A 57,671-nucleotide genomic window follows, 5' to 3' on the forward strand; every position below is an offset into this window, starting at 1 on the left:
TTGGCAGATCCCCAGGAGGATCAGTCGGCTCAAATGGACGTTTACCCTGTTGTCGATGAGATGGTTGTCCCATTGGGTCCTTGACCTTTTTATCAACCGGCTAACGATCGAATTGAAGAACAGCCCCATTAGATAATCCAGGATGGCCAAAAGGAGGAAAGTCCCAATAAGGAGACATGCAGTTGTAAGGATATGGGAAAGTCCTTCCGCTATCCCGCTGGAGCTGGCAAGGTCGAATATTGACTGATATAGGGTACTTGTTGTGCGTTGGTCTATGTTAATGATGTATGAGTTTTCCATATTAACGAACAAATGTACAAAAAAACAACAGGAATACGGGTAGGACAAGGTCCCTGGTCCATTGTCAGGTCATGTTTAAGTGCGGATCTTACATTCCATCTCAGTGGCGGCACTTGCCAAGGAGCAGTTGGGATGCCGTGCCAGTTCAGCTTTCAGGTCCAATGAACGGCATGTCCTCTGGTCCGGAATTTCGCCCTAGCTCCCATCGTAGCTTTGGTGAAGGTTATTGCGGATTGCCCGTCCACAGGAAGCATCTGGCCCTGGCCGAACATTTCCAGGGATTGCACCGATACATTCGGGATGTTTGCCCGGGGGTACGGCCGATTATCCAATTTGGCCGGAGACTTTGGTCCAAACTTAACTCCTGCACGATTTTAAGGATGGGAAAGGGCTTTTTATGGTATTCCGTCGTACTTCCGGTTTTGGTTACCGCATTGAAGGGCCTCCGGAAGATAGGGGCCCTGGAAGCGACCGGTATGTTAGCTCGTCCCGTGAGTTTCTGGATATGGCGTTCCCCGTGGAATCTAGTTTCTCAATAGAAGGGCTTCCAAGGCTGTCGACCTTCAGGATGATCCTTTGCCTGCCCCGTGGATCATCCTGAAGGGAGGACCCTTGGTTGCAGTGGGCGCACCACTTTCTATTTCATCAAGCCACGGGAAAGCATGCCAGGAAACAGGGAGGTCGAGGATCCATCGATTCCTCAAGCCTGGGCTCTTTGACGTATTCCTCTTGCAAATCGCGCCGGTGCAAAGGGATCGATAGGAAAAAGTATCTCAGGAAGAATAAGCAAGATTCTCCCCCCCCCCCCCCCCTCAGTCCTGACGACCCATTTGGGATAAGAGCTGAAAAAAGAGATGGCTCACTGCCCCAGCTGGGATCCAGGTTCATCCGGGACCGGTAGAGCCTGAGGGTGTGCACCAAATGCATAGACCGGGGATTTTGAGCCACCCAATTGGGAGCTTATAGCCATAAGGCTACAAAAACGCAAATTCAGGGACAGTTTAACGGATATTTCCGTCTCCACGGCTTTCCGAAGGTGAAGTTGTTTCAGGATCTTCATACATTTTGCTAAATTGTTACGGGCATTACCCAGCATGGGCGATGTCCACGAAAATCTGAATGAAATATGAAAAATGAGAAGAAGGTCAACAGGCAACCTGACTACAATCCCGGGCCGAGGGTGGGCATCACATTTTCGACGTTCGATCTCTTGCACGCCGGTCACATCATGATGCTGGCCGAGGCCAAGCGCCAGTGCGACTACCTGATCTGCGGCCTGCAGATGGACCCAACTTTGGACCGTCCGGAAAAGAACGCCCCGACCCAGACCGTCGTTGAACGATATATCCAACTCAGGGGATGCATATATGTCGATGAGATTGTTCCCTATTCCACCGAGCAGGACCTAGAGGACATATTGCGTTCCTTTAAACTTGACGTCCGGATAGTTGGGGACGAATATAGGGACAGGGACTTTACGGGCAGGAAGTACTGTGAGGAAAAGGGGATCGAGCTCTATTTCAACAGTAGGGACCACAGATTCTCGAGCTCTGGCCTGAGGAAGATCGTGGCCGAAAAGGAAAACCAGAAGAATGGCCGAACTTAACAGGGCATCTTGTCCCTTTAGCCAAATGGACCTGCCAGGTCCGGCCGGCCCCGGCATGCCCCTGGTATGGCGCGTGTTCCAGGAAACTTTCCTGCACCACGCTCCGTCCCATTTGTGGTTTCGGAGGATGCGATCTCCGTTTTTGAGGATACAGGGCCAAGTAATGGATCCTGGCTTTCCAACTACAATTTGCTGTAATTTGAAGCCGACCCATATGGCCAAATGGTTTTATTTGCTTATTTTGTATCATGAACAGAACAATTCTTATCACCGGTGGTGCGGGATTCATTGGTTCTCATGTTGTTAGGCACTTTGTTCTCAAATACCCAGCTTACAGGGTTCTGAATCTGGACGCACTGACCTATGCGGGAAACCTGGAGAACCTGAGGGATATCGAGGAACGCCCCAACTATTCTTTTGTGAAGGCCGATATACGCGACGTGGAAGCCTTGGACGGGATATTTTCAGAACATAGGCCAGACTCAGTCATCCACCTGGCGGCAGAGTCACATGTGGACCGTTCAATAGCGGACCCGCTGGCATTCGTCAATACCAACGTGATCGGTACGGTCAACCTACTGAATGCTGCAAAGGGGATCTGGGAGGGAGAACTTGAGGGCAAGAGGTTCCACCATGTGTCCACGGATGAGGTTTATGGCGCACTGGGAGATACTGGTTTTTTCACTGAAGAGACGAGTTATGACCCCCATTCGCCATATTCTGCTTCCAAGGCCGCTTCGGACCATTTTGTGCGGGCTTACCATGATACCTACGGGATGCCGGTGGTGATCACGAACTGTTCGAACAATTATGGTCCCAACCACTTTCCTGAGAAGCTCATCCCGCTGTGCATCCTGAACGTCATCAATAACAGGCCTCTGCCAATCTATGGCGACGGGAAATATACCCGCGACTGGCTGTACGTTATCGACCATGCACGAGCGATCGATACCGTGTTCCATAATGGTGAGAATGGGAATTCCTATAATATTGGAGGTTTTAATGAATGGAAGAACATAGACCTGGTTAGGGAACTCTGCCGGCAGATGGACAGTAAATTGGGCCGGGATCCGGGCACTTCCGAAAAGCTGATCCAGTTTGTAAAGGACCGTCCCGGCCATGACCTTAGGTATGCAATCGATGCCGGCAAGATACAAAGGGAACTTGGATGGGAACCGAGCGTAACCTTCGAACAGGGGCTTTCACAAACCATCGACTGGTTTTTAGCGAACCGGTCCTGGTTGGATAAAGTCGCTTCAGGTGACTACCAGAGTTATTACGATAGACATTACAGTGGAGCTTGATACCAATGGGGGATATATTCATGAATGCAGTAGCGACAGGTCTTAAGGACTGTTATATTTTAGAGCCCCGGGTCCATGGGGACGAAAGGGGATATTTTTTCGAGAGTTACAACCAGGAGGTTTTCAAGGAAATCACCGGATTGGACGTACACTTCGTGCAGGATAACCAGTCCTTCTCCACCAAGGCCGTTTTACGCGGTCTCCACGGCCAGTCAGGCGAATTCGCGCAGGCCAAATTGGTCAGGGTCCTACAGGGAGAGGTATTGGACGTTGCTGTCGATGCGAGGCCCGGATCCGAAACCTTTGGGCAACATTTCTCTGTCCTGCTTTCTGCGGAGAACAAAAGGCAGCTTTTTGTCCCACGGGGTTTCCTGCACGGTTTCGTCGTTCTTTCCGAGACCGCAGAATTCTTTTACAAGTGCGATAACCTTTACAACAGGTCAGCGGAATGGGGAGCTTCTTTCATGGACCGGCAGCTGGACATTGATTGGATCCTACCGGAGGAGGACCTGATAGTTTCAGAGAAGGACCGTGAGCTTCCACTTTTCAAGGATGCGGTCGGAAAATTATTTTCAATTTAGGGATAGGATGGCAGCCAAAAATATAGTGGTTACCGGCAGTTCTGGGCAGGTGGGTTCGGAGCTCAGGGGAATCTGGCATCCTGATGGTTCCCTTGGAACGGTTTTCTTGGACCGCAAGGAGCTGGATCTGTCAATGCCTGAGTCCGTTAGACCGGTCCTGGATGCAATTCGGCCGGACCTCATCATCCATTGCGGAGCATTTACCGCAGTGGACCAAGCAGAAACAGAAACTGACCTGGCCAATAGGGTAAACCATCTCTCTACTTTGGAGATTGCTAAATATGCCGGGGAAAATGGCTGTAAACTGCTCTACATATCCACAGATTATGTCTTTCCAGGGGATGTCGACCAGGCGCTGGAAGAAGATTATCCCACTGGCCCGGTCAATGTCTATGGGCAGACCAAGCTCTGGGGTGAGCAGGCCATAGGGAAGCACTGCCCAAGCGCCATCATAATCCGTACTTCCTGGGTCTACTCGACCTACGGGAAGAACTTTGTGAAGACGATGCTGGACCTCATGAAGAGCAGGGATGAGATCAGTGCGGTGTCAGACCAGGTCGGATCGCCGACCTATGCCCGTGACCTGGCAGAGCTGATAGGACATGTTTCGAAACCGGGAAATTGGGTTCCGGGGACCTACCATTATTCCAATGAAGGCAGGACCAGCTGGTATGGTTTTGCCCTTATGATCAGGGAGGCCTCCGGGCTTAACTGTAAGTTAAAACCGACCCCAAGCTCGCAGTACCCGACACCAGCAGAGAGACCGCTTTTTTCCCTCTTAAGCAAGGAGAAGCTAAAAAGGACATTTGGCGTTACGGTCCCGGAATGGGAAGTAAGTCTGGGGCGGATGCTGAAAGATCTGTCCGGCCGATAAGAACGTTACATTAGAATACAACAGATATGAAAGGAATAATTTTAGCCGGAGGTTCAGGTACCAGGCTCCACCCGCTTACCCAGGTCGTCTCCAAGCAACTCCTGCCAGTTTACGACAAGCCGATGATCTACTACCCGCTATCGGTCCTTATGCTGGCAGGGATCAGGGAGGTCCTGATTATTTCCACCCCCCAGGATCTCCCGAATTTCAAAAGGCTCTTCGGTGACGGCGGTCAATTGGGGATCTCGATCAGCTATGCTGAGCAACCTTCGCCCGATGGCCTTGCACAGGCCTTTGTAATCGGGGAAGGGTTCATTTCTGGCGATGACGTTTGCCTGATACTGGGCGACAATATCTTTTATGGTGCGGGCCTGCAGCAGCAATTGCTGGAAGCCAGGACCAAAGTAGAGGACCAGAGAGAGGCGGTGGTATTCGGATATTACGTAGACGATCCTGAGCGTTATGGCGTGGCGGCTTTCGATGAGTCCGGTAAGGTCCTTGGCATCGAGGAGAAACCAAGGGAACCTAAATCGAACTATGCCATCGTAGGGCTCTATTTCTACCCGAATTCCGTAGTCGAGATCGCAAAGGGCGTGAAGCCCTCGGATAGGGGCGAACTGGAGATCACCACGGTAAACCAGACGTACCTCAACCAAGGGGCGCTCCAGCTCCAGCTCCTGGGACGCGGGTTTGCCTGGTTGGACACAGGTACACATGAATCGCTTTCAGAAGCGACGGAGTTCATCAAGACCATTGAAAAAAGGACTTCCCTAAAGGTCGCCTGTCTGGAGGAGATCGCTCTCTCCAAGGGCTATATAGAAAAGGAAGCCCTCTTCGATCGGGTAAAGGACCTAAAGGGCGTCTATTTTGACTATTTAAAGAAAATCAGTAGGTAAGTCCACCTGATAATATAAGTGTATCAGTCCGGAATTTTGAAAATTTTATTTCCTGGGCCGTTCCTTCGGGGGCGGTGTTCGCCGTTCGATGGTAAAACCATACCGATATTTGGTAATTTTCGATATTGGGCCATGGATGTTCACAAATTGTCCCGAAATTTGAGATGATGAAACCTAGACCGAGAAAACTGAACCTCTTTTTGATATTCGTGATGCTATTGCTCGCGTACCCATTCTGTTCCCTTAGCGCGCAAACGAAAGGAGAGGAGGAAATGGCGGCATTGGAGGAGGTCCTGGGGACCAATGTGAACTTCAATGGTGATACACTTGCCCTTGTCGCTCGGTTGGATTCGGTCAAATTGCTCGCCGAGGCGGAAAGGAGCGTTCCCCTGAAATGGGCCTATTACATGTTGATGGCAGATGGTTTCTCGATTGCTTTTGACAGGGTAAACCCAATTACCGACCGATATTACCGCTTGGCCAGGGAACTCGTATCATCTCCAAAGACAAGGGAACTCCTCCAGGTTGGGCTTATGCGCCAAGGATACTACCACTTTATCTACAGGGACGTTTCAAGGGCGATCCCGTTTTTCTTGAGAGCAGATGACATGGACCAGGAGGTTGATCTGGGAAAGGTGCCTAACATTACGGAAAACTATGGGTTTGCAGCTGGCTTCTATAGTTTCATCGGCAACCAGGCAAAGGCAAGGGAATATCTCCAAAAAGCCCTCCCCTTTGCCAAAAACCCAAGCAGGAAGCGCATCGATATGTTGAATTCACTCGGTGTATACAGTGTAAAGGACTCCCTGCTGGAGGAGGGGAACCGTTATTTCAAGCTCGCCATTGCAGCGGCAAAATCAGCCCAAGACTCGGTATGGATGGGGATCATCACTGGGAACATTGCCGATATCGAGAGGAAAAAAGGTAACAGGGAGCTTGCCATAAAGCTGCTCTTGAAGAACGTATCGCTTTCCAAGAGATTCGGGGAGACCCAGGATGCGATGAGGGCCAACCTTGAGCTGGCTAACATGTACATCGCAAAGGGTGAACCGGAAAAGGCCAGGGGCCATGTTCTGGATGCCCAGGCCGACATGGCCCAAAAACCGTACTACCTCCCATACATGATGGAGTCCAAGAGGCTCCTCTCCAAGGTTGCGGGGATACAGAAAAACCCCCAAGAGGAACTGAAGTACATAAAGGAGTACCTCCAACTAAAGGACAGCATAGACGAAAAGCTTGATTTTGAGAAGCTCCAGAAAGTGGCCTACCAGTGGGAAGTACAACGATATGCACAGGGGCTAGAGAACGAAGGGCTGAGGCGGAGGAAGGATTTACAGACCTACATCTATGTTTTCATCTTCATTGTACTTGGACTTGCGCTGATCCTCCTGCTCGTGAACCGCTCCAAGAACCGTATCATGTACATGAACGCTGCGCTTGAAAGGGACCAACTTGAGCTTTCGTACGAAAAACAGCTGGTGGACCACGAGCTGGAGGCCCTGAACAGGTCGCTACAGGAATTTACCGATACCGTCAAGCAGAACGACCTAACCATCCAGAGGTTCCGCAACGAGGTCATACAGAACCTGGACCATTTTCCCGACCGTCAGGAACTGTTCAACGATAGCCTGAACAAGATGTTGGAAAAACAGGTGATGACCGAAGAGAGATGGGTAAAGTTCAACGATATTTTCGAACGTGTTTATCCGGGTTACCTGGCAAAGGAGAAAGAGGCATATCCAAGGCTTACCGATTATGATTTCCGCCTGATCTCCCTGATGAAGCTCGGACTGAGCAACAGGAGCATGGCCGATCTTCTCGGGATCACGCTGGAAGGGGTGAAGAAGGCGAAGCAACGGTTGAAGAAGAAAATGGAGCGACAGTAACCTGTTATTAAATTGTTAAGTTTTTCGTTAGGTAATTATATTCTTGATATTACGGAAAGCTATGAGTACTTTTGTTGCTCACTTTACATGGTATGCTAGATTCGCTTATCACTTCCAAGACCCGACTGAAACTACTGATCAAGTTTTTCGTAAGCTCGACCAATAAGGGGTACCTGCGGGGAATCGCTGAAGAATTCAATGAATCGACCAATTCAATCCGAAAGGAGCTCAACCAGCTCTCAGTCGCTGGATACCTGATCAAGTCCCAAGAAAACAACAAAATCTATTATCGAGCAAATGTAGAACATCCTCTTTTCCAGAGTTTGCAGGATTTGGTACGTACCTTCCTGGGAATTGACCAAGCAATCGACCATGTGATCGAAAGGACAGGGGACGTGGAGCAGGTTTCATTGTTAGGAGATTATGCAAATGGAGTTGATTCAGGGGTTATTGAAATTTTGATTACGGGGAAGGTAATCGATTCGGCATATTTATTGCAGGTTAGCGGCAAAACCGAGAAACTGCTGGGCAAAAGGATCAAGATTTATCTCGAAAGGCCAAAAGAAGTGAATGGGCAGATAATTTTATATCAGAAAGAAAATTGAAAACTGTAAATTGGTATAAGCCAATTATCACTCGGTAATTCAACAATGGAAATCAAGAAGATTGCATGTATAGGAGCAGGATATGTTGGGGGACCAACGATGTCTGTCATAGCTCAGAAAAATCCAAACATCCAGGTAACGGTCGTTGACTTGAATGCAGCGCGCATTGATGCTTGGAATTCACAAAATTTAGAGGAACTTCCAGTCTATGAGCCCGGACTTGACGCAGTTGTTAAGGAGGCAAGGGGACGTAACCTGTTTTTTTCTACCGAAATTGAAAAAGCTATCTCTGAGGCCGATATGATCTTTATTTCGGTAAATACCCCTACAAAAACGTACGGGAAGGGAAAGGGCCAGGCCGCAGATCTGAAGTTTATTGAGTTATGTGCCAGACAGATTGCGGAAGTTGCAACATCTTCGAAGATCATCGTGGAAAAATCAACCATTCCGGTCAGGACTGCTGCTACGATCAAAAGTATATTGGACCATACAGGAAAGGGCGTACAGTTCCATGTATTGTCGAATCCAGAGTTTTTGGCTGAAGGTACCGCAATTCCAGATTTGCATAATCCGGATAGGATCTTGATCGGAGGGGAGGATCCGGAAGCCATCAATATCTTGAAGTCAATCTATGAAGCTTGGGTTCCCACTGAAAGGATAATCACCACCAATCTTTGGTCTTCAGAGCTTTCCAAGTTGGTTGCCAATGCTTTCTTAGCGCAACGCGTTTCTTCGATCAATTCGATTTCGGAACTTTGTGAGGTTACGGGAGCTAATGTTGATGAGGTTGCCCACGCCATAGGACAGGATTCCAGGATTGGTCCAAAATTCCTGAAAGCGTCTGTAGGATTTGGGGGTTCATGTTTCCAAAAGGATCTATTGAACCTAGTTTACATTGCCCGGTCATATAACCTGAACGAAGTAGCAGATTACTGGGAACAAGTGATCTTGATCAACGACCATCAGAAGACAAGATTTGCAGAAAAGATCATCCGATCGATGTATAATACAGTTAATGGCAAGAAAATTGCTTTCCTCGGATGGGCCTTCAAGAAAAACACTAATGATACAAGAGAATCAGCCGCCATATATGTCGCAGACCACTTACTTGATGAACAGGCGCAAATAGTAGTTTATGACCCTAAAGTGGAAGATCATCAAATCTTTAAGGATTTGGATTACTTGGCGACCAGGTCCCAGAAAGATAATAAGGACCTTTTGGCAGTTGTGGAAGATCCATATGATGCTGCTAGAGATGCCCACGGTCTAGCCATCCTTACAGAATGGGACGAATTTAAGGACTTGGATTGGAAAAGAATCAAAGATTCTATGAAAAAACCTGCTTTTGTTTTTGATGGCAGGAAACTTTTGGACAGAAAGGAAATTGAGGATCTGGGATTTATATACTATGCAATAGGTGAATAAAGATTTATTATTAACCATATATGAAAGAGAAGATTAAAGAAGTAAAACACCAGGATTATAACCCTGGTCCTCGCGTAGGTATAACATTTTCAACCTTTGATCTTTTGCATGCAGGACATATCATGATGTTGGCGGAAGCTAAGCGCCAATGTGATTATTTGATCTGCGGTCTGCAAATGGATCCAACCCTAGACCGTCCTGAAAAAAATGCACCAACACAGACTGTAGTTGAAAGATATATTCAGTTAAGAGGATGTATTTATGTGGATGAGATTGTTCCTTATTCTACAGAGCAAGATCTGGAAGATATTTTGAAGTCTTTTAAGTTGGATGTAAGGATTGTAGGGGATGAATATAAGGACAGGGATTTTACAGGTAGAAAATACTGTGAAGATAAAGGAATTGAGCTTTATTTTAATAGTAGAGATCATAGATTTTCAAGTTCTGGACTAAGGAAAATTGTAGCGGATAAAGAAAATCAAAAGAATAATAATAAATAGAGAGAAAAAATTAAATGGTTGAAGAGGTGGATTTCGGAAGCTCATTGGATCAAGTTAGACTAGCTATTGTTGGGCTTGGTTACGTTGGTTTGCCTCTAGCTGTGGAGTTTTCCCAAAAATATTATGTAATCGGGTTTGATATTAATCAAAAAAGGGTTATAGATTTAAATAAGGGAGATGATCATACACAGGAAGTTAATGCAGAAGATTTGCAAAAATCCTTAAAAAACGGGTTAATATTTACTACAAATGTTAAAGATTTGGAAAATTGCAATACTTTCATTGTTACAGTTCCGACTCCTATAGATTCATTTAAATTACCTGATTTAAGTTTTTTAAGAAATGCTTCCGAAATGATAGGTTCTATCATGAAGTCTGGTGATTTAGTTATATATGAATCTACTGTTTATCCTGGCTGCACTGAAGAAGAGTGCGTGCCGGTTTTGGAGCAAAATTCTGGCCTTAAATTTAATCAGGATTTTTTCGTTGGTTATTCTCCTGAAAGAATAAATCCAGGCGACAAGATTCGAACCTTGCCGCAAATTAAAAAGGTTACCTCTGGTTCAACAGCAGATGTTGCTAACCGTGTTGATGATTTATATAGGTCAATTATTTCAGCAGGCACACATAAAGCCCCATCAATTAAAGTAGCTGAAGCTTCAAAAGCGATTGAAAATGCACAAAGAGATGTAAATATTTCTTTTGTTAATGAATTGGCTTTGATTTTTGACCGATTAGGAATTGATACTAATGATGTAATAGAAGCAGCTGGAACCAAATGGAATTTTCTTAAATATAAGCCTGGTTTGGTAGGAGGGCATTGTATAGGGGTAGACCCTTATTATTTGACTTATAAAGCTCAATCAGTAGGGTATCATCCTGAAGTTATTTTATCAGGAAGAAGGGTTAATGATAATATGGGGTCTTTTATTGCCAATAAAGCTATCAAGATGATGATCCAAAAAGATATCCCAGTTAAAGGATCTAATGCCTTGATTCTAGGAGTAACCTTCAAGGAAAATTGTCCAGATATCAGAAATACAAAGGTTATCGATATCTATGATGAGTTAAGCTCTTATGGTATAAATGTGGATATATATGACCCATGGGCAAATATGGAGGAAGTAAAAAATGAATACCAAATAAATTGTTTGAATTCATTGACAGATTCAAAATATTCATTGATCATTTTGGCAGTAGCTCACAATGAATTTTTACAGATGGATTTAAAATCCATTTTAGAAGAAAAGGGAATAATTTTTGACACTAAATCTTGTCTAAATCGAGATTTAGTGGATGCTAGATTGTAATATATTAATATAAAAAATATGAATTCTTTAGAAAACAAATCAATTTTGATTACCGGCGGGACGGGGTCTTTAGGAAAAGCTTTAACAAAGCATATATTGAAAAATTATCCATCAATAAAAAGATTGGTTATTTTTTCTCGTGATGAGCAAAAACAATTTCAAATGGCTCAAGAGTTTCCTGCAGACAAGTATCCGCAAATTCGCTTTTTTATCGGTGATGTAAGAGATAGAGAAAGGTTGACTAGAGCCTTTAAAGGAGTTGATTATGTAATTCATGCTGCTGCAATGAAACACGTTCCGATTGCAGAATACAATCCAGACGAATGTGTAAAGACCAATATTCATGGCGCTCAAAATGTTATTGATGCTTGTTTTAATACAGAAGTAGAAAGAGTTGTTGCCTTATCTACTGATAAAGCATGTGCTCCTATTAATTTATATGGTGCCACTAAGTTAGCTTCTGATAAATTATTCGTTGCTGCTAATAATATTAGAGGCAATAATCCAATACGCTTTTCTGTTGTCCGTTATGGAAATGTTATGGGATCTAATGGTTCTGTAATTCCATTTTTTATCAATAAGAAAAAAGAAGGTGTATTGCCAATAACAGATGTAAACATGACAAGGTTTAATATTAGTCTTCAAGGAGGTGTGGATATGGTGATGCATGCATTATTTAACGCCTGGGGTGGAGAGATTTTTATTCCCAAAATTCCTTCCTACAAAATTACAGATGTTGCAACAGCTGTGGGGCCAAAATGTGAGCAAAAAGTTGTTGGCATTCGTCCAGGAGAAAAAGTTCATGAAGAAATGATTACTCCTTCCGATTCTTTCTACACCTATGATTTAGGTAAATATTATACGATTCTACCCTCTGTTCCAAAATGGAGTTTAAATGAATTTTTAAAGTCATTTAATGGTTCAAAAGTTGAAGAAGGATTTGCCTATAATTCAGGAGATAATACAGAATGGGAAACAGTAGAAGGCCTACGTCAATTAATTAAAGAACACGTTGATCCAACATTTGAAGTATAATGGAAAAGAAAATAATACCATACGGTAAGCAAAATATAACTGAAGAAGATATTAAAGTTGTTATTGAAACTTTAAAATCTGATTATTTAACACAAGGTCCTAAAATTAAGGAATTTGAAGATAATTTTGCTGAATATGTTGGGGCAAAATATGCTGTTGCTGTGGCAAATGGGACTGCTGCACTTCATCTTTGTGCATTAGCACTAGACGTAAAGCCGGGTGACAAAGTAATCACAACACCAATAACATTTGCTGCGTCTGCAAATTGTGTACGCTATTGCGGAGGAGAAATTGTATTTGGCGATATTGACCCCAAAACATATTTATTAGACATCAATTCTGTTAAAAAACTTTTGGAGAACGCTCCAAAAGGTACCTATAAAGGAATAATTCCGGTTGATTTTGCTGGCCGAGCTGTCAATCTAGAAGAGTTTAAAAATTTGGCAAAACAATATGACCTTTGGATAATTGAGGACGCTTGTCATGCACCAGGCGGTTATTTTATTGATAACCATGGAAAAAAACAACTTTGCGGAAATGGAAATTATGCAGAATTAGCAATTTTCTCTTTCCATCCAGTAAAACATATTGCATCTGGTGAAGGTGGTATGATTACAACAAATGATGAAAAATTGTATAATAAACTTATGCAATTAAGAACTCATGGCATTGTTAAGAATGATCAGTTATATACTAATTCAATAGAATTTGCAGGAGGAATTGATCAATATCCTGGATGGTATATGGAAATGCAAACATTAGGTTATAATTATAGAATTACTGACTTTCAAGCAGCATTAGGAAATAGTCAATTAGAACGTGCAGACCAAGGTTTGACCAGAAGAAGAGAAATTGCGAAGATTTATGAAGATGCATTTCGAAATAAGTCGTTTGTACATGGAATGTCTGGGTCAATTGAAGGCCATGCATATCATCTCTATATTTTAGAAGTTGAGAATAGATTGGGGTTATATAATTATTTAAGGACTAAAAATATTTTTGCTCAAATCCATTATATCCCTTGTCATTTAATGCCATATTATAGAGGCCTTGGTTGGAATGAAGGGGATAGGCCTTATTCAGAAAGTTATTATAAAAAGTGTATAAGTTTGCCAATGTATCCAACTTTCAGTGATGAAGATTTGAAATATGTTATTTCAGAGATAAATCATTTTTATGAAAAATAATCTTTGCATAATTCCTGCCAGAGGTGGGAGTAAAAGAATTCCAAGAAAGAATATCAAAGAATTCTTGGGATCTCCTATTATTTCTTATTCAATTAGAGCGGCAATTAATTCAAATTTATTTGATGAGATTATTGTCTCTACTGACGACAAAGAAATTGCAGATGTAGCAAATCAATTTGGTGCTAAGGTGCCTTTTTTTAGATCTGAAACAACTTCCAATGATTTTGCAACATTGTCTGATGTTATTGAAGAGGTAAAATCATATTATATTGGTAAGAAAGAGAATTTTAAAAATATTTGCTGTTTATTAGCAACAGCTCCTTTTGTTTCACCGGAACTTTTGACTGTCCATTATGAATACATGATTAACAATAATTGTGATTCTGTGAGGCCAATTGTCAAATTTGGATTTCCAATTCAACGTGCTTTGAGAAATAAGGGGGGTAAAATTGAAATGTTCGATCCACAATATTTAAAAGCACGGTCCCAAGATCTTGAACCAGCATATCATGATGCTGGAATGTTTTATTGGATGGGATTTGAGAAAGGATTATTAGGAGAAAATAAAGCAGGTATAGAAATATCTGAAAAATTTGCTCAAGATATTGATACTATTGAAGATTGGGATTTAGCGGAATTTAAATTTAAGTATTTAGAAAAGGCAAATGTTAATAGATAAAATTGTCATTAGGTTGGATGCTGGCCAGAGATTTGGATTAGGGCACCTGTCAAGGTGTATCTCCTTAGTACAAGGTTTCAAAAGTGAAAATTCTATTTTTATCATTAAAACTGACAGTTTAAATTTGGTAAAAACATATCTTAAAAACACTTTAAATTTACCTTTCACATTAATTCCCTTAGATGTAGAAATTGGATTAAATGAAGAAATAAATCTATTAGAGAAGCATTGTGTTGAAAACACTTTATTGATTTTAGACCATTATGAAGCAACTGAAGAATATCAAATAGAAATAAAGAAGAGAAATATTTCTTGGTTACAATTGGATTCTCATGCGAAAGTTAATTTTCTAGCGAATTGGGTAATGCATGGAAGTCCAGGGGCTACGACAGATTTATATGAACCTCTTCGAAAATGTCCTAACACTCGTTTTCTTTTAGGTCCAAAATATTGCATTATAAAAGATCAGTTGAAAATGCAAAAAGATAAAAGAAGGTTGAGAACAAATTTGAAGAATATAGTAATTTGTTTCGGAGGAGGTGAAGACGGTGGGGCAACTTTAGAATGTCTTAAAAGTTTAGATTTTCAATTATTTAGTGATATCGAATTTTCAGTGATAATAAATCCAGTTAATTCTGATTATGAAGAAATATGTCTTTTTGAAAAGGAAGGATTAATCAGAATTTATGATCAGTATCGACTTACAGAATTGATGATATTATCTGATTTGGGATTAATTGCTCCTGGCATGATGAGCTATGAATCTGCTTTTTTAGGGTTGCCAATGATACTGATTTCTATAGCAGATAACCAGTTTATTAATGCAGTTTCTTGGGAAAAAAGAGGCTGTGCAATGAATGTCGGTGGGGTGGAAAATATATCGTTAAAAATTAATAATTATATAAATCACTGCAAGGACGCTTTATATGAAATGTCGGCTAATTGCCTTACTTTAGTAGATGGCAGGGGTGTGGAAAGAATTGTAAATGAAATTAAAAAATGAAAAAAGCATTAATTCTAGGTACAAACGCTGGACAAGCGGATATAATCAATTTCCTAAATGAGAAAGGTTGGGAAACGCATGCTTGTGGTTATAAAATGGAAGGACCGGGATGTGAATTGGCACATCAGTTTCATCTAGTAAATACCACTGACATTGCAGCAGTAAAAGAGCTGGCAACAAATCTTAATGTTGATATTATTTATTCTGTTTCATCAGACTCAGCAATAACTTCTGCAACAAAAGCATCAGAAGAATTAGGATTACCCCATTTATTGAATGGTAAGTTAATAGATCTATTTAATAATAAACATGAGTTTAGAGATTTTTTAAATAAACACGATATTGGTTTTACCAACTATACTGTAGTTACAAAAGAAAACTTAGAAAGTTTTACCTGGGATTTATTTCCATGTGTAGTTAAACCTACGAATTCACAAGGACAAAGAGGAGTACAGTTAATTCATGATAAGGAGAGTCTTTCAAATGCTTTATTGGTTGCTTTTAAGTCAGGAAATGATCAAGAAGCAATAATTGAAGAATATTTAGACGGGAATGAATTTTCGACTAATGTTGTTGTTCAAAATGGCCGTATTGTTTTAAATGAATTTAGTGATAGAATTGTATTTGGTAAAGAATACTTTGGATTACCAAAAGGACATAGGATTCCAATCACATATATAAATAATAATCAATTGGAAACCGCGAAAATCTATGTTCAAAAAATTATTGAAAATCTCGATATCAAAGATGCAGTTCTTTATATCCAAATGAAATTAAAAGATAATGAACCTAGGGTAATTGAAATTGCACCACGATTAGATGGTTGTCATATTTGGAGGTTAATAAAACATGTAAGAGAGGTTGACTTAAGGGAATTAGCAATTAAATGTTTGCTTAAGGAAAATATTGATATAAAACCAAATCTGAGTTTTGCTGGACAAAGTGTTTTGGAATTTTATCACTTACCAACAATTGAGAAGTTTGAAATAGCTAAATTGCCGACAAAAGAAGGTCTAAAATTTAATGAATACAGATATAAGGATGGAGAATCTATCGTTCCAATAAATGGAAAACTGGAAGTTGTTGGGTATTGTATCTTCGATGAAAAACAGGTTTCTGAATGAGAATTTTAATTACAGGTGCCACTGGCTTTTTAGGCAAGAATTTGACAAAATTTTTGACGGCAAAAGATCATGAAGTTACAGTTTTAGGTAGAGATGAAAGAAAATTAAGAAATATTTTTAACGAAGGATCTATAATTATAAAAAAGACAGACTATTCATTTAATAGTATTAAACAATTAACTGAAAATCAAGAAATTATAATTCATTTGGCATCTCAATTAATGAATCGAGATACCCATCCTTTGAAAATATCTGATTTCCAAGATAATATTCAAATTGTTGAAAATTTAATTATCTCGTGTTCAGAAAATAACATAAAAAAATTTATTAATACTTCTTCAATAAGTGTATATCCCCGTGAAAATAACTTACAGGAAGATCGGGAAACCTCACCATGGAATATTTATGGAGTTAGTAAAGCAAATATTGATACTTATTTAAATTATATTCAGAATAAAATAAAGACTCATATTGTATCACTAAGACTTGCAAGGCTCTATGGATATGGTGAAAGGAGTGGGTTGGTTTTTACCGATTTCGTTACTAAAGCCCTCAATAAGGAAACATTAATGATATCAGGTGAAGGAAAATCAACTATTGAATATATCTATATACAGGATGTATTGGAAGTAATAAATGATTTTATTGAGAACAATGAATGTAAAGGAATTTACAATGTAGGAAGTGGTTATTCATATACAATATTAGAAATAGCAACAGCTATTAATGAGGTGTTTGAAAATCGAGGGAATATTGAGCATATCTCTGATGGTATTGAGGAAACCAGAGGAAGTGTGATGGATATAACAAAAATAAAATCAGAATTGAATTGGTTCCCTAAATGGGATTTAATTAAATCTTTGAACGATATTAAAATTAAGATTGAAAATGAAAGAAAATAGTACGTTTATCATTGCAGAACTTTCAGCAAATCATAACAACGATTTGGATTTAGCTCTAAAAACTGTAAAGGCTGCTGCAGAATCTGGAGCGGATGCTATTAAAGTTCAAACATATACTGCAGATTCATTAGCATTAGATGTCGATAATGAATATTTTGGGCCAAAGAAGGAAGGGCTTTGGAAAGGAATCAGACCATATGATTTGTATAAAGAAGCTGCATTACCTTACGAATGGCATGTTAAAATACAAAAATATGCGTCTGAATTAGGGATTATTTTCTTTAGTTCTCCATTTGATCTTGATGCAGTAGATTTTTTAGAAAAATTAAATGTGCCACTCTATAAAATTGCGTCATTTGAAATAACTGATATTCCTTTAATAAGATATACAGCTACAAAGGGTAAACCGATGATTATTTCCACAGGCGTTGCTAGTATTGAAGATATAGATCTAGCCTTAAAGGCTTGCAAAGATGAAGGAAATGATGATATTACTTTATTGAAATGTACTTCTCAATATCCTGCACAAATAGCAGATGCAAATATGAACACAATTCCAGACATGCGGGATCGTTTTGGTGTGAATGTTGGTTTATCTGATCATACCATGGGAAGTATTGTGCCAGTTACAGCTACAGCTTTAGGAGCTACTGTAATTGAAAAACATTTTATTTTGGATAGATCATTAGGGGGGGCAGATTCTAGTTTTTCTATGGAACCAAATGAATTTAAGGATATGGTTGATCAAGTTCGTTTTGTTGAACAGGCTTTAGGTAGAATTAAATATGATATCAATGAAAAAGACATGTATAAAAGAAGGTCGCTTTTTGCAATCAAAGATATCGAAGAAGGGGAAATTATTACCAATGAAAATGTTAAATCATTGCGACCGGGTATAGGATTGCACCCCGTTTTTTTAGGAGATATTTTAGGTAAACCTTCAAAATGGAAACACCTAAAAGGTGATCCATTTCGTTATTAATATTTATGTCGATAAATAAAAACTTAGGGACAATTGCATCCTATCTTTGGACAATTTTTTTGTTTTTATCATTCCATCCATTTATTCTTTGGATTGTTTGGCCTGGCCTTGTAACTTTTCCTGTATATATTAGTATTTATATATTAACGCTTTTATTATTATCAAGAAAAGAATTAGTCTTTACTCATAAAAGGGTGTTTCTATTTGTAATAATTTTAGCATTTGCTTTTCAAATTACATTGCCAATTTTTACGTCCAATTTGGACATTGGAAAGTTAATGTCTTTAATGACATTTTCTCTTTTTACTTTTTACCCAAACAGTGTTTATCTACAGGTCTTTAATAGATTTAGGAAATTGATGATTTTGTTTGCTATATCCTCAATAGTACTTTTTGTTCTATTATTGTTAAATATTGACCTACCATATTATCGAATTGAAGGTTTCACACTTCCTATGGCTGGAGGAGACTATTATAGGTTATATGGGTTTATTGTGTCTTCAACAAATACTTTATATAATTTTGGAGGATTAACATTTGCACGTGCTTGTGGACCTTTTTTGGAACCGGGACATTTTGGGATCTATTTAGGTTTAGTGTTATGTGGAGAGAAAATATTAATTGGTAAAACTAATTTATGGTTAAATATTGCAGGCTTTTTTACATTTTCACCAGCCTTTATTCTTATTTTTTTATTGCTTATTTTTTATGATTTTATCGTCCTAAAGCAATTTAAAAACCTAAAGGTGTATTTAATTATTTTATTGTCTATTGTAATCTTAATATTAAATATCAGTCCTGAGATGAGAGAGAACATTTGGTATTTAGCTGTTGATAGAAATGTTGAGAGTGAAGGTGATAGTGTTTGGGATGATCGTTCTGATCAAAACGCGAGAGTATTATATGATAAATTGTCAAAAACTCCTGAAATAATTGTTGGGAAGGGTACCGAATTTTTAGCAGATATTGGTATGTTATCGGACTTGAGAGGATTTATTCTAAAACATGGTTTACTTGGATTATTTTTATCATTTCTTATCTGTATTGTAATTCTGTCTAGAGCTAAGAAATTGAGTCAACTTTGGATTTACTTGCCTGTAATAGTTTTAGTTTTTTCTCATAGATCATGGATGTTTGAAGCAGCATATATTTATATGTTAATTTCAATTATAATTAGTGGAAGTATTCAACAATCATCTAAATTAATATGAAAGAGAAAGTTTTTTTGTTTGGAGTAGGGTTAGCCCTCGTATTAATATCTTTATATTTTATAAAATTAGATAAGACTGATAAAATTATCAACACCATTGAGGATAATGAAATACCTAAAGACACCTCGGGTTTTGACCAAAAGGTGTTTACTTCATTAACAAATCAAAATGAAGATTCTATAAGCAAAAATAAGGTTAAAATTTCAGATAGCGTCAAGGATGATTTTAATGATAGCATTAAAAAGACAAAAACAAATACCTCGGAGGGTACAATTCCGACTAAAAGAATAGAAAAGAGAGTTTTTGGTTTGTCGGATGTATCTGTTAAAATATTAAGTGTTAAAAAAGTTTGGGATAAAGGCGGGCATAATGCATTTACAGGATTAGCTAAATATAAAGGTTATTGGTTTTGCGTTTTCAGAGAAGGTTCTGACCATTTGGGTAGAGACGGATCCATTCGGATTATCAAGTCCGCAGATGGTGCAAATTGGCATTCAATAGGTAATGTTTTGTCTGTTGAAGGACATGATTTAAGAGATCCTAATATTATTACCAACGGAAATGGGGAGTTAACAATAATGGCAGTCTCTCGTTACAATAGAGGAAAAGAAAACGCTCATCATTCATATACATGGATATCTAAAGATGGAAATAATTGGAATGGACCATTTGATGACGATTCTGCAACCGATACTTGGAGATGGGCAGGAGTGAAAAAAAGTAGTGAGATTTATAGTATAGCATATTCAGGAAAAGATGTAAGAGGTTCAGTTTATAAAACAAACGATGGCAAAAAATGGTCAAAAGTTTCAGGTAATATTTTTCCAGACATTAAAAGTTATCCAAATGAATCCTCTTTAACTTTTTTGAGTGACGGGACCTTGGTTTCAATAGTTAGGCAAGATCGAGGTCGAAAAAATGCCTTACTCGGCTTAGCTAAGTCTCCTTATAACAAGTGGCAATGGAAGGATTTAGGAATGAGTATTGGTAGCCCAGAAACTGTATTATTATCTGACAGATATCTTTTAGCTTGTGTTAAACTTTTTGGAGGAAGAAATCGAACATCAGTTTGTGTGATTGACATTAATACTGGTGAATTAAAGGAAATTGAAAAATTGCCATCAGGAGGGGATACAGGTTATGCAAAAATTGTAAGTAACGGAATTGAAAATCAATATTTAATTAGTTATCATTCCTCTCATGAAGGTAAAACATCTATATACATAGCTAAGATTCAAATAAGTATTACTTAAATAGGAGTTTTTATCAATATGTTAAAAAAAATATTTAGTAACCCTTCTGTGCTATATCTATTAACTAGATATCTAACTTATGCGATACAATTTTTTAATTCAATTTTTATTGCGGTTATCTTAGGCCCTTCATATTTAGCGATTTGGGGTTTCATTTTATTAGTTTTGCAATATTTTGCTCAAATAAATTTAGGAATTCCACACTCACTAAATGCTATTATATCTGTTAATAAATCCCGTGTTAAGTATGTAAGACTAGTATTTAATAATAGCGTATTTCTAGTTATCATTATATCTTTAATTATTATAATGCTAACCACTTTGTCTTATTATTTTGATTATGACATTGGTGATAAATATGATTTTTCCCAATATGCTTTAATGGTTATAATTATTGCAATTATGACATATTTTATTCAAATTTTTTCAAATTTGTTTAGAGTTTTTAATAAAATATTTGAGGTCGCGTTCAGTCAATCTTTATTTCCATTCTTGATGATTATTTGTGTATTTATTTGGAAAGGCGATACTTTAATTGAAAATTTGCTTTATGCTAATGTTTTGAGTTGTTTTGTTTCATTAATATTATTTGTAATAAGATGTCCAATTGAATTACGTATTCAATTTAATACTTCTATAATTCAAAAGATACTCGTTCGAGGAATCTATTTATTCCTTTATAATTCATCATTTTACCTCATTATGATGTCTTCAAGAACTTTTATTTCAGGCTTTTTTAGTCAAGTTGAGTTTGGATATTTTACCTTTGCATTTACTGTCGCTTCTGCAATATTATTATTGTTAGAAGCAGTTAATTTTTTAGTCTATCCAAAAGTTTTGAATAAATTAGGGAATTCTTCAATTGAAGACTCTTCAAGAACAATTAATTCAATAAGGGAGGTTTATATAATATCTTCATATTTTTTAATTTTTTTTGCAATAGTATTGTTTCCAATATTTGTTTTTGTTTTCCCCCAATATACTAATTCAATTCAAGCATTTCGGTTAATTTCTTTAACCTTAGCTCTTTATACAAGTTGTTTTGGTTATTCAAGCTTGTTAATATCTAGAGGTAGAGAGAAAAGTTTAGGTTTATTTGCTTTTTTTACCCTTATTATAAACGTATTACTTTCATTGTTTTTCATTAAAGTTTGTGGTTTCCCTTTTGCGTTAGCAATTCTTTCTACAACAATATCCTACTTATTTTATTTAATCACTCTAAATTACTATGGACAGAAAGAATTAAATCCAAAAATACCTTTTTATAACACAGTAAAATTAGGATTTCCTTATTCTATTTTTATCCCTTATATTTTGATGTTGGTATTTTCAATAATTGGTTTGGACGCTTATATTTTTGTACTGCCCTTAATAATTTTTATATACTTGAACAAAAATGCAATTAGAAATCTTATTAAAGTAGGTATGTCGATAATTACAAATCCAAGTTTCTTTAAATTTTAATTTATTTAGATAAAATTTTGAAAATGTTTAATATGCAATATAATGTTTTTATCGCCAATACACCTTTTCAGTTGTATGTAATAGATATTTTAATTAATAGGTTTTTTAAAGATGATAGGAATCTAGTTTTTTCTACAACAGGTAGATTTATCCAGGAGAATTGCAGTTATGAAACTTTCATTATACGAAGGTCTTTTTTCAAAACAATTTATGATTTGAAAGAATTTAAGTCAAAAATAGACGAATTATTAGACCATAATCTTCATTTTTTTGTTCCCCATGTAAATAATCTACTTAGTTACTATTGTTATTATTTATCGTTAGAGAACCCCAATTTAGGAATTAATGTTTTTTATGAAGGTTTAGCATTATTTTATGATCCCAAAATAAGAGTTAAGAAATTAACAATTTTGAAACGTAAAATTATGTCTAATTTAATAGGTTTGAATTATAAATATATTGAATCATTATTTCCTAAAGAATTAAGAGAACTTGCTAAAGTTTATTCGCCATCAATTGAATTTACAAGCCCTTTCAAACAGGTTTGTGAATTTGAATTTCCTATTAAATTTGATTTAAATAATAAAGTACTAGGGAATAGCCAGAAGAGTTTAATTCTGGGTTGTCCTCTTATGAACAATGAACAAATGGAAAAAACATTTGATACTATATGTAGAGTTTATAATTTAAATACAGATGAAAACTATCTTTTTAAACCCCATTTTGAGGCTTTAAAAGGAGCAATAAGTGAATTAAAACAATTTATTTCTAATCATAAATATCCTATCGAAATTTTGGAGGGGAAAAAAAATATGCCAATTGAATTGTTAATTGAGGAAGGCCTTAATATAAATAATATTCATTCTATATATATTTCTAGCGCATTAATAAATTTAAAGTTAATGTTTGGCAATTCAATGCAAATTTATGTTTACAATGTACCCAAAAACAAGAAAATTAAAGAGATTTCTGAGAAGTTAGGGATTGTTTTTTGTTAAAGTTTAATTTAATTAAAATTATGAAAAATCATAAAAGAAAATCTATTGCAATTATTGGCACTAATGGTTTGCCTGGTAGATATGGCGGTTGGGATCAATTGATGAATCATTTAACAAGTCAATTGCGAGAAAAGCTTGATTTTCACGTATATACAAGCTCACATAATGCTGTGCCTGGAATTAAAGAAGTTAATGGTTCTAAGCTAATAATTGTACCTTTAAAAGCCAACGGTTGGCAAAGTGTTCCATATGATGCAATTTCCTTATTTCATGCTGTATTTAAGTATGATATCTTGTTGGTACTTGGAACATCGGGATGTATTGTATTACCAATTATTCGATTATTTGGAAAAAAAGTCGTATTGAATCCAGATGGAGCAGAATGGAAAAGAGGGAAATGGTCAAAACCCGTAAAATGGTTTTTAAAGATTTCAGAAAAAATTGGTATAAAATTCGCACATACCGTTATTTCTGATAACAAAGTTATCCAAGATTACATTAAAGAAGAATATAAAGTTGATGCTAAATTGATTGAATACGGAGGAGATAATGTTAGACAAGTTCCAATTTCTGAATCAACTTTAAAGAAATATGGAATAGAATCTGGAAAGTATGCATTTAAGGTTTGTCGAATTGAACCAGAAAATAATATTGATTTAATTGTTGAGGCATTTTCCACTATGAATACGCCTCTTGTGTTAATTGGGAATTGGAATTTTAGCGATTATGGTAAAAATGTAAGGGAAAAGTATAAAGCTTCTGACAATTTAAGACTTTTGGATCCTATTTATGATCAAGAGCAGTTAGATGAATTAAGAGGTAATTGCGGAATATATATTCACGGTCATAGTGTAGGTGGGACTAATCCATCTTTGGTTGAAGCAATGAACCTTGGTTTATGTTGTGCAGTTTTTGATGTGTCTTATAATAGAGAAACTACCGAAAATTCAGCAGTATATTTTAATAGTTCGAATTCTCTTAAAAAAATTGTAGATGATTTTGAGTCAGGGCTTTTGGATTCCCAAGTATACGGAAACGCTATGCTTGAAATAGCTAAAAGACGTTATTATTGGGAACGAATTGTTAATGAATATTATCTAACTTTTATATAAATGAAAACTATTTTAATCACGGGGGGGGCTGGGTTTATCGGGTCTCATGTAGTTAGGGAATTTGTTCAAAAATATCCTGATTATCAAATTATAAATTTAGATGCATTAACATATGCTGGAAATTTAGAAAATCTTATTGATATTCAGGATTCTCTAAATTATACTTTTGTTAAAGCAGATATTACTGATGCAAATAGAATTAATTCTATCTTCCAAAAATATAGACCAGATGGCATCATTCATTTAGCAGCTGAATCACATGTTGATCGTTCAATTACAGATCCATCGGCTTTTGTAATGACCAATGTTATCGGAACTGTAAATCTTTTGAATGCTGCAAAAGAACTTTGGAAAGATGATTTTGCTGGGAAAAGATTCCATCATGTGTCAACAGATGAGGTTTATGGTACCTTAGGTGAAACGGGACTTTTTGCAGAAGATACCGCTTATGATCCACATTCACCTTATTCGGCTTCAAAGGCTTCTTCAGATCACTTTGTAAGAGCTTATCACGATACTTATGGACTACCTGTACTTATTACAAACTGTTCCAATAATTATGGGCCAAATCATTTTCCCGAGAAGTTGATACCTTTATGTATTCATAATATTCTTAATAATAAACCTCTTCCAATATATGGGGATGGTAAATTTACTAGGGATTGGTTATTTGTAAAAGATCATGCAAGAGCTATTGATTTAGTTTATCACAATGGCGTTTTAGGAGATTCTTACAATGTAGGGGGATTTAATGAATGGCAAAATATAGACTTAGTGAAAGAACTATGTAAGCAAATGGACGATAAATTAAACAGGGATCCAGGAACTTCAGCTCAATTGATCACTTTTGTAAAGGATAGGCCAGGCCATGATTTGAGATATGCCATTGATGCGTCTAAAATTAATCAAGAATTAGGTTATAAACCTTCGGTAACTTTTGAGGAAGGTCTTTCGCAAACAATTGATTGGTTCTTGAATAATCAAGATTGGCTCGATCATGTTACTTCAGGCGATTATCAAAATTATTATAAAAAACAATATTCTTAAAGATAAATGAAAGCCACAGAAACTAAGTTAAAGGGATGTTTTATAATAGAACCCTCAGTTTATGAAGATTCGAGAGGATATTTCTTTGAAGCCTATAATCAAGTTAAGTTAAAGGAACTTATAGGTCTGGACCCTATCTTTATACAAGATAATCAATCGAATTCTACTTATGGTGTTGTTAGGGGCTTACATCAACAAACTGGCGAGTTTGCTCAAGCAAAATTAGTTCGTGTGTTGGAAGGCAAGGTACTGGATGTTGCAGTAGATGTTAGAGAAGGTTCGGAAACCTATGGAGAATATGTAGCAGTTGAACTTTCAGAAGAGAATAGACTACAATTATTTATTCCAAGGGGATTTTTACATGGCTTTGCTGTGCTTTCAGAAAAAGCAACTTTCTATTACAAATGCGATAATATATACAATAAAGAATATGAAGACGGGGTAAACCCTTTGGATGAGATTTTAGCTATTGATTGGAAAATACCTTTCGCTAAAATAATATTATCAGATAAAGATATGGTTGCTAGACCCTTTAACGAAAAACGATAAATTTTATATGCAACGGATACTTGTCACAGGGGTAAATGGTCAATTAGGCTCAGAACTAAAAATTTTATTGAATTCTGAAACAGAATTTGAAACCAGCTATTTGTCAAGATTAGAATTACCTTTGGAAAACACTGATAATATTGAAGCAGTATTAACGGATTACAAACCTGAAATTATTATTCATTCTGCAGCATATACTGCTGTTGATAGAGCCGAAAGTGAACCAGAAATTGCTGATAAGGTTAATCACCTTGCTAGTATTGAAATTGCAAAGTATTGTAGGTCAAATGGATGTAGATTGATTGCTATTTCAACAGATTATGTTTTTGATGGTAATTCAAATGTTGCTTTAAATGAAACTGCAGAGGTTGGTCCCATAAATGTTTATGGGAAAACAAAATTGTTGGGTGAGAATGGAATTCAAGAAATATTGCCAACTTCAATAATAATCCGAACTTCCTGGGTTTATTCAGTATATGGCAATAATTTTGTAAAAACAATGATTCGTTTAATGAAAGAGAGAGACGAAATTTCAGTTATTAATGATCAAATTGGATCTCCAACTTATGCCAGAGATCTTGCTATAGCAATTTTGAAAATTATTAAATCAGGAAAATGGATAGGTGGAATTTATCATTTTTCGAATGAAGCAGAAATTTCTTGGCATGATTTTGCACTAGAAATCAAAAACATTCAAGGATTCAGGACTAAAATCAATGCGATAACAACAACATCCTATCCTACTCCTGCTAGAAGACCGAAATTTTCTCTTTTGGATACAGGGAAAATCAAAGAAACTTATGGTGTTGAGGTTCCGTACTGGAAAGATAGTTTGAAAGAAATGATTGATTTATTAAATAACTAAAAACTATTATATGAAAGGAATAATTTTAGCTGGAGGTTCGGGAACAAGGCTTCATCCTTTAACATTGGCCGTATCAAAACAATTATTGCCGGTGTATGATAAGCCAATGATATATTATCCTCTTTCAACATTAATGTTGGCGGGGATAAATGAAATTCTGATTATATCAACTCCACAGGATCTTCCAAATTTTGAAAAACTATTAGGTGATGGTTCGCAAATAGGATGTAAATTTTCTTATATTCAACAACCTTCACCAGATGGATTGGCTCAGGCATTTATTTTAGGAGCTGATTTTATAGGCAATGATAAAGTAGCCTTGATATTAGGTGATAATATTTTTTATGGATCCGGAATGTCAAAATTATTGCAATCATGTGCTAATCCTGAGGGGGGGTATGTCTTTGCATATCCAGTCCATGATCCTGAAAGGTATGGTGTCGTTGAGTTTGATGTGAATAAAAATGTAGTGTCAATAGAGGAGAAGCCAATAGAACCAAAGTCGAATTACGCCGTTCCAGGCCTTTACTTTTACGATAATGAGGTTGTTCGGATAGCCAAATCGATCAAACCTTCTCATCGAGGTGAGTTGGAAATTACTGATGTAAATAAAGAGTATTTAAAACGTGGAAAATTAAAGGTTGGAGTTTTTGATAGAGGTACAGCCTGGTTGGACACTGGTACTATTCAATCTTTAATGCAAGCAAGTCAGTTTGTACAAGTGATTGAGGAGAGACAAGGCATGAAGATTGGGGCAATTGAAGAGGTTGCATATAGAATGGGTTATATCTCCAAACAACAACTATGGGATGTAGCTAATCCATTGAAAAAAAGTGGTTATGGAGAATATCTTCAAAAATTATAGTGTTTTAAATAGAAACAAGGTTAAGAGTTTTTTATGGAAATAATAATTACCGGAAAATCAGGTTTTGTTAGTAAATATTTTCAAGCCAATCTCGACCGTTCCTTAGGCAATATTATTTCAATTTCTGTAAGAAACGAAGGTTGGAAAAGTACAATTCCTAGTTCAGCAAATGTATTGATTCATCTTGCAGGGAAGGCACATGATACATTAAATACATCTTCGGCTCAGGAATATTTTAAAATAAATCGTGATTTGTCTATAGAACTATTTGATTATTTTTTATTGTCAGAAATAAAGGATTTCTTTTATTTCAGTTCTGTAAAAGCAGCAGCAGATAGTGTAAAGGGGGAGTTGACAGAAAAAGATACTCCTAATCCGGAAACACCATATGGAAAATCTAAATTAGAGGCAGAAGAATATATGCTAACGAAACATCTACCTCCAAATAAAAGACTTTTTATAGTACGACCGTGTATGATCCATGGCCCTGGGAATAAAGGAAACTTAAATTATCTATATCATTTAGTTAAAAAAGGTATTCCATGGCCCCTTGGTCAATTTGATAATAAGAGGTCTTTTTTAAATATCGGAAATTTGTGTTTTGTAATTGAGAACATGATTAGGAATAAAAACCTAAATTCAGGAGTATATAACGTAGCTGATGACGATGCAATCTCTACAAATGATTTAATAAGAATTATTTCTAAAAATCTTGGAAAGAAAACCGTTATTTGGAATTTAAATAGAAGTTTGGTTGAAAAAATAGCGAAAGTTGGAGATATGGTTTCTCTTCCATTAAATTCTGAAAGACTTAAAAAGTTAACTGAGTCTTATGTTGTATCCAATGAAAAGTTGAAGGCTGGACTCAAAATTAAAAATCTACCTATTTCAGTAGAAGAAGGTTTGGACACAACTATTAAATCATTTAATTCATAAAGTATTATAATTAATGGAATATCTTATTTTGCTATCAGTGTTATTTGTCATCGAGACCTTGTATTTTAAAGTTGCTGACAAATACAATATCATTGATAAACCTAATTTGCGATCATCACATACAAGTATTACACTAAGAGGTGGTGGAATAATATTTTATTTCGGAGCATTGTCATATTTTATTTTATCTGATTATCAATATCCTTGGTTCTTTTTAGGGTTAACATTAATGACAATTATATCTTTTATAGATGATATGGTTACTTTGTCAAATAAGATTAGGTTAATCATTCATTTTGGGGCCGTGCTCTTGATGGTATATCAATTAAATGTTTTTACTTTACCTTGGTATTATTTACTTATAACCTTTGTTGTTGTAGTTGGAGTTATAAATGCTTATAATTTTATGGATGGGATTAACGGCATAACAGCTTGTTATAGCCTAGCAGTTGGTGGTCTTTTAATGTTAACCAACACAGAAATTGGATTTATAGATCAGAAATTACTTGTATATTCCCTTATTGGCGTATTAGTCTTTGCGTTTTTTAATTTTCGAACAAAAGCAAAAACCTTTGCAGGGGATGTTGGAGCGGTATCAATTGCATATATATTATTATTCTGTTTAGGAGCATTAATAATTAAAACGGAGAATTTTATTTATATGTTGTTTTTAAGTGTGTATGGTATTGACGCGATATGGACTATACTTAGAAGGTTGAAATTAGGGGAGAATATATTTGAAGCTCATAGGTCACATTTATATCAATTTTTGGGTAATGAAGCAGGATACAATAAATTGTTAATTTCATTTTCATATGGATTGTTTCAATTTTTAATTGGCCTTCTTGTTATATGGGTTTCCTATTATAGTTTTATAGTCCAATTAGGTTTTGCTATTGGGTTATTATTAGGAGCTAGTGTGATTTATTTAGTTTTAAAGGAATTTATTATAAAGAGATTTGTAGTAAAAAATATATCTTAGAATATGATTCAATTTATTGAGGGTGGTATAGCAAAAGATCACAGAGGTCAGATCAGATTTGTCAATGATTTTGATATGGAGGAAGTCAAGAGATTTTATGTTATTAAAAATGTTGATACTGATTTCGTTAGAGGTTGGAGAGGTCATCGTATTGAGAAACGTTGGTTTTATGTTTTAAGTGGATCTTTTTTGGTTAGTATAGTGAGAGTTAATGATTGGGAAAATGCTTCTCGAAATTTGCCCGTTGAAAATCAGATTCTAAAGGCAGATGATAGTAGATTATTACATGTTGCAGAAGGACATTGTACCGCATTTCAAGCTATGGAGAAAGATAGTGAATTATTAGTTTTTGCAAATTTTAGTATTGAAAATTCTAAAAATGATGATTACACTTGGCCTATAGATTATTTTTTAAATCGTAAAATTTAATTTTCATTTTTAGAATTTCAAAATCTAGGTTTGTTTTCTAGATTATTATATAATTGTTAACAACGAATTATAAAAAACATTACTTTTGCACAGAGTATACAAAAAATTGGAAAGCTTTTTGCTGTTGCATTCGCTAATAAATGTAAAAAATATGTTTAAACGTATCTTTGGAGGACTTTTTTCAGTTCTCATCCTGATAATTTTCTTTTGTTCATCTTGTGCGAGTAAGAAAAATATGGTTTATTTTCAGCCAGATTCAGTTCAATTGAATACAATGTATGAACTTAATGCTCCAAAGTTGCAACCTGGTGATATATTAGCAATATCCGTAACCGCAGATGACATAAGGGCGACTGTTCCTTTTAATCAAGTTTCACCTTACCAAGGAGCTGCTGGTACTTTACAATCCACAAATCCATTTATTCCTACTTATTCAATAGACAGTAATGGTGATATAGATTTTCCTAAAATTGGTAAAATTAAGCTCGGAGGGAAAACACGCACTCAGGCCATGGATCTATTGAGGACGGAAGTTGCAAAATATATTGTTGATCCAGGGATTTCAATGGTAGTAAGGAATTTTCGAGTAACTATTTTAGGAGAAGTTCTACGTCCTGGAACTTTTACAATTGAGAACGATCGCCTTACAATTTTGGAGGCACTGGGTTTAGCAGGTGATATGACAATTTATGGAGAAAGAAATAATGTTTTAGTAATTCGAGAACAAGACGGCAAAAAACAAGAGTTTCGTTTAGACTTGACTAAGAGGGAAACTTTGAATTCACCAGCTTATTATCTGACACAAAATGATGTAGTATATGTTGAGCCAAATGGAGCAAGAATTCAAAACTCAAAATATACTGCGACCACTTCGATTTTTGTTTCAGTTGTAGGTTTAATAATTACTGTTGTATCAGTAGTCACTCGTTAAATTTTAATCAGAAGAGAAGTTAAAGCAAATATGAAGAACAACCCTTACCCTCAAGTTAAGGATTCCGAAGAGCAGGAATTGAACCTTAAACAAATTTTTGAGCAATATGCTTTTTATTGGAAATGGTTTATAGTGTCAATTGTATTTTTTTTATTGATTGCATTTACATATTTGAGATATGCTGAACAGATTTATAATATTACTGCAAAGATATTATTGCAAGATGAAAAACAACCTTCTGGTGAATTAGCTGGTTTAGCTGAGTTAACTGCTTTGACGGGCATGGGTTCTGCCTCTTCGGCCTTTGTGGCTGACCAAATTGACGTCATGAAATCACGCCGAATTCTTCGAAAGGTTGTAGAATTAAATAGATTAAATGTTACTTATTTCAATAAAGGTAATGTTAAGTCTTCCGAAGTAACCGAAAACATGTCACCCTTAAAGTTAGTTATATTAGATTCTGCTAAGGAACTTTTAGATTCCGTAACCTATGTTTTAACAGTAAGTAAAAAAGGTGATATATTCAAAATAAAAGATGATGAAAATGGGGTTAGGGATTTTAAAGTAGGACAAAAAATAAATTCACCAATTGGACAAATAACATTTGTACCACAAGGAAGTTCTAAAAATTGGGATGATGATTTAATTATTTCATACCAGCCGATTGAAAGTACGGTTGATGATCTCTTAGAAACTATTGAAGTTTCGCCGAATAAAGATAAGCAGTCATTTGTTGTTAATTTTTCTATGGATCATCCAAATAGAGAGAAGGCTACCTTAATATTGAATTCCTTAATTGAACAATATAATGTAGATGTTACTTCTGATAAAGCTCAGGTAACCCATGCGACTTCCAATTTTATTAATTCACGTTTAGAACTAATTTCTAGTGACTTATCTGATGCCGATTCAAAGGTGGCAGATTATAAAGATAGGAACCAAATGGTTGATATGAACGCAGAGGCAGAATTGTATATGCAGAATGCTACAGCTAATGAACGTCAATTAGTAGAGTTCCAAACTCAATTGGGATTGGCTGATATGCTGAGAAATGCTTCATCAAAAGAAGAATATACATTATTGCCATCAAATATTGGATTAAATGATCCGTCAATACAATCAAATATTGAGAACTATAATAAGTTAATTCTAGAAAGAAATGACTTGCTAAAATCTGCAACACCTAACAACCCAATTGTGCAGCAATTGAATGGTAATATTTCAATTGTAAATCGGAATTTAAATTCTTCATTGGAAAATTATCGAAAAGTTCTGCAAGGCAATGTTAATGCATTACAAGGGCAAAAAAGGCAGTTTGAGAATAGGTTGAATACATTGCCATCAAAAGAACGCGGTTTTAAAGATATTTCAAGGCAGCAACAAACAGTAGAAAGTATATACCTGTTTTTATTGCAAAAAAGAGAAGAAACAGAAATTCAAGCAGCGGCAACACCTGCAAATCTGAAAGTAATTGACCATGCTTATGGATCTGTAATTCCTGTATCACCAAGAAAATTAGTAGTTTTATTAGGAGCGATTATTGCCGGCTGTTTAATCCCTTTTGGAATTTTGTACCTGAAATTCTTAATGGATAATAAAGTCCATTCAAGAAAAGATATTGAGGAGAGATTTAATGCCCCAATATTAGGTGAAATTCCAGCATCGGATGATCCCGTAGTTAAAGATAATGATCGGTCTTCTTTGGCAGAGGCATTTAGAATTTTGAGGACAAATATAGCCTTTATGTTAGGTGCAAAAAAGGATTCTGCAGTAATTTTTGTAACCTCAACGACATCTGGTGAAGGTAAATCTTTTGTATCTACAAATTTATCTAGAATATTGGCAATGTCAGGGAAGAAAGTTTTATTAATTGGAGCAGATATTCGTTCCCCAAAAGTTTTAGATTATTTGGGATTGTCGCATTTACAACATACAAATATTGGAATAACTCAATATTTAATTAATCCAGAGATGCCAGTTGATAATATAATTATTCATAAGCCTACACCTTACGATTTTGATATTATTTATTCTGGTTATATTGCACCAAATCCGGCCGAATTATTAATGAACGGTCATTTTAAAGAAGTAATAGATTACGGTCGTGAAAATTATGATTTTGTAATCGTTGATACAGCTCCGGTGAGTTTAGTAACTGATACTCTTTTAATTTCGGAATATGCTGACCTTACAATTTATGTTGCAAGAGCAAATTATTTAGATAAACGTCTTTTAAATGTACCTAAAGAACTTTATGAAGATGGTAAACTACGCAATATGGCTGTTGTGCTTAATGATGTGGATTTTGCGAGAGGATATGGTTATGGATACGGTTATGGCTATGGATATGGTTACATTGATTCTAGTTCAGTATCTATTCGAGCAAAATTGAAAAAGAAATTATCTAAATTATTTTCTAAGAAAAAATAAAAGTTTAATTTATATTCTTTAAAAAATAAAAATTGACATCCACACGTTAATTTTTATTTTTCGAATAGTCCAACGATGTCTTCGTTGGACTATTCTATTTGTGCCCAGCATTGGCCTAAATATCCGTCTTTTGAAGTAATATTGCTCTCAATTTGTAATTCATAGGACGGATAGGTTCAGGAGGGATAAGGTTGTGTCGAATAAAAAAGTCCAATAGGAAACGATTTCGGACTTCAAACAAAAATCTAATTAACTTGACTATGTTAATTTAGTTCATTTTAAAAATGAAGAATATTAGCCAAATCATTTGATTAATTCGTCGAATTACTGCTTATTCCACACATATAATCTAAAGTTCTTTTCGTTTCTTTAGTTTCAATGATTTCGCCATTGATATCTGATTTAGTCATGTTTTCAGATATTTTAACTATCCTATTTTGGGTATCCCGTTCATATATAAAATCAACTTGAACTTTACTATCAATTGGCTCACCATAAAGGTAAGTAGATTCTATTTTCTTTGTTACTAAATTCTTGTTTTTTATTAGTGGAAAATTGGGGCCGTATATTGGAAAACTTTCTGAGAACTTACCGAATATATTAGATAAACTCCAAAAATCACCAAGTTGGCTCTCCATGGTTTGATCATAATAATATTTCGTTACAACAGTCACGCCTAACGGCACACCTAATTTCACTGTTTCTTCAACCATATTGCCATTTTCCCAAGCGAAATTGACTTCATAGGCTGAAAATAATGAATTCCCAGAATGAATAACTTCACCCTTATCATTATATTCATGAAAAACTGCCGCTGTATCAGGATAATTTAAATCAGAGTTAAACTTAGTTTCTATTACAATTTTATTATTTTCATCTAACTCTGCAATCCTTCGAAACAAAATTTTATCCTTAATTGTATCAATCCTTGTCAATTCAATTTTCTGGTTTGAGTAGATAAATTTATCTACTGCATTTAGGGAGTCAGTTGTTCGACTAATAATATTTCCGGAAGTATCATACCGTAGTAGAATTGTAGACCCGTCATTGGGATCTGAATACTCACCTCTTACTATGAGACAAACGGAATCATTCATTTCAGGAGGGTTTGAATATTCAGGGTTATTTGTGCAACTTACAACGACGGCATATGTTAATAAAAGCACCCAATATGATTTTAAAACGCGCCATTTAAATAAATTTTTCATAACATAATAATTTAAAACAAAATAAGTAATCAAAAAAAATATTTATAATTGAATACGATAACAAATATTTAAAAACAATCTAACTGTCAAATTGCTAATAATAAATAATAAAAGAATGAATTTTGTTTTATTATTTGTGAAGTATTTTATTTAATAACAATATTATTTACAAAGAATTATTTATATAGAAGTATCCGTATCCGCCCGAATAACTACATGTTTGATTCTTAATGATTATTCTAATAATTCTGCTGAATGATAACTTTTAAGTCTTTGTGGTTGATTGACATGATATTTTCTAAGATATATCACAACCATTTGTAGAGGTTCACATCTTGCTTTTTATAGATGGTGGCGAAAAAGGAATAGATCATTGCCGATTTCTGAGCTGCCTAATTGCCTGCGAAGATGTATATAAATACCCACCATTATCTAAAAAATGCAATATTTACTTCTTTTCACGGATAGGTTATTCGAATGTACATTCCAATTCAGTATCGCTTAGGGTGAAAATTAGAAAACAATTTAAAAAGCTTTTCAAAAAGAAAAAGTAATGAACCTTGAATAATTGAACATGATTTCAATTATTTGTTATAAATTTATTAAATCAATAATTGACATCCACACGTTAATTTTGATTTTTCGTAAGTCCAATGAATTATTTCATTGGACTTTTTTGTTATAGTTTACGACCACATCAGCTTATTTTTTACAAATTTTTACTTGGTAACAATCTGGTGATCAATACTTAATATCAGTACTGTCCTAAATAAATTTTTTGGCATAAAAAATCCTTCTCCATTTGTGTTCAATTGAAGAATTTGGTTAATTACTGGAAAGGTATCCTATGTGTGTTACTAAAAGAGCACATATTGTCCTTTTTTATCGGGAGGTTTTCCTGAAATGAACGGATCATCCGCCCATTTCCACAGATCAATTTTCACGAATATGTTCAGCCTGATAAAGTTGACCAGATTCGAGAGGTTCCAGTCGTACTTTGCTTTCTTCTGAATGTACTTAAAGAGCAGGATCCCGATAAGTGCAGTCCATATTTGAATGTACACTGCATTTTCAGATGTTCCCACAAAACTGGTTACCTTAAGCCGTTGTTTGAGGTGCTTGAAGAAGGTTTCAATCTCCCAACGTTCTTTATAGAGCGCTGCTACGGTGGCTGGTTTCCAGGAGAAATTATTGGTCAGGAACTCGTATTCCACGTTTTTGGTGCTGTCCCAAACGCGAACCAAACGCATCTTCTTTCCTGCATACCTTTGATTGGCAAGTCCGCCAAGCTCAACAAGCTGATCTTCAAGGATCCCGCCAGCACGAAGCTCTTCACCCTTTACCGTTTTCACTAGGGTATATTTCATGTTGGATTTCGCCCGGGTAACAAAGAAACAGCCGGTGCTGTCCAAAACGTTCATCCAAGCATAATCCACATAGCCCCGGTCTACAACAACCACGCAACCTTTGGGAAATGACATCGACTTAGCAATTTTGGATTCATGCTGTTTGCCATCGGTAATATGGACGAAACTCGGCATGCAGCCATCGTAATCCAATACGGTGTGTAGCTTCACCGCTCCCTTGGCACTACGGAACTTGGCCCAGTCAAATACGCTTAAGCACAATGGAATGATGGTAGCATCCATCAAAAACACCTTACGTTGTAATCTTCGCAATTCCGTCCTTTTATGAGGATGATGTTGCCATAGGTGATCCAAAAGCTTATAATACAGATCCCTGAAAAGACCGTGGTCCCGATTAGCGTTCATATAGGAAAGGTTGGACTTGCTCGGCGTTCTGGAGATACCCATATGGCTCATGTTGCCAGTAGTGCTGCGGAGTCCATTAGAAATGTCCCGAACCGAATCCGCAGAGGATAAATGGCAGAATAGCATGCTCACAAAATGTGTCCAGCTGTTGATGCCCTTATGATGCTTGTCGGATTGGTATTGTTGAACCAATCTGCCAAAAATGTCTCGATCGATTAGACCCAAAATCTGGGAAAATACGTTGATATTTACCATGGCGATGGAGGTTTTTTTAGCGAAATAAATATAGCATTCCCTGCTATATAAATCCACCGCCATTTTTTCCATCGTTTAGGACGCTACTGACTTAATATTATTTTATCGAAGAATAATTAATTAAATATTAAATTTATATTGTTTAGTGATAAGGATTTGATTTTATTTTTTTATCCAATATAAATATAGTTCGTATGTCAACAGATTCACAGAACCCCAACAACAAAACAATTCTTAGAATTCGTAAAACTTTAGAGAAATTTTATAATAATAGCCGTTTTCAAAGCGGTGAAATAACCCTTATTACTAGATACCTTGCCAAGATTACCAAGATCCATAATTCTACCTCCCCTCTTGAACTGCCTGCTCCAAAGCTCTACAACATGGATGATATCATCAAAATGTTGGGGATCAGTAAATCAACTTACTTTCGGTTAAGAAATTCCGGTGAACTAAAACCTACTAAGGTTGGTGGAAGGGATTATTGTCGGCAAGAAGATATTGATTGAATCCTCAGTTTTAAAAAAACAAAATAAACCTCTTGTTAATTGTTTTAGTAATTTTTATCAGTTTAATATATTTACTTGTCCAAATAATCTAGCTGTTAATTGTACTTCTATGACTTTAAGATATTTATTCTTGCAATAAATATCCACTAAAAATTTTGAAGTCTTATTTATTTTTTTTAGTTCGGTGCTTCGAATACTGGATTCGAATCGATCCCTTAGCAGATCGGAAGGGCAACCAACGCAACCTTCAAAACCAATATAATCAATACAAGCTGCCCGCTCACAAATCCAGGATTTTCCCATTTTATTCCTTGTACAATATAAATGTTTAAATCAATGTGGTTTAAATAAATATGCCACACCGTTGGTGTTGCTCCGCCGTGGCAGGTGCCTCCACCTGCCACGGAATGCATGCCTATGTCCTCCCTCTGATTCTATAAGTTTTTTTAAGCCTGCGCTTCGGATCCTGGTTTCGACTCAACCAGCGCAGGTAACGGCTATGGCTTCTTGACCGGCTTCGGCTCGGGCCCTTCGACTCCGCTATTAGGGACCGAGCCGAAGGGCAGCCAACGCTGCGACTAGCTTGGGCGTTGCTAGCGACCGGCATGAACGGGATGGTTGATGTCTCCAGCGACCATCTTAAGCTTTAGTCGAGATTCGGCTTGATGCATTCTATGTCAATTGGTGTCTTTGAGAATCAATTAGTTTCAATTAGTCTCATTTCGTGTCAAATGTTGTTTTTGTGTACTAGAATATGGAGTTTGGCTGTCAGATAGGGCTCAATGGTTGGGTTCTGTGGAAAATTTAAATTGTTAATATTATGGCAAGAATTGGCAAGGGAGTCTTGGGTGTCTTCCAGGGAACAGTAGGAAATGTTGTTGGTGCATCATGGCGGGATATAGACTATATCCGCACGCGGCCCCGCCGTGTAAAGCGTGAGCCTTCAGAGAAGCAAATGCTGCAGCTGCATAAGTTCAGGGTAGGTTTGGATTTTATGAAGATGGTGAAGCAGGCATTTGAGGTAGGGCATATCGGCGTCAGCTTTACCAGGACAACGGTGTACTCAGAATCTTTTGGGCATGTCCTGAATGATGTGATCGTGGGGGAATATGCCAATTTTAGGATCGATCACAGCAGGGTTGAGATCAGTAAGGGACCTTTGTTGCGCGTGCATGACCTCAAATGGAACAGTACTGCGGAGGGAAAGGTCAAGGTGAGCTGGAGCAATGACCGGAACCTGTTCAATTCTGACGATACCGATCAGGTCATAGTGCTGCTGATGGACAAGGACAGGGAGTTGGTCTGGCTGTATGGGGCAGTGCAGCGCAAGGATCTGATGATGGAACTTAGTTTGACATCAAGCTCAGACCGGAAGAATTTAATTGCTTGGGCCTTTGTGTACAATGAGGAATCACGGAGATGTTCCGACAGTGAATTCCTGAAGGAGATCAAAGAGGAGGTCGTAGAGTAAGAAGATGGGAGGGTAGACCTCCCATTTTTATTATCTCATGTGGATGAAATTAAGTTCTTGTTAAATTATTGATTACATTGTTTCGCGAAGTTTATATTTCTATCTTTGTTAAAGATTTAATCAATCTAAGCAGAGTACACTAACGAGTTTAACCATAACTTGCTAAAAGACAATTGATAATATTTTTACGACATCTTGTGGCACTAACTTTGTGGCTGTTTACTCTGATACATGACACACGGACCTACTCCCAAAATAGGTTTGGCTTTAATTTTAAAGGAAAATATTAGTAGTTAATGGACATAGTTGGACTGAGAAAGTATTTCAAGAATGACAGCCCTAGGTGGGTTATCTTGCTGATCGATATGATGATAGTGATTTTTTGCTATTACCTATCGAATTTTGTGATTAATAGTTTCAAGGGAAGATTCACAGTCGAATTGATGGTCAAGAAGTCCCTGTTGATTGCTGGGGTCTATTACTTATCCTTTCTATATTTCAAGACATATCGCGGTATTGTAAGGCAGACTGGTTTTCGGGATGCCTGGGGAATTTTCAAAGCTGTATTTGCGGCTTGGGCAGTCCTGATGTTGGTTTCTACGGTTATACGGTTTAATTATGAACGTACGGCTGAAATCAGTGAATACCTACGTCCTTCTTATGCCGTTTTATTTACCCATGCATTCTTTACTACGGTATGTCTCGTGGCGGCAAGGATATTTTACCGCACCATCTATGAAGGCTTTTTCTTTAGTGGTCGCGAGGTTGAGAATGTGCTGATCTTTGGTGCCGGCAATATGGGTAACACCACCTTGAACCTACTCCGTAATGATACGCGCAGAAAGGTAAAGGTCGTTGCATTTGCGGATGATAACCCCAACAGAATCGGAAAAATGATCAATGGCTATAAGATTATCAGCATGGATCGCCTGACAAAAGAATTCGTTGAAAAACTGAAAGTGGACAGTATCATTATCGCATTGGATGACAACAACAAAGACCGGGTATCACGTATTTCCTCACAGATAGAACCATTACCTGTAAAACTCAAAATCATGCCTACATCGTCGAGGTTGATGAGCGGAAAGGTAGCTACGAGACAATTGCGTACCTTGAAGATCGATGATCTATTGGGCAGGGAGGCCATTAAACTGGAAAATCCTGTTGTCCATGAAATGATGCGGGACCGGGTTATCTTGGTTACGGGTGGAGCGGGATCTATTGGTTCGGAATTGGTACGTCAGATCAGCTTTACGGATTTTGATAAGTTGATCGTTATAGATCAGGCTGAATCTGCACTCTATGATATACAACAGGAATTAAAGGCTAATTGCCATAAAGACACTTTATTTATGGTCGGCAATGTTCGCGACCGTCAGTTTATGGAGTCTGTTTTTGAGCATTATCGACCACAGATTGTGTTCCATGCAGCGGCCTATAAGCATGTTCCTTTGATGGAGCAGAATCCTTATGAGTCTATCTTGACCAATATTTGGGGATCAAAGAACCTTGCCGATATGGCTGATAAATATGGAGTGGAGAAATTCGTAATGGTGTCTACGGACAAGGCGGTTAACCCTACTAATGTAATGGGGGCAACGAAGAGAGTAGCAGAGATCTACGTCTCTGCACTGAACAGACTGAGCAATACCAATTTTATTGTGACTCGATTTGGGAATGTTTTGGGTTCGAACGGTTCAGTGATACCATTATTTGAGAAGCAGCTGAAACGCGGCGGTCCATTAACAGTAACCCATAAAGATATTACGCGTTATTTTATGACCATTCCAGAGGCATGCCAATTGGTACAGGAGGCTGCGGTAATGGGTAAGGGCGGAGAGATCTATGTGTTCGACATGGGTCAACCTGTGAAGATCATGGATCTTGCGATACGAATGATCCGCCTAAAAGGCTATAATTATCCTGAAGACATCGGGATTGAAGTGACTGGACTGCGTCCGGGGGAAAAGATCTATGAGGAGTTGCTTGCGGACAATGAAAACACCACCAAGACGCATCATCAGAAAATTATGATCGCTAGGATAAGGACCGAAGAACTGGATGTCAACAAACAACGAATTGAGAATCTATGTGCTCAAGTAGCCAAGCAAGGCGCTAACCATAACCCAATGGTACTGGTCGAGCTGATCAAGGAAATCGTACCGGAATATATTTCGCAGAATTCTATTTTTGAAACGCTCGATAAAATTAATTAAACAATTGTGTTTTAGCTGGCTAGTTACGGACGGATGTCGGAAATATAATAATTTTCAAAACATTATTTCGCAAGAGGTCATGTGCTTGAAAACATTTATATTTTTATTTCTACAATTTATCAGAATATGTCTACGATTATTTAATCATCCATTCACTAGGATAGAGTAAGTCTCTAATGTCTACTTGCAAAAACTCTGCTAAGTCATTTAATGTATTTAAAGTAGGTTGTTGTTTATTATTAATCCATCGTGAAACTGTTTCTTTCTTTATTTTAAAATGGATTATTAAATCTTTATTTTTTAACCCTTTTTCCTCTAAAATTTCTCTTATACGATTGATTTTCTTAGGTGACATATTTTTTTTATTTTTTTAGTTGATTTTTAAAATCAACTTTACTATATTTGTAATGACGTATTAATGTATGACAAAAGTTTGAGCAGTAATTAGAATTAACTAATTAATACAACGAGTCTCCAACTTCTCAATTGGAACCTGGGATGGAGGCAGTAAGGTTATGCTCATTTCCTACGATTTATTATATCTTTGTATATATTTACGTAGGAGTGGGCCTTACTGTGAATCCGCTTTCAGGTTCCGCCTAGGATTGCCTAGGTCTGACCTAAGGTCACGGCCTTAGTGAGAAGAGCGGTGGATCGTAAGGTTGCACTCCTTACGTATTACTTGACTCGTTACATGATAAACCAAATAAATTATGTGGACGAAAATTATTGAAGCAAAGAAAAAAATGTCCTTGAAGGTCCAAGATTATCATTGCATATTTTCCGAGAAAAAATTTGTAAAGAACATATTCTGTTCACCAGAATAGGTTTAATCCCTAAAACAGGAAACAGAATGGCCCTTCGAATCGTAGTTTCAGGCCAAATCCTTCTTGTTATCCTGTTCCACCAGTCACCCTTCAAACAAACAGCAAAGGTCTATTGACCATTGTGAGGATCTATTAACAGATTTATTTCTCGACAATCTAAATCTAGGTTAATTTTTCCAGACTGTCAAGTATCCTTAACTGCTTATGGACCTAAAAATCCATGAGGGTGGCTGGTATTTTCTAAATAACCTGAAAATCAGTCCTTGGAAATCAATTATGAGATGTAATTCACCAAGACTTTTTTAGGTTGATCATCCACTACAGGATACCATTGTATAAAATGGTGCCCTGCAATCATTTAACCGATGAAACTAAATTATCTGATCAAAAAACTACATTACTTAAGGCCTTTCTCCACCCTTCCAAGAAGGATGGAGTCGCAGGGCCTCTCCAAACTCCCAATCAAGAGATTCTTCTTGCTATTGTTTTCATGTTGTTTCAGTTTGTTTAATAATCAGTTAGACGCCCAGGAGCCCCTATCGGGGGCAAATGGGCAAACTGTGATAACTGGAACGGTCATGGATTTCTATACAGATATGCCATTAGAGGGCTCAAACATCAGGATCGGAACATTAAGGGCAATGACCGACAGGAAAGGTCACTTTTCCCTTTCAGTCCCGTTCAAAACCACTGAACTGACCGTTACACATCAAGGCTACCGGGACACCACAATTTCCATCCCCAGGAAGCCTGTCCATCTGGAGGTCAGGATGAGGGCTGTCCAGAACCGGATCGAAGAGATCGAGGTGGTCAGCACCGGCTACCAGTCCATCCCAAGGGAAAGGGCAACGGGCAGTTTCTCATTTGTGGACTCCAAGACCATCCGGCGCAACCCGGGCATGAACCTGCTCTCCAGGTTGAACGGGGTCACCAACGGATTGCTGATCGATCGGAATTCGGGAAATCCGGACGGGCTGAGCGTAAGGGGCAGGAGCACTATATTTTCCAGTACGAGGCCACTCATCGTTGTAGATAACTTCCCGTACGAGGGTGACCTGGATAATATCAATCCCGATGACATACAGAGCGTTACAGTACTGAAAGATGCCACGGCGGCATCGATCTGGGGCGTCCGCTCTGGCAATGGCGTCATTGTCATTACCACCAAGAAGCCCAAGGAGAGGCTGTCGGTTGAATTTTCCTCCAATTTCCTGTTCAGGAAAAGGCCGGACCTGTCCACCGAAAGGTGGATGTCCTCCAGCGATTTCATAGATTCAGAGATATTTCTTTTCGAAAAGGGGTATTATGACAAGGACATCAACGTACCCTACCAGCAGATCTCACCGGTCGTTGAGATCCTGGCCCAGGTCAGGGACGGGTCACTGAGCGAGCTGCAGGGGAACTCGCAGATAGATGGATATAGGGGGCAAGATGTAAGGGCCGATCTAGAAAAATACTTCTATAGGGATCTCCTCCAGCACCAGCAGCAGTTCAGTGTTTCCTCCTCGACCCCTTCTTTCAGGAATATCCTGAGCGGGGGCATTGACAGGTCGATAAGTGACAGGGTGGGAAGCGAGAACGGACGTACCAGTGTAAGGAATGCCAGCAACTGGAATCTCCTAAAGGACCACATGACCCTAAATTCCGAAGTCTGGTATGTCCAAAGCAGTTCACAGGTGGACAATTCCCAGGGCTATACCCCCAAATATCCTTACGAAAGACTGGCCGACGGAAATGGGAATGCCCTAGAGGCATCCTATGGGACCTCCACGCTCAGGAGGTCGTACACAGATACCGCCGGATCAGGATACCTTCTCGACTGGAAATACCGTCCCTTGGACGAACTCCGGGGCTCGCTCTCCAGCTCGGAGCTCTCTGATAAGCAGTTGCGCTTTAATTTTGGGATAAAGGGCAAGCTGTACCGCAGCCTCAGCCTGGGCATCAGCTACCTGAACAGCACCAACTGGCAGGAAGGGAGTCTGCTCTACGGTAAGGAATCGTTCTATGTGAGGAACCTGGTCAACCAGTTCAGCTCATTCGATCCGGTGAACGGTACCATGGTAAGTCCAATCCCCGTCGGTGGGATCCTCAGCCGGAACGGTACAAGGATGGGCTCCCGGTACGGTCGGGCCCAGGCAGACTGGAACGAGACCATTGCGGACAGGCATTCCATTAGCGGTCTGCTGGGAATGGAATTCAGGCAGGACCGCAGGACCTTTGAGGACCATGGGCTCCTCTATGGTTACGACCCGGTCCTGGAGAACTTCTCCACGGTGGACATCTTCACCTATTTTCCGCTCTACCATAAGGGGACATATTCCCGCATTGCAAATGGGGGCAGCCGGACCCGGTACGTGGACAATAACCGCTCCTTCTATGGGCTGGTATCCTATAGCTACCGGGGGAACCTGGCCTTGAATGCCAGTTTCCGAAAGGACGAATCCAACATATTCGGTGTTAAGGCAAACCAAAAGGGCGTTCCCCTGTGGTCTGTGGGGGCCGCATATTCCTTTCATGAGGCCATTGGCTGGAAGCCGCTCGACATGCTCAAGCTCCGCGCCACCTATGGATACAACGGGAACATCGACAAGAACACTTCGGCATTCCTGACCTCGACCCTTTTCAGGACGCTGAACCCATGGGGTTACCCGATCGACAGGATCCTTAACCCACCCAACAGCACCCTCCGGTGGGAAAGGGTGAGGAACGTGAACATAGGCCTGGACTTTTCCCTGTTTGGAGACCGGTTCGGTGGGAGCCTGGAATATTACAGCAAGAAAGGGATGGACCTGATGGGGAACAGCCCACTGGCACCCCAGACTGGCGTGACGGAATTCTATGGGAACGTCGCAAACACCCTCACTGATGGGGTTGATCTTCAGCTCAGGGCACTATGGCTTGAGAGGGGCGGATTCGGCTTTCGGAGCGATCTCATCTTCAATGCGGTCAGCGACCGGGTGACCAAGTACCTGATGGATCCGGGGGCAAACAGGGATATCGTGTTCGCATCGGGCATCGTGCCGCTGGTGGGCCATCCCATAAATTCCCTTGTCCTGTTCAGGTCTTCCGGACTGGACGGGAACGGTGATCCGAAAGGATGGTCAGATGGCGGCCCCAGCACCGAGTACAGTGATATCCTGAACGGGCTTGACAGGACTGGCATCACCATAATGGGCTCTAAGGTTCCGACCAGGTTCGGGAGCCTCAGGAACACAGTTTCCTACAGAGGGGCCGAGCTTTCCTTCCAGGTCCTCTATAAGTGGGGTAATTTTGTCAGGGTAAACAACTCCTTCAGTTCCAATGGCCTGATCTCTGGCTCATACCGCTTTTCTGACTATGCCAGCAGATGGCAGGAAGCTGGGGACGAAGGGTCAACGGACGTCCCCCGTTTCAATTACCCCATGAATGCAAACCGGGAGGACTTCTATCAGTCCTCCGAGGTACTGGCGATCCCCGGTGGTACGGTGCGTCTGCAGGACGTGCGGCTTTCCTACCTTGTCAGACCTTTCGAAGGGCGGAGGAACTCGGCCCTGCAGCTCTATGTGTATGCATCGAACCTCGGGCTGCTGTGGAAACAGAATGACCGCGGACTCAATCCCGATCTCATTTCGGGATATAGGGTTCCCTCGGAATGGTCCATCGGAATGAAATTTAACTATTAACAACCATGAAGAATATATTGAAACTATTGACGGCCGCCCTGGTAATAGCCGGATGTTCCAAGGGCTTCCTCGAGGAACAGCCCAGCAGCAAGATCTTTACCCCGGAAAAGGTGGCCGATTTCCAGAGGCTCCTGGACAACTTTGACATGATAGGCCATACCAGTGTATTGCCCCAATTGTCTGCAGATGAATATTATATAGTCTCCGAGTCCAGTTGGCTGTCCAGCAGGACGGCCGTAGAGAGGAATTCTTACATATGGGAAGAGGATGTGTACGGAGGAGAGGTAGATATCGATGAATGGAACATACCCTACCGTACCGTATTCTACGCCAATAGCATCATCTCGCAGATCGATAGGGCGGGAGGGCCCGATGGCGGTGACGGGGGGCTCCGGGATGTCTACGGTCAGGCCCTGTTCCACAGGGCCAGGGCAAACTATGACCTCCTGAAGAACTATTCGGTGCCCTATGATGAATCCACTGCTTCCCGGGACCTTGGCATCCCCTTGAGGAAGGACCCATCGGTGGACTATAACCAGCCCCGGTCCACGGTTGAGGAATGCTATGATCTCATCTTCGACGACCTGGTAAGGTCGATCGATTTGCTGGCGAGCACCGGACCTATCCCGCAAAGGAACAGGGCGACAAAATTGGCATCCTATGCCATGCTGTCAAGGATATGCCTTTATCGCAGGGAATACGGCCTGGCGGAGAAATGGGCCGATGAGTTCCTCAAGAGGTACGATGTCCTGATCGATTACAATACCCTCTCCAGTACCTCTGTGGCCCCTTTCACCAGGACAAACGAGGAGCTTATCATGTTCGGGATCAGTACAAAATACAACAATGCAAGCAGCTACAGTTCGGCCAGGACATTCTTTGTCGACACGGCGCTGATCGACCTCTACGATAGGGACGACCTGCGGCGCTCGGTGTATTTCTTTGAAAGGGACCCTGGCCGCTACGTCATGAAAACGGGCTATAACGGGATCGCCCTTGTCCCCTTCACCGGGATGGCGGTCGACGAGGTCGTACTGAACAGGGCAGAGTGCCAGGCAAGGGGCAACAGGTTGGATCAGGCGGCCCAATCGATGAACCGGCTCCTGGAAAAGCGCTATAGGGAAGGGACCTATGAGCCTGTTACGTATCAGGACAGGGAGGTGGCCCTAGGCCATATCCTTCAGGAGCGCCGTAAGGAACTTGTCTGGCGGTGCCTGAGGTGGGATGACATCAAGAGACTGAACAAGGAGGGTGCTAACATTACCCTGAAGAGGGTGCTGGGAGGCAGGGAATTTATCCTGCTCCCCAATTCCCCGAGATATGTCTTCAATATCCCCCAGGACGAAATTAACAGGAGCGGTATAGAACAAAACAAGAGATAACATGGAAACATCCTACAATAACTTCTACCGGGCTTTCATCACAGTGCTGATGGCCTTTGCAATAACGGGACCCCTGCACAGCCTACGGGCGCAGACCCTGTTCCAGGGAAATGTCTCTGAAACACTGGGGATCGATTCGTTCACGGTCCACTATTCAATTGAACCATTCCAGGAATTCAATATGTACGGTTTTCCGCAGGAGAAACTCGTAAAGGTCCGTAATGGCCGGTTCAGGTTGGTCCTTGAGGATGCACCTGGTCTGTTCTATATCCGGTTTTCATTCCCCAGGGCCGCATATAGAAAAACGGGCACTTCATTGCGGACGGTCGCTGACAGTCCCATACTGGTGAGAGGGAATGCCCCGATAGATGTAACGATTGACGAACAGGGGATATATATGGAAGGGGAGAGCAAGGCCATGTTCGATTTACAGATGGACCTATATTCACTGAATTACCAGCTCTCGGCTTCAAGGGCCGAGATCATGGGGGGATATAATGGGGCGGACATGGAAGATCTCGAAGTGGCGGCCATGGATATGCTGTGCGGGACAAAGGCGCTATATGACCAAGCCCAAGGAAATGCAATGGCAATCGCGGGGCCAGGATACGGGAACCTTCCGGACTCTGTCCGGAACCGCCTGCTCCTCGATTATCTGGGAGATCTGCGCCTGAGGCAACTGTTCGATCTGAAATTTCGCCTACAGGATTCAAGGGTGGGGAGGTTCGTTGCGGATTTCTATGTGGATAGTCTCCTATCGGAACCCGGAGGGGAGATCATTGGGACCTATAAGGGCAACTCTCCATTGTTCTCCAATTACCTGGCCGCCAAGATAAAGCTGGACCTGCAGATGGCCTCCTACCGGGTCGGTCGCAACATCGTTTTCGGCATGCCCGTTTACCTGGACCTCGCATCCAGGAAATTTACCGGCAGAGCGTATGACCAGGTCGCCTTTGCACTGTACATCAACGGCGCAATGAGGCAGGAGATATTGCCCCGTACCTATCAGAAGCTGCTTTCCACCATCGGGTCCGAGGCCTACCGGAAGTACCTCGAAGGTCAGAGGGCAATAAGGGAAGAGGCTTCCAGATCCTACCAGTTCAGCTTTCCCGATGAGACGGGCAGGTTAATCAGCAATAGCGACCTTAAGGGAAAAGTGGTCCTGATGGATTTCTGGTTCACCGGATGCGGAGGCTGCAAGAACCTGCACTTGGCGATGGAAGAGGTCAAGGAAGCTTTCAGGGACGAACCCGATATTGTCTTTGTGAGCATGAACGTCGACAAGAGCAGGGAAGCCTGGCTGCAGTCCGTCCGCTCGGGGGAGTATACGGATCCGGGGGACGTCAAGCTGTGGATTGGGAAGGGCAAAGGAGGTGGAATAATCGATCACTATCGGGTGAGCTCCTATCCGACGATGGTCTTGGTCGGTAAAGATGACAACCTGGTCATGGTAAACCCGCCCGATCCCCGCAACCCGGCAAAAAAGAAAGAATTGATCTACCTATTGCGTGAAGCGCTCAAAAAAGGGGAATGATCTCCAGGTAGCTTGGATGGTAATAGATGACTGGGGAATGGATAGGGACCCCAATTCCAAGAGGTCCCTGTCCTTCCATTCCCGGACCACGGAAAGAGGTCCAGAAATCTGGTGCAAACCAGGCCTATGGGTTCACGTAGGTTCCCTTGCTCATGCTATTGGGGGTGATTAGGCCAGCCTGCTCCAGGGAGTCCGCCTGGGAGGCATTGAAGTTGTCCGGGACGCTTCCCGGTACATCGGTCCTCTGCCAGGAACAGGTATGTTCTCCGAGATCCTCGCAGTTGGAATCCAGGTAATCGCCGGGAGATGGAAGTTTTTCATAGTCCCCGGACGTACTGGTGTTGACGTAGATCTCTCCGGCCATTTGTTTTGCGGCCTGTTCGCTGTTCTCGGTAAAGGCACTGGCCGACAGGGCCAGTCCGATCACGGCCAGTCCCAGAAGGAACGAACCGGATAGTTTTTTGATGGTTTTCATGATTTTTTGATTTATGTTTAAAATTCAGTTATGTTATTTCCTGGTGGACCATATCCCAAGGGCCAATATCGCGGCATTGAACATCAGGTGCTCCATCCATCCCAGGGAACCGATCACCCCGCCGCAGTGGCACAGCTTCTCCTTCACCTGGCTGACCATCAGCAATAGGTACAGCGTGAAGGTGGCCATCAGGGTTACCGAGATCCCAAAGGAAACCCTCTGGACACGGCGCTCCGGTACGACCATGCCCAGGGCCAGCACGAGCTCCAGGATGGGAACGCCCCATCCGATGGCCTCGGGGAAATGGCCCAGGACCGGGATCCTGGCGATACCCCTGGTAAAGGGAACATGGTCCAGCAGTTTGCTGTAACCCGTGTAGGCGAACAGGAAGACATAGGACAGTCTCACCAAGTTGCGCCATCCTGGGAGGCGTGAGAGAAAGGGTCTTCTCTTGGACGGTACCGAGCACGGATTTCTGCCGTGGCCGGTACCTGGATCGTCTGAATATTTCTGCATATCGGTAAGTTTTGGACTAAGGAAACGGTCATGGAGTATATGTGCCAAAAGGATCTTATCCCCTGGGCAACCTGTTTTATTGGATCCTCCCCCGGACGGGGGGAATACGGCATGTTTCTTCGGTGTCAATTTCATGGTCAGTGTGATTTTATCGGTTATATCATCGGAGCGGGATCCCTTGGCCTTCGTGGTCACGTCCCGGAACGGATGGATGGCCAGCGGCAGGACATAAATTGACCTTCAGGGTTCCAACGGCAAATGCCCGGGATTACCGGCTCATATTTTTTCCGGTTCGCTTTGGGCTTTCCGCACATGGCCCGGCTCCCCTTTCCGGTAGGTGCAGGTGGCTGCGACCGGTCATGTAAAGTTCCGCAGAACATTTGGAAGTCTGGAACGGAATTCGCCCAGGTGATAATTCCAGGGACCAGGTTCTGTTTTTGGCGGCGCTGAGAGTATGTAGTTGGGATCTTAGGCCAAATGCGGGACAATATCCCGGTATCGGGGCAGGCTTGATGGGTAAATTCGCCCAGGGTGGTATCCTGTGCCTTGTTGCAGTATGTTGGTTATCAGTATTTTATATTCTTTTTTGCTGCGTAGGATGCTGTTTTTAACGTACAGGATGCTGTTTTTTCCATTTTTTGGAGGTTTGCCGGGATCCGTCCCGCGCAATCCCTTTTTGGCTCCTTTTGGTTTGCAGGTATCCATAAGTTCTACCATCTTTAGCATAGGATCCACAGAAGTCTTCGAGGCCTGAAGCCGCAGACCTGGTGCGAGACCAGGAAATTGTCACAATTAATTTGGAGGACCCAACAATGGAATGTCAACTGCGAGAGTTTCGCTATGGCATGCTCTCTGACCTGCCCCTTTCCGGGGCGGAGGCAAGGGAGCTGAGCGAGGTAACCGGGGAAGACCCGAAATGCAACATCGTATTTCCCTGACCGCCCGAGGAGCTGCGCACGGTAAGAACCGTGCGCATTTCCCCTTAGGCCCCTCTGCGACATCCATGTGGCCGACCGATGGACCGTTCAATATGCACAACAGAGAACCACAACCAGTCCCAGGTGACACCGACAGGGTGTCATTTCTACCTATATCAACTGAATTCGCCTATTTTTCTGCCAACCTTGGCCACATTTTTCCCGGATATGGCCTGCGGGGGCAGACCGCCGTTTACCGCAGGCTCAAGGACTACGCATCATGGCAGGCCAGGCTGGACCTTCGGCATGGACTGGGAAAGATATCCCCTCAGGCCCACCTGAGAGAACTCTCCTGCGCCGGCCCCGCCATGTACGTCAGCTTCCATTTCGGTTCCTACCGTACCCTCCCCCTGGAGCTGCTTGCCGGCGGGAGGTCCGTGTGCGTCGTGCTCTCGGGTGCACTGCTGGCTGCCTATGGGGAATACCATGCCGGGCTGCTGGGGACCGGCATGCCCGGTGCGGGCCACGCCAGGCTTTACCTGGCAAACGCAGATGACCCCTCGCTGTTCTTCAGGCTGCGCGGGATGGTGAAGGCAGGAGCGCACATCTTCGTATATGCCGATGGAGGGCACGGCGCCCGGCGGGATCCAGCTGGAAAAGGGCTCGCAAGGGTCCAGCTCGGCAGCGCTGCAATGATGGTGCGCTCGGGGTACCTGGAAATCGCCCACCTGCTGGACCTTGAGGTCCATCTACTGCTGGACCATTCCCCCGGACCGTTCCAGCCCATGGGGGAAGGCAGGAGCATATCCTGTTACAAACTCCCCCAGAGAGGGTCAAGGGGAGATTCTGTCCGGGACGGCCTCGGGCTGCTGTATGCAAAGTTCCAGCAGGCGCTCCTGGAGTGCCCCGAGTGGTGGGAGGCCCTTCTGTACCTTCACCGCCATTGCATGCCCAGATCCCACATTGGTGGGTGGGGACCGCAAGGGAGGCTTTTGGGATTCACCGACGGGAAAAGGCCATATGCCCTGGATAGGTATACCTACAGGAAGTACCCCCTGGTGCCCCCCGGGTGTCCGGAGGCCCCAGGGGGAGCGGGCTGGTTCTGAAAAATATTTCATAAATTGGGGATCACCGCGGGCCCGCTTGGGCCCTGCCAGACCAATTCGGCCTATGATCGCAACAAGGAAAACGCTCTTCAGGCATACCGCTGCCTGGACCCTTTACGGATTCTATTTCTACACCGTCAACGCCCTGGGGAACCGGGATCTGGGCATAGTGACCGCACTGTGTTCCATGCCCCTGTTCATGTTCGTCTATTACGGGATATCCCATGCGCTGAACGTGCTCCTTTTCAACAGGAGGTACCTGGCGGCCGCACTGACGGCCTCGGCAGTGTATGCACTGGCATTTGCAGTGCTCTATCTCCTTTCCCACCCTTCCTCGCACTGGGGATCGGCCTTTGACGAGTACATGACCGGCGGGGACTTCAAGTTGAGGATGTTCGCCCAGACCTACCTCAAGCTGGTGGGCAATTTTACGATTTTTGCGCTCCTGGGGTACCAGTTCAGGCTCCGGGACATGTGGAAGGGGCGCGAGGACCGGGAAAGGTCAAAGAGGCGCCGTTACGAATACACCGTCCTTGCCCACCAGGTCTCCCCGCACATGCTCGCCAATGCCTTCCAGTCCCTGGACGGCCAGCTGGCACGGGCCCTCCCGCAGATGCGCCAGGGGGTGCACGAGCTGTATTCGCTGATGAACCATTTCATGGCCTCGTGTGATCCTAATGCCCCCAGGACCGTTCTCCTGTCCGACGAGATCGGGGCGGCCAGGCAGTTCATTGCCGTCGAGCAGGGGATATCGGGGCGCTCCGATGGATTCCTCTGGGAGCTCTCAGGGGACATGGGGTCCGCTTCGGTCCCCGCGACCACGCTGATCACGCTGGTGGGCAACGTATTCAAGCACGGGGGGATCTCTGGGGAAGGACCCAGGGGCAGCATCTCCATCCGTGCCGGCAGGGACGGGTTCGGAATCCGCGTGGAGAACCCCATAGGAGGTCCGGCGGAAGGCAGGCAGCAGGGCCACGGAACGGGCCTTGCCAACCTCAGGGGAAGGCTTGAATTCGTTTTCGGGGACGGCTTTGAGCTAAGGCACCGCCCGCACGGGGGGACGTACATCGTAGAGCTGGAAGTATATTATGACACAAAACATAGAATGAAATGAGGAAATACCACGCCATCATCATTGATGACCAGCAGTCCAGCATCGACCTGCTGCTGGAATATTTTGACCGGACCGAGCTGGTCCAGGTAGACGCACACTTCACCGATCCGATCAGGGCCCTTGCCCACGTGAGGGAAAATGTGGTGGACCTGGCCATAATAGATATCGACCTGGGGTCCAGGATGGACGGGTTCGACTGGATTTCCGCCGCGCCAAAGCGCGGGATCCGGTTCATCGTGTACACAGGGTTCCGGCACTTCGAGGACCAGGGTTACCTGATGAACGCCGTTGACGTGCTGCTCAAGCCGGTCAGCTACCCCAGGTTCGCCATTGCGCTTGACCGCCTGGACTCCCGCATCCGACTGGATGAAGGTACGGGCAGGGACCTGGACTCACTCGATCACTGGTACGATTTCCTCCAGATCAAGAAGGACGGGAAGTACATCGGCCGGATTGTGTGGTTCAAGGACATCCTGTACCTGCAGGCCAGCGGGAAGCTGGTCCTGATACACCAGGCCACCGATACCGAGGTGCTGATCTGCAATTCGACCCTTGCCCATGTCTATTCCAGGCTCCCCAGGAAATGGTTCAAGCAATGTGCCAGGGGCGTGGTCATCAACACCAAGTTCTTCCATTCATACACCGGAAGGAAGGTAAGGATGGTCAACCATGGGAAACTGCTTCCGGTAGGTAACCTTGCCAAGTACGCTGAATTCAGGGCCTTCCTGGAGTTCAACCAGGTGTGACGCTTCATCGAGGGTAAGCACGGCCCTGAGGTGCCGTTCCGATACCAAGGGGTCCTCCCTTGGAAAAACTAAAGATGAAAAAATTAAACCTAAAGGTAATGAACTATTTTGATGGACTACTGGACAGGACCAGCAGCGGGGAACACGTCCCTTCGGAGGCCAGCGGGGCACAGGGAGACCTGGTGGCGGAGATAGCCGCTAGAACGGACCGGTTCCTGGCAAAGATCAGGCGTTCTGCCTTGGACAGGCCCCTGGACGAGGGGGTCTCCTGCAATATCAATGCCCTCTATGCCAGGGCGAGCGCACTGATGGACAGGGCGGCCAGCGAGCGCTCTACTGGCCGGGCAGGTACCGGGGATATAGCCGCAGAGGTCCTGGGAAGCATGGGATCCATCCTTGAAAACCTGGAATCGGCCTATCCCGGAATCCTGGGGCCAGAGCTCGCGCTTGGGAAGGGTTCCAGGCTCAGGAAGTTGCCCGAGCTGAGGGAAAGGTTCCTGCAGCTGAGGGAAGACATTCCAGAAGGGGAGATCGGCGAGGCGTTCGCACAAAAGGTCATGGACTTTACCCAGGTGGACCGCAAACCGAGCTTCCCGCTGACCCGCCGGTCCGTGACCTACATGGAGGAACTCCTGCGGAGGCTGGGCGACTGGGACCCGCTCCACCAAAGTGGCCACTTCACCGCCATGGAAAGTTTCCTGGTGTACGTGAACTTCAACAGCAAACGGTGCATGGACATCATCCTCTCGAGGATAAGGTCCAGGTTAGGGGAGGAGTGCCGGGGGGCGAAGGAGACGCTGCTGGCCCTTCTCGATATCCAGAGGGATTTTGCACAGCTGCACAGGAAGGAAGACCTGTGGCTGAATCCCGGTTACCTTTCCGTCGGCAGTTTCGTGGAATCTTTCCTGGAGAGCGAGATAAACTTCTGCAGCGGGGCGATCCGGGCAGTTGGAGAGGACGGGATCCCGAATGGGTTCAGGAAGAAGAATGTCAACAAGCTGACCTGTAACCTCTCAGCTGACCAGATAGCGATCATCCTGCGCCTGCTGGACGAGGAGAGGGTGGTCGATGCACGCTCGCTGAGCCAGGTGTACTCCACGATCGTGCCCTTTCTCAGTACACCTGACAGGACTTCCCTCTCACCGGGCTCCCTGCGGTCAAAGTCCTACCATCCAGAGGAGAGGGACCTCTCAAAGGTCATCGGGACGCTCCAGGGGCTCCTGGAAAGGGCCGGCAGATACTGAAAGAAGGTACCGAGATTGTGCGTTGGGTTACATGCGACCAGCACCTTGCTTCCGATCCTGGGGGGTTACAGGGCGATGCCGGACGGGCGGCCCCTCTCCTGGCAAGTGACCCGTAACCGAAACACGGAACGCACATACCCTGGGGGAGCAGCCGGGGCGATGGTCCGGGAGTGAAAGCCGATCCGCCTGCAAAATTCACCGTTCCCATCTGCGGGACTGCAACTGCATTCCCTCTATCCCAGAGCTGTACCCATACCCGAAGGACGGCCGTCCTTCGGGTATGGGCCATTACATGCCTTATAGATGAGCCGGTTCGGAACAGGATGCCTTTGTTTAGGGCCGGTTTCGGGGATCGTCCTGCCGATGGTGACCTATTTTGCGTCCCTGACGCAGCGGATAGGGTTCAGCTCCACCTTCCACCAGCCTCCTAGGCTCGAGTACGATGGCCTCACGTGAAGGGTCGAATAGTTCTCGGCACCCTGTACGTTCGTTGACCAGTAGTTTGCTCCCTCAACGGTCTGCCTGCCGGTATTGTAGTTTACGAAATTTCCAGTGAACGGAAGGAACAGGTACCTTGACTGCTGGGCGGGATCGGTTGGGGCCTCCTTGAGCTCCACAGTTCCAAAGTATCTCCCGGAGACGTTGTTCTTGCCGTACTTTCCGGGTATCCCCGGGTTCCCCATGTAGCTGGCCCCAGCCATGAGCTTTCTGAAGTCGCTGTCACCTGGGGTTCTCCATTCGGGGGATACCAGCCTGCAGGGATCTCCCGAAGGGTAGTCCCCATATCTTGAAAATGGATAGTTCATGTCCGTATGTGACCTGCCTGGTATTTCCTTGCCGGCCATCCAATAGTCGCCCCCGCTCTCATTGGCGGAATAGTTCTCTTGGCTGGAATGAAAGCCATAGCTCCAGGATCCATTGGTCCTTTCGGCCTTCAGGTTGCCCGGTGCCCAGATCAGATCGCCGATCTGGATGCCATCCGAAGTGAATTCCCTGATGTTCAGCTCGATCCTGTACCGGGTCCCTTGTGTGAGAGGGAGAGGCACCTTGAGGTCGTTCTTGGTCACCGAGCCGATCGTGATGGACCCGATCAACAGGTTCGCTGCTGCCTGGGCAGCCTGCAGGCCTATCTTGATGGGCCCCGTATTTGACGAGGTTACGGTCCTGCCGTTACTGTTGGCGGGAAAAGGTATGCCCTTGAGCTCCTTATCCTGGGGATATGAAAGGTTTCCGCTGTGCAGGTTTGCCGAACCCGAGATGTTGGATTCTATCTTTACCTCGCGGATGGAAACTATGTTGCCCGGTACGGATTCCGAGGCAACGTTCAGCTGTACCGCCGAGATCTCCGCGATCTTGTTGTCCAGGAGGATATCGATCGGATTGTCGCTCCCTGCTGCAAGGGAGAAGGTGCCGGTCGAAAAGTACATGAAACGGTCGTCATCCCCCACGGGTACCGATGGACCTGTCGCTGCCAGTTCTTCGCTCGTTCCCACCGGACTTACCGTCTGGTTGCCGAACGAATAGGAAATGACCCTGTAACCCCCACCCGGCTCCAGGCCCGAGAACGGCTTGTTGTTGCCGTTGGCCGAAAATGTGCGCTGCTGGACGAATCTATTGTTCCTGTATATGACTACCTGGTATGCGGTGTTCGGGGCCAGTGCGGAGGTCTTGGATACCGCGGATGCCCTGGAACCGGGACCGGTTACCGGATTACCGCTGGAAGCGGGTATGGCGGCACTGCCTTCCGGTGTTACGGGGACGACCCTTACATCCAGGTAATGCCTGCCGTCGAGCATGATTGCCGTGCCCGTATATCCCCGGTGCAACGTCCTTTCCATCGTGGACGATGAGGCCAGGGTGGTTCCGGTGGACAGGGAGGGTCCCTTTGCCCGTGCCTCCATGGTTGACTGTCCCAAGAGCCTGACCGATATGCTCGTGCCTTCCGGGCCCTGCCCGTCCTGGCCGTCCTTTTTGCAGGAGGACAGCGTTTGTAGCGCGATCAATAGGATAGGGAAGAAGAATGCGATCTTATTGTTGAGTTTCATGTTCAATCAATTATTGGTTACCAACTAACGTCATCAGTGAATTTTTCCTCCGTCCATTTCTCACTGGGCCGAAAGTCCCCATCCTGGCCCACTGGCCTGATCGATGCAGATCCACTTGCGATGCCTTCCTCTAGCTCTATGAACGTAACGGATATCTCGGGACTGAGGTATGCCCTTGATCTCCCACCTGTTTTTTCCATTTCTCTGAATTTTTAATTAAGGACCTGATCTTCCAAGTGACTTGGAGGTCATTTGTGATTTTGCTGGGCAAAGTTAGTGATTGGCAGGTACTGTACCTGATTGGGAGGAGGGATAAAAATAATCTGTAGCCAGACTCCTACAGGGACCGTATTATCCCGCAGTTACGTGAATTGGAGAGCCCCAGGATCCGTCGATGGGCCATAAATTAGGTCAATGTGCAGCTGCGGTTGGACCGGGCGGTGATTGGTCATGGACCCCCATGGCCCACTCTAAAATTAAATGCGTGGATATATGGGTTTTTCTAGGGTAGGGCGGCAAGAGCAATCGGGCAATGTTATGGCCGCCTACCACCCATTCCGGCCAGCGGGCCTATCGGGACATATCGAATGTTCCTGTCGGTATAACCCAAGTGCGGGCACTGCGTGTATTGTGCGCCATTTGGCAGCATGTCGCCCGAGATCAGGGACGGACAGCGGCGCTGAGGCGGAAATGGACCTTCGACTTTTTGGAAAACAATATTTCCTTGACTGTTTGGGTTCGCCACCTGAACATAATAGAACAGGGTCAATGTAAAAATAATGGGTGCCCTCTATATATAAAAGGCACCCGTATGGTAGTATAAATAGTTGTTTCAGCCTACTTGGCTAGTGGACGATTGTCGGAATGGTCCGGATCCTCTATACCAAGGATTGCCAATAGCAATAGGTAATATCCTTTCTCCAGTCCAAGTTTTTTCGCTCTCTTTTCGATTCTTTCCATTTTTCCAGGTTTTAAGTTCTTTGATCCGTTATGTTTCCATTTATATAACAAATCCCGTACAAATGCCCGGGAACGGAAATGTTGACGGCAATAGTTTCCTTATTTTGAGCTGATTTGTCGTTTAAATTAACAGGTGTTTCATCCATCGGTAATTATTTGACCTAACAAGTGGTTTACCTCAACCATGACCTGTCCTAAAAAATGGACGATGAAAAAGCTTGGGATGGCATCCTTACTCAGTTTGGTGCTGGTAATTCGGTTGCGCCAATCGAGGGTTGGTCTTGGATCCCTCACGATATTTGGGTCAGGCCTGGATCAGGGGAAGGGGAGCTGGGTTCCCCTTTGTCCCTTTCATGGTCACGCTGGGCTTCATGGTCACCGAGCTTCGCATACCGCGCCCCTGAGTCGATTTCCCCCCAGGCTCGGATTCCCCTAACAGTC

49 protein-coding genes (1 of these 49 only partly in view) are annotated in these 57,671 nt (G+C 41.6%); 41 read left to right on the forward strand and 8 right to left on the reverse strand.

What is annotated here, in order from left to right; all coding sequences use genetic code 11:
* Nucleotides 1–300: the beginning of a mechanosensitive ion channel family protein gene (locus ACWICE_RS11510; RefSeq protein ID WP_454298424.1), read on the reverse strand. 1,032 nt of this gene lie to the left of the window's left edge; only the first 300 of its 1,332 coding nucleotides appear in the window; the start codon lies at nt 298–300; its stop codon lies beyond the left edge, outside the window.
* 1,126 nt (nt 301–1,426) lie between these two features.
* Here ACWICE_RS11510 and ACWICE_RS11515 point away from each other — a divergent pair.
* From ACWICE_RS11515 to ACWICE_RS11665, 31 genes are all read left to right on the forward strand, one after another.
* Complete coding sequence (locus ACWICE_RS11515; protein ID WP_454298425.1) at nt 1,427–1,906, forward strand: adenylyltransferase/cytidyltransferase family protein; 480 nt, start codon at nt 1,427–1,429, stop codon at nt 1,904–1,906.
* 248 nt (nt 1,907–2,154) lie between these two features.
* Entirely contained in the window at nt 2,155–3,210 is a 1,056-nt protein-coding gene (rfbB, locus tag ACWICE_RS11520) for a dTDP-glucose 4,6-dehydratase (RefSeq protein WP_454298426.1), read from the forward strand.
* Between the two features lie 20 nt (nt 3,211–3,230).
* On the forward strand, nt 3,231–3,791 hold the full coding sequence (gene rfbC / locus ACWICE_RS11525) for a dTDP-4-dehydrorhamnose 3,5-epimerase (protein ID WP_454298427.1): 561 nt from the start codon (nt 3,231–3,233) through the stop codon (nt 3,789–3,791).
* 7 nt (nt 3,792–3,798) lie between these two features.
* Nucleotides 3,799–4,665 (forward strand): dTDP-4-dehydrorhamnose reductase, encoded by an 867-nt coding sequence (gene rfbD / locus ACWICE_RS11530; protein WP_454298428.1) that lies wholly within the window; start codon nt 3,799–3,801, stop codon nt 4,663–4,665.
* A 26-nt stretch (nt 4,666–4,691) separates the two neighbouring features.
* On the forward strand, nt 4,692–5,561 hold the full coding sequence (rfbA, locus tag ACWICE_RS11535; protein WP_454298429.1) for a glucose-1-phosphate thymidylyltransferase RfbA: 870 nt from the start codon (nt 4,692–4,694) through the stop codon (nt 5,559–5,561).
* A 164-nt stretch (nt 5,562–5,725) separates the two neighbouring features.
* Nucleotides 5,726–7,447: a tetratricopeptide repeat protein gene (locus ACWICE_RS11540; protein WP_454298430.1), complete on the forward strand. Its 1,722-nt coding sequence runs from the start codon at nt 5,726–5,728 to the stop codon at nt 7,445–7,447.
* A gap of 92 nt (nt 7,448–7,539) precedes the next feature.
* Complete coding sequence (locus ACWICE_RS11545) at nt 7,540–8,052, forward strand: ArsR family transcriptional regulator (protein ID WP_454298431.1); 513 nt, start codon at nt 7,540–7,542, stop codon at nt 8,050–8,052.
* Nucleotides 8,053–8,097: 45 nt separating this feature from the next.
* A complete protein-coding gene (locus ACWICE_RS11550) occupies nt 8,098–9,477 on the forward strand; it encodes a nucleotide sugar dehydrogenase (protein ID WP_454298432.1) in 1,380 nt (459 codons plus the stop codon).
* A 20-nt stretch (nt 9,478–9,497) separates the two neighbouring features.
* The gene (locus ACWICE_RS11555) at nt 9,498–9,977 is read left to right on the forward strand and encodes an adenylyltransferase/cytidyltransferase family protein (protein WP_454298433.1); all 480 of its coding nucleotides are present in this window, start codon (nt 9,498–9,500) and stop codon (nt 9,975–9,977) included.
* 14 nt (nt 9,978–9,991) lie between these two features.
* Entirely contained in the window at nt 9,992–11,287 is a 1,296-nt protein-coding gene (locus ACWICE_RS11560; protein WP_454298434.1) for a nucleotide sugar dehydrogenase, read from the forward strand.
* 18 nt (nt 11,288–11,305) lie between these two features.
* A complete protein-coding gene (gene pseB, locus ACWICE_RS11565; RefSeq protein ID WP_454298435.1) occupies nt 11,306–12,322 on the forward strand; it encodes a UDP-N-acetylglucosamine 4,6-dehydratase (inverting) in 1,017 nt (338 codons plus the stop codon).
* Nucleotides 12,322–13,509, forward strand: coding sequence for a UDP-4-amino-4,6-dideoxy-N-acetyl-beta-L-altrosamine transaminase (pseC, locus tag ACWICE_RS11570; protein ID WP_454298436.1), 1,188 nt, complete (start codon nt 12,322–12,324; stop codon nt 13,507–13,509). The genes pseB and pseC overlap by 1 nt, the downstream gene beginning before the upstream one ends.
* Nucleotides 13,499–14,188: a pseudaminic acid cytidylyltransferase gene (gene pseF, locus ACWICE_RS11575; protein ID WP_454298437.1), complete on the forward strand. Its 690-nt coding sequence runs from the start codon at nt 13,499–13,501 to the stop codon at nt 14,186–14,188. Before pseC ends, pseF begins: the two co-directional genes overlap by 11 nt.
* A complete protein-coding gene (locus ACWICE_RS11580; protein WP_454298438.1) occupies nt 14,175–15,191 on the forward strand; it encodes a PseG/SpsG family protein in 1,017 nt (338 codons plus the stop codon). The genes pseF and ACWICE_RS11580 overlap by 14 nt, the downstream gene beginning before the upstream one ends.
* On the forward strand, nt 15,188–16,315 hold the full coding sequence (locus ACWICE_RS11585; protein WP_454298439.1) for an ATP-grasp domain-containing protein: 1,128 nt from the start codon (nt 15,188–15,190) through the stop codon (nt 16,313–16,315). The genes ACWICE_RS11580 and ACWICE_RS11585 overlap by 4 nt, the downstream gene beginning before the upstream one ends.
* A complete protein-coding gene (locus ACWICE_RS11590) occupies nt 16,312–17,217 on the forward strand; it encodes an NAD-dependent epimerase/dehydratase family protein (protein WP_454298440.1) in 906 nt (301 codons plus the stop codon). Before ACWICE_RS11585 ends, ACWICE_RS11590 begins: the two co-directional genes overlap by 4 nt.
* Entirely contained in the window at nt 17,204–18,199 is a 996-nt protein-coding gene (gene pseI / locus ACWICE_RS11595) for a pseudaminic acid synthase (RefSeq protein WP_454298441.1), read from the forward strand. The genes ACWICE_RS11590 and pseI overlap by 14 nt, the downstream gene beginning before the upstream one ends.
* 5 nt (nt 18,200–18,204) lie before the next feature.
* Nucleotides 18,205–19,410, forward strand: coding sequence for a hypothetical protein (locus tag ACWICE_RS11600; RefSeq protein WP_454298442.1), 1,206 nt, complete (start codon nt 18,205–18,207; stop codon nt 19,408–19,410).
* A complete protein-coding gene (locus ACWICE_RS11605; protein ID WP_454298443.1) occupies nt 19,407–20,663 on the forward strand; it encodes a sialidase family protein in 1,257 nt (418 codons plus the stop codon). The genes ACWICE_RS11600 and ACWICE_RS11605 overlap by 4 nt, the downstream gene beginning before the upstream one ends.
* Before the next feature lie 18 nt (nt 20,664–20,681).
* On the forward strand, nt 20,682–22,127 hold the full coding sequence (locus ACWICE_RS11610; protein WP_454298444.1) for a lipopolysaccharide biosynthesis protein: 1,446 nt from the start codon (nt 20,682–20,684) through the stop codon (nt 22,125–22,127).
* A 215-nt stretch (nt 22,128–22,342) separates the two neighbouring features.
* Nucleotides 22,343–23,125 (forward strand): hypothetical protein, encoded by a 783-nt coding sequence (locus ACWICE_RS11615; protein WP_454298445.1) that lies wholly within the window; start codon nt 22,343–22,345, stop codon nt 23,123–23,125.
* Nucleotides 23,126–23,145: 20 nt separating this feature from the next.
* The gene (locus ACWICE_RS11620) at nt 23,146–24,237 is read left to right on the forward strand and encodes a DUF1972 domain-containing protein (RefSeq protein ID WP_454298446.1); all 1,092 of its coding nucleotides are present in this window, start codon (nt 23,146–23,148) and stop codon (nt 24,235–24,237) included.
* Nucleotides 24,238–25,284, forward strand: a complete 1,047-nt coding sequence (gene rfbB, locus ACWICE_RS11625) for a dTDP-glucose 4,6-dehydratase (protein ID WP_454298447.1) — start codon at nt 24,238–24,240, stop codon at nt 25,282–25,284. It abuts the gene before it with no gap.
* A 6-nt stretch (nt 25,285–25,290) separates the two neighbouring features.
* Entirely contained in the window at nt 25,291–25,833 is a 543-nt protein-coding gene (rfbC, locus tag ACWICE_RS11630; RefSeq protein WP_454298448.1) for a dTDP-4-dehydrorhamnose 3,5-epimerase, read from the forward strand.
* A 7-nt stretch (nt 25,834–25,840) separates the two neighbouring features.
* Nucleotides 25,841–26,698: a dTDP-4-dehydrorhamnose reductase gene (gene rfbD / locus ACWICE_RS11635; protein ID WP_454298449.1), complete on the forward strand. Its 858-nt coding sequence runs from the start codon at nt 25,841–25,843 to the stop codon at nt 26,696–26,698.
* A 10-nt stretch (nt 26,699–26,708) separates the two neighbouring features.
* Complete coding sequence (rfbA, locus tag ACWICE_RS11640; protein ID WP_454298450.1) at nt 26,709–27,563, forward strand: glucose-1-phosphate thymidylyltransferase RfbA; 855 nt, start codon at nt 26,709–26,711, stop codon at nt 27,561–27,563.
* A gap of 33 nt (nt 27,564–27,596) precedes the next feature.
* Nucleotides 27,597–28,499 carry an NAD-dependent epimerase/dehydratase family protein gene (locus ACWICE_RS11645; protein WP_454298451.1) on the forward strand — a complete coding sequence of 301 codons (903 nt, stop codon included), beginning with the start codon at nt 27,597–27,599 and terminating at the stop codon, nt 28,497–28,499.
* Nucleotides 28,500–28,512: 13 nt separating this feature from the next.
* Nucleotides 28,513–29,481, forward strand: coding sequence for an MraY family glycosyltransferase (locus ACWICE_RS11650; protein ID WP_454298452.1), 969 nt, complete (start codon nt 28,513–28,515; stop codon nt 29,479–29,481).
* A 3-nt stretch (nt 29,482–29,484) separates the two neighbouring features.
* A complete protein-coding gene (locus ACWICE_RS11655) occupies nt 29,485–29,910 on the forward strand; it encodes a WxcM-like domain-containing protein (RefSeq protein ID WP_454298453.1) in 426 nt (141 codons plus the stop codon).
* Between the two features lie 151 nt (nt 29,911–30,061).
* Nucleotides 30,062–30,841 carry a polysaccharide biosynthesis/export family protein gene (locus ACWICE_RS11660; protein WP_454298454.1) on the forward strand — a complete coding sequence of 260 codons (780 nt, stop codon included), beginning with the start codon at nt 30,062–30,064 and terminating at the stop codon, nt 30,839–30,841.
* A gap of 30 nt (nt 30,842–30,871) precedes the next feature.
* Entirely contained in the window at nt 30,872–33,271 is a 2,400-nt protein-coding gene (locus ACWICE_RS11665; RefSeq protein ID WP_454298455.1) for a GumC family protein, read from the forward strand.
* A gap of 311 nt (nt 33,272–33,582) precedes the next feature.
* Here the strand turns inward: ACWICE_RS11665 and ACWICE_RS11670 are convergent, their stop codons facing one another.
* Both ACWICE_RS11670 and ACWICE_RS11675 read right to left on the reverse strand, forming a co-directional pair.
* Nucleotides 33,583–34,479, reverse strand: coding sequence for a hypothetical protein (locus ACWICE_RS11670; RefSeq protein ID WP_454298456.1), 897 nt, complete (start codon nt 34,477–34,479; stop codon nt 33,583–33,585).
* A gap of 857 nt (nt 34,480–35,336) precedes the next feature.
* On the reverse strand, nt 35,337–36,578 hold the full coding sequence (locus ACWICE_RS11675) for an IS4 family transposase (protein ID WP_454298457.1): 1,242 nt from the start codon (nt 36,576–36,578) through the stop codon (nt 35,337–35,339).
* Between the two features lie 122 nt (nt 36,579–36,700).
* Here ACWICE_RS11675 and ACWICE_RS11680 point away from each other — a divergent pair, with 122 nt between their 5' ends.
* The 3 genes from ACWICE_RS11680 to ACWICE_RS11690 all read left to right on the forward strand — a co-directional run bounded on the left by ACWICE_RS11680 (nt 36,701) and on the right by ACWICE_RS11690 (nt 40,702).
* Nucleotides 36,701–37,015, forward strand: a complete 315-nt coding sequence (locus ACWICE_RS11680) for a helix-turn-helix transcriptional regulator (protein WP_454298458.1) — start codon at nt 36,701–36,703, stop codon at nt 37,013–37,015.
* An 820-nt stretch (nt 37,016–37,835) separates the two neighbouring features.
* Nucleotides 37,836–38,486 (forward strand): DUF6266 family protein, encoded by a 651-nt coding sequence (locus ACWICE_RS11685; protein ID WP_454298459.1) that lies wholly within the window; start codon nt 37,836–37,838, stop codon nt 38,484–38,486.
* A gap of 296 nt (nt 38,487–38,782) precedes the next feature.
* Nucleotides 38,783–40,702 carry a polysaccharide biosynthesis protein gene (locus ACWICE_RS11690; protein ID WP_454298460.1) on the forward strand — a complete coding sequence of 640 codons (1,920 nt, stop codon included), beginning with the start codon at nt 38,783–38,785 and terminating at the stop codon, nt 40,700–40,702.
* 136 nt (nt 40,703–40,838) lie between these two features.
* Here the strand turns inward: ACWICE_RS11690 and ACWICE_RS11695 are convergent, their stop codons facing one another.
* Entirely contained in the window at nt 40,839–41,057 is a 219-nt protein-coding gene (locus tag ACWICE_RS11695) for a helix-turn-helix transcriptional regulator (RefSeq protein WP_454298461.1), read from the reverse strand.
* Nucleotides 41,058–41,894: 837 nt separating this feature from the next.
* Here ACWICE_RS11695 and ACWICE_RS11700 point away from each other — a divergent pair.
* From ACWICE_RS11700 to ACWICE_RS11710, 3 genes are read left to right on the forward strand one after another with little or no spacing between them, the layout of a single operon-like run.
* On the forward strand, nt 41,895–45,191 hold the full coding sequence (locus ACWICE_RS11700; RefSeq protein WP_454298462.1) for a SusC/RagA family TonB-linked outer membrane protein: 3,297 nt from the start codon (nt 41,895–41,897) through the stop codon (nt 45,189–45,191).
* Between the two features lie 5 nt (nt 45,192–45,196).
* Nucleotides 45,197–46,573, forward strand: a complete 1,377-nt coding sequence (locus tag ACWICE_RS11705) for a RagB/SusD family nutrient uptake outer membrane protein (RefSeq protein ID WP_454298463.1) — start codon at nt 45,197–45,199, stop codon at nt 46,571–46,573.
* A gap of 1 nt (nt 46,574) precedes the next feature.
* Nucleotides 46,575–48,107, forward strand: a complete 1,533-nt coding sequence (locus ACWICE_RS11710) for a thioredoxin-like domain-containing protein (protein WP_454298464.1) — start codon at nt 46,575–46,577, stop codon at nt 48,105–48,107.
* A 124-nt stretch (nt 48,108–48,231) separates the two neighbouring features.
* Here ACWICE_RS11710 and ACWICE_RS11715 read toward each other — a convergent pair whose 3' ends face one another.
* Nucleotides 48,232–48,582, reverse strand: a complete 351-nt coding sequence (locus ACWICE_RS11715) for a hypothetical protein (RefSeq protein WP_093099450.1) — start codon at nt 48,580–48,582, stop codon at nt 48,232–48,234.
* A 33-nt stretch (nt 48,583–48,615) separates the two neighbouring features.
* Nucleotides 48,616–49,098 carry a MauE/DoxX family redox-associated membrane protein gene (locus ACWICE_RS11720; protein ID WP_454298465.1) on the reverse strand — a complete coding sequence of 161 codons (483 nt, stop codon included), beginning with the start codon at nt 49,096–49,098 and terminating at the stop codon, nt 48,616–48,618.
* A 1,030-nt stretch (nt 49,099–50,128) separates the two neighbouring features.
* Here ACWICE_RS11720 and ACWICE_RS11725 point away from each other — a divergent pair.
* The 4 genes from ACWICE_RS11725 to ACWICE_RS11740 all read left to right on the forward strand — a co-directional run bounded on the left by ACWICE_RS11725 (nt 50,129) and on the right by ACWICE_RS11740 (nt 54,225).
* Nucleotides 50,129–51,121, forward strand: a complete 993-nt coding sequence (locus ACWICE_RS11725; protein WP_454298466.1) for a hypothetical protein — start codon at nt 50,129–50,131, stop codon at nt 51,119–51,121.
* A 64-nt stretch (nt 51,122–51,185) separates the two neighbouring features.
* Nucleotides 51,186–52,235: a sensor histidine kinase gene (locus ACWICE_RS11730; protein WP_454298467.1), complete on the forward strand. Its 1,050-nt coding sequence runs from the start codon at nt 51,186–51,188 to the stop codon at nt 52,233–52,235.
* Nucleotides 52,232–52,981, forward strand: coding sequence for a LytR/AlgR family response regulator transcription factor (locus ACWICE_RS11735; protein ID WP_454298468.1), 750 nt, complete (start codon nt 52,232–52,234; stop codon nt 52,979–52,981). Before ACWICE_RS11730 ends, ACWICE_RS11735 begins: the two co-directional genes overlap by 4 nt.
* A 59-nt stretch (nt 52,982–53,040) precedes the next feature.
* Nucleotides 53,041–54,225 carry a hypothetical protein gene (locus ACWICE_RS11740; protein WP_454298469.1) on the forward strand — a complete coding sequence of 395 codons (1,185 nt, stop codon included), beginning with the start codon at nt 53,041–53,043 and terminating at the stop codon, nt 54,223–54,225.
* Nucleotides 54,226–54,596: 371 nt separating this feature from the next.
* On the opposite strand, the gene ACWICE_RS11745 is transcribed toward ACWICE_RS11740, so the two are convergent.
* The gene (locus ACWICE_RS11745) at nt 54,597–56,270 is read right to left on the reverse strand and encodes a hypothetical protein (RefSeq protein WP_454298470.1); all 1,674 of its coding nucleotides are present in this window, start codon (nt 56,268–56,270) and stop codon (nt 54,597–54,599) included.
* Between the two features lie 837 nt (nt 56,271–57,107).
* The gene (locus tag ACWICE_RS11750; RefSeq protein ID WP_261771987.1) at nt 57,108–57,230 is read right to left on the reverse strand and encodes a hypothetical protein; all 123 of its coding nucleotides are present in this window, start codon (nt 57,228–57,230) and stop codon (nt 57,108–57,110) included.
* Nucleotides 57,231–57,671: the final 441 nt, after the last annotated feature.

It is taken from the genome of Sphingobacterium sp. NPDC055346 (assembly GCF_053645235.1).

What these genes read in the sequence shown, in the direction of transcription:
- ACWICE_RS11515 (WP_454298425.1), top strand. Translation starts at nt 1,427, where the DNA reads ATGAAAAATGAGAAGAAGGTCAACAGGCAACCTGACTACAATCCCGGG.
- rfbB (WP_454298426.1), top strand. Translation starts at nt 2,155, where the DNA reads ATGAACAGAACAATTCTTATCACCGGTGGTGCGGGATTCATTGGTTCT.
- rfbC (WP_454298427.1), top strand. Translation starts at nt 3,231, where the DNA reads ATGAATGCAGTAGCGACAGGTCTTAAGGACTGTTATATTTTAGAGCCC.
- rfbD (WP_454298428.1), top strand. Translation starts at nt 3,799, where the DNA reads ATGGCAGCCAAAAATATAGTGGTTACCGGCAGTTCTGGGCAGGTGGGT.
- rfbA (WP_454298429.1), top strand. Translation starts at nt 4,692, where the DNA reads ATGAAAGGAATAATTTTAGCCGGAGGTTCAGGTACCAGGCTCCACCCG.
- ACWICE_RS11540 (WP_454298430.1), top strand. Translation starts at nt 5,726, where the DNA reads ATGATGAAACCTAGACCGAGAAAACTGAACCTCTTTTTGATATTCGTG.
- ACWICE_RS11545 (WP_454298431.1), top strand. Translation starts at nt 7,540, where the DNA reads ATGCTAGATTCGCTTATCACTTCCAAGACCCGACTGAAACTACTGATC.
- ACWICE_RS11550 (WP_454298432.1), top strand. Translation starts at nt 8,098, where the DNA reads ATGGAAATCAAGAAGATTGCATGTATAGGAGCAGGATATGTTGGGGGA.
- ACWICE_RS11555 (WP_454298433.1), top strand. Translation starts at nt 9,498, where the DNA reads ATGAAAGAGAAGATTAAAGAAGTAAAACACCAGGATTATAACCCTGGT.
- ACWICE_RS11560 (WP_454298434.1), top strand. Translation starts at nt 9,992, where the DNA reads ATGGTTGAAGAGGTGGATTTCGGAAGCTCATTGGATCAAGTTAGACTA.
- pseB (WP_454298435.1), top strand. Translation starts at nt 11,306, where the DNA reads ATGAATTCTTTAGAAAACAAATCAATTTTGATTACCGGCGGGACGGGG.
- pseC (WP_454298436.1), top strand. Translation starts at nt 12,322, where the DNA reads ATGGAAAAGAAAATAATACCATACGGTAAGCAAAATATAACTGAAGAA.
- pseF (WP_454298437.1), top strand. Translation starts at nt 13,499, where the DNA reads ATGAAAAATAATCTTTGCATAATTCCTGCCAGAGGTGGGAGTAAAAGA.
- ACWICE_RS11580 (WP_454298438.1), top strand. Translation starts at nt 14,175, where the DNA reads ATGTTAATAGATAAAATTGTCATTAGGTTGGATGCTGGCCAGAGATTT.
- ACWICE_RS11585 (WP_454298439.1), top strand. Translation starts at nt 15,188, where the DNA reads ATGAAAAAAGCATTAATTCTAGGTACAAACGCTGGACAAGCGGATATA.
- ACWICE_RS11590 (WP_454298440.1), top strand. Translation starts at nt 16,312, where the DNA reads ATGAGAATTTTAATTACAGGTGCCACTGGCTTTTTAGGCAAGAATTTG.
- pseI (WP_454298441.1), top strand. Translation starts at nt 17,204, where the DNA reads ATGAAAGAAAATAGTACGTTTATCATTGCAGAACTTTCAGCAAATCAT.
- ACWICE_RS11600 (WP_454298442.1), top strand. Translation starts at nt 18,205, where the DNA reads ATGTCGATAAATAAAAACTTAGGGACAATTGCATCCTATCTTTGGACA.
- ACWICE_RS11605 (WP_454298443.1), top strand. Translation starts at nt 19,407, where the DNA reads ATGAAAGAGAAAGTTTTTTTGTTTGGAGTAGGGTTAGCCCTCGTATTA.
- ACWICE_RS11610 (WP_454298444.1), top strand. Translation starts at nt 20,682, where the DNA reads ATGTTAAAAAAAATATTTAGTAACCCTTCTGTGCTATATCTATTAACT.
- ACWICE_RS11620 (WP_454298446.1), top strand. Translation starts at nt 23,146, where the DNA reads ATGAAAAATCATAAAAGAAAATCTATTGCAATTATTGGCACTAATGGT.
- rfbB (WP_454298447.1), top strand. Translation starts at nt 24,238, where the DNA reads ATGAAAACTATTTTAATCACGGGGGGGGCTGGGTTTATCGGGTCTCAT.
- rfbC (WP_454298448.1), top strand. Translation starts at nt 25,291, where the DNA reads ATGAAAGCCACAGAAACTAAGTTAAAGGGATGTTTTATAATAGAACCC.
- rfbD (WP_454298449.1), top strand. Translation starts at nt 25,841, where the DNA reads ATGCAACGGATACTTGTCACAGGGGTAAATGGTCAATTAGGCTCAGAA.
- rfbA (WP_454298450.1), top strand. Translation starts at nt 26,709, where the DNA reads ATGAAAGGAATAATTTTAGCTGGAGGTTCGGGAACAAGGCTTCATCCT.
- ACWICE_RS11645 (WP_454298451.1), top strand. Translation starts at nt 27,597, where the DNA reads ATGGAAATAATAATTACCGGAAAATCAGGTTTTGTTAGTAAATATTTT.
- ACWICE_RS11650 (WP_454298452.1), top strand. Translation starts at nt 28,513, where the DNA reads ATGGAATATCTTATTTTGCTATCAGTGTTATTTGTCATCGAGACCTTG.
- ACWICE_RS11655 (WP_454298453.1), top strand. Translation starts at nt 29,485, where the DNA reads ATGATTCAATTTATTGAGGGTGGTATAGCAAAAGATCACAGAGGTCAG.
- ACWICE_RS11660 (WP_454298454.1), top strand. Translation starts at nt 30,062, where the DNA reads ATGTTTAAACGTATCTTTGGAGGACTTTTTTCAGTTCTCATCCTGATA.
- ACWICE_RS11665 (WP_454298455.1), top strand. Translation starts at nt 30,872, where the DNA reads ATGAAGAACAACCCTTACCCTCAAGTTAAGGATTCCGAAGAGCAGGAA.
- ACWICE_RS11670 (WP_454298456.1), bottom strand. Translation starts at nt 34,479, where the DNA reads ATGAAAAATTTATTTAAATGGCGCGTTTTAAAATCATATTGGGTGCTT.
- ACWICE_RS11675 (WP_454298457.1), bottom strand. Translation starts at nt 36,578, where the DNA reads ATGGAAAAAATGGCGGTGGATTTATATAGCAGGGAATGCTATATTTAT.
- ACWICE_RS11680 (WP_454298458.1), top strand. Translation starts at nt 36,701, where the DNA reads ATGTCAACAGATTCACAGAACCCCAACAACAAAACAATTCTTAGAATT.
- ACWICE_RS11685 (WP_454298459.1), top strand. Translation starts at nt 37,836, where the DNA reads ATGGCAAGAATTGGCAAGGGAGTCTTGGGTGTCTTCCAGGGAACAGTA.
- ACWICE_RS11690 (WP_454298460.1), top strand. Translation starts at nt 38,783, where the DNA reads ATGGACATAGTTGGACTGAGAAAGTATTTCAAGAATGACAGCCCTAGG.
- ACWICE_RS11695 (WP_454298461.1), bottom strand. Translation starts at nt 41,057, where the DNA reads ATGTCACCTAAGAAAATCAATCGTATAAGAGAAATTTTAGAGGAAAAA.
- ACWICE_RS11700 (WP_454298462.1), top strand. Translation starts at nt 41,895, where the DNA reads ATGAAACTAAATTATCTGATCAAAAAACTACATTACTTAAGGCCTTTC.
- ACWICE_RS11705 (WP_454298463.1), top strand. Translation starts at nt 45,197, where the DNA reads ATGAAGAATATATTGAAACTATTGACGGCCGCCCTGGTAATAGCCGGA.
- ACWICE_RS11710 (WP_454298464.1), top strand. Translation starts at nt 46,575, where the DNA reads ATGGAAACATCCTACAATAACTTCTACCGGGCTTTCATCACAGTGCTG.
- ACWICE_RS11715 (WP_093099450.1), bottom strand. Translation starts at nt 48,582, where the DNA reads ATGAAAACCATCAAAAAACTATCCGGTTCGTTCCTTCTGGGACTGGCC.
- ACWICE_RS11720 (WP_454298465.1), bottom strand. Translation starts at nt 49,098, where the DNA reads ATGCAGAAATATTCAGACGATCCAGGTACCGGCCACGGCAGAAATCCG.
- ACWICE_RS11725 (WP_454298466.1), top strand. Translation starts at nt 50,129, where the DNA reads ATGCACAACAGAGAACCACAACCAGTCCCAGGTGACACCGACAGGGTG.
- ACWICE_RS11730 (WP_454298467.1), top strand. Translation starts at nt 51,186, where the DNA reads ATGATCGCAACAAGGAAAACGCTCTTCAGGCATACCGCTGCCTGGACC.
- ACWICE_RS11735 (WP_454298468.1), top strand. Translation starts at nt 52,232, where the DNA reads ATGAGGAAATACCACGCCATCATCATTGATGACCAGCAGTCCAGCATC.
- ACWICE_RS11745 (WP_454298470.1), bottom strand. Translation starts at nt 56,270, where the DNA reads ATGAAACTCAACAATAAGATCGCATTCTTCTTCCCTATCCTATTGATC.
- ACWICE_RS11750 (WP_261771987.1), bottom strand. Translation starts at nt 57,230, where the DNA reads ATGGAAAGAATCGAAAAGAGAGCGAAAAAACTTGGACTGGAGAAAGGA.